58 protein-coding genes and 1 tRNA gene (1 of these 59 running past the window's edge) are annotated in these 55,526 nt (G+C 60.0%); 24 read left to right on the top strand and 35 right to left on the bottom strand.

The features are described 5' to 3' along the window. From ppk2 to QP968_RS05195, 6 genes are all read right to left on the bottom strand, one after another. Window positions 1-704 carry the 5' portion of a polyphosphate kinase 2 gene (gene ppk2, locus QP968_RS05220; RefSeq protein ID WP_284855353.1) on the bottom strand. The gene continues 148 nt to the left of window position 1, outside the view, so the window shows 704 of its 852 coding nt (coding positions 1-704); its start codon is at window positions 702-704; its stop codon lies beyond the left edge, outside the window. 45 nt (window positions 705-749) lie between these two features. Continuing rightward, complete coding sequence (locus tag QP968_RS05215; protein WP_284855352.1) at window positions 750-2,573, bottom strand: ABC-F family ATP-binding cassette domain-containing protein; 1,824 nt, start codon at window positions 2,571-2,573, stop codon at window positions 750-752. Window positions 2,574-2,595: 22 nt separating this feature from the next. Next, window positions 2,596-3,528 (bottom strand): 4-(cytidine 5'-diphospho)-2-C-methyl-D-erythritol kinase, encoded by a 933-nt coding sequence (locus QP968_RS05210; protein WP_284855351.1) that lies wholly within the window; start codon window positions 3,526-3,528, stop codon window positions 2,596-2,598. Beyond that, a complete protein-coding gene (gene rsmA / locus QP968_RS05205; protein WP_284855350.1) occupies window positions 3,525-4,385 on the bottom strand; it encodes a 16S rRNA (adenine(1518)-N(6)/adenine(1519)-N(6))-dimethyltransferase RsmA in 861 nt (286 codons plus the stop codon). The genes QP968_RS05210 and rsmA overlap by 4 nt, the downstream gene beginning before the upstream one ends. Before the next feature lie 11 nt (window positions 4,386-4,396). After that, window positions 4,397-5,533, bottom strand: coding sequence for a resuscitation-promoting factor (locus QP968_RS05200; RefSeq protein ID WP_284855349.1), 1,137 nt, complete (start codon window positions 5,531-5,533; stop codon window positions 4,397-4,399). A gap of 193 nt (window positions 5,534-5,726) precedes the next feature. Beyond that, window positions 5,727-6,563, bottom strand: a complete 837-nt coding sequence (locus tag QP968_RS05195) for a TatD family hydrolase (protein WP_284855348.1) — start codon at window positions 6,561-6,563, stop codon at window positions 5,727-5,729. Window positions 6,564-6,587: 24 nt separating this feature from the next. On the opposite strand from QP968_RS05195, the gene QP968_RS05190 reads away from it, so the two are divergent. Together QP968_RS05190 and QP968_RS05185 are read left to right on the top strand one after the other, a co-directional pair. Continuing rightward, on the top strand, window positions 6,588-6,980 hold the full coding sequence (locus tag QP968_RS05190; protein ID WP_284855347.1) for a DUF3806 domain-containing protein: 393 nt from the start codon (window positions 6,588-6,590) through the stop codon (window positions 6,978-6,980). Window positions 6,981-7,112: 132 nt separating this feature from the next. After that, window positions 7,113-8,552, top strand: coding sequence for an HNH endonuclease signature motif containing protein (locus QP968_RS05185; protein ID WP_284855346.1), 1,440 nt, complete (start codon window positions 7,113-7,115; stop codon window positions 8,550-8,552). Here QP968_RS05185 and metG read toward each other — a convergent pair. Together metG and rsmI are read right to left on the bottom strand one after the other, a co-directional pair. Further along, entirely contained in the window at window positions 8,546-10,375 is a 1,830-nt protein-coding gene (gene metG, locus QP968_RS05180; protein WP_284855345.1) for a methionine--tRNA ligase, read from the bottom strand. The genes QP968_RS05185 and metG overlap by 7 nt on opposite strands. Window positions 10,376-10,411: 36 nt before the next feature. Continuing rightward, window positions 10,412-11,260, bottom strand: a complete 849-nt coding sequence (gene rsmI, locus QP968_RS05175) for a 16S rRNA (cytidine(1402)-2'-O)-methyltransferase (RefSeq protein ID WP_284855344.1) — start codon at window positions 11,258-11,260, stop codon at window positions 10,412-10,414. Here rsmI and pmt point away from each other — a divergent pair. Then, on the top strand, window positions 11,151-12,854 hold the full coding sequence (gene pmt, locus QP968_RS05170) for a protein O-mannosyltransferase (protein ID WP_502870913.1): 1,704 nt from the start codon (window positions 11,151-11,153) through the stop codon (window positions 12,852-12,854). The two genes, rsmI and pmt, sit on opposite strands and share 110 nt — an antisense overlap. 10 nt (window positions 12,855-12,864) lie before the next feature. Here pmt and QP968_RS05165 read toward each other — a convergent pair whose 3' ends face one another. Together QP968_RS05165 and QP968_RS05160 are read right to left on the bottom strand one after the other, a co-directional pair. Further along, window positions 12,865-13,518 carry a zf-HC2 domain-containing protein gene (locus QP968_RS05165; RefSeq protein ID WP_284855342.1) on the bottom strand — a complete coding sequence of 218 codons (654 nt, stop codon included), beginning with the start codon at window positions 13,516-13,518 and terminating at the stop codon, window positions 12,865-12,867. Then, window positions 13,511-13,918 carry a DoxX family protein gene (locus tag QP968_RS05160; protein WP_284855341.1) on the bottom strand — a complete coding sequence of 136 codons (408 nt, stop codon included), beginning with the start codon at window positions 13,916-13,918 and terminating at the stop codon, window positions 13,511-13,513. Before QP968_RS05160 ends, QP968_RS05165 begins: the two co-directional genes overlap by 8 nt. 55 nt (window positions 13,919-13,973) lie before the next feature. Here QP968_RS05160 and QP968_RS05155 point away from each other — a divergent pair, with 55 nt between their 5' ends. Continuing rightward, a complete protein-coding gene (locus QP968_RS05155) occupies window positions 13,974-14,510 on the top strand; it encodes a DNA-3-methyladenine glycosylase I (protein ID WP_284855340.1) in 537 nt (178 codons plus the stop codon). Here QP968_RS05155 and QP968_RS05150 read toward each other — a convergent pair whose 3' ends face one another. The 5 genes from QP968_RS05150 to QP968_RS05130 form a co-directional block, all read right to left on the bottom strand. Continuing rightward, complete coding sequence (locus QP968_RS05150; RefSeq protein WP_284855339.1) at window positions 14,511-15,041, bottom strand: hotdog fold domain-containing protein; 531 nt, start codon at window positions 15,039-15,041, stop codon at window positions 14,511-14,513. It lies immediately after the preceding gene. Window positions 15,042-15,060: 19 nt separating this feature from the next. Then, a complete protein-coding gene (sepX, locus tag QP968_RS05145; protein WP_284855338.1) occupies window positions 15,061-16,143 on the bottom strand; it encodes a divisome protein SepX/GlpR in 1,083 nt (360 codons plus the stop codon). 101 nt (window positions 16,144-16,244) lie between these two features. Then, on the bottom strand, window positions 16,245-16,907 hold the full coding sequence (locus QP968_RS05140; RefSeq protein WP_284855337.1) for a GNAT family N-acetyltransferase: 663 nt from the start codon (window positions 16,905-16,907) through the stop codon (window positions 16,245-16,247). A 2-nt stretch (window positions 16,908-16,909) separates the two neighbouring features. Then, the gene (gene glp / locus QP968_RS05135) at window positions 16,910-18,190 is read right to left on the bottom strand and encodes a molybdotransferase-like divisome protein Glp (RefSeq protein WP_284855336.1); all 1,281 of its coding nucleotides are present in this window, start codon (window positions 18,188-18,190) and stop codon (window positions 16,910-16,912) included. A gap of 49 nt (window positions 18,191-18,239) precedes the next feature. Then, window positions 18,240-19,196 (bottom strand): UTP--glucose-1-phosphate uridylyltransferase, encoded by a 957-nt coding sequence (locus QP968_RS05130; protein ID WP_284855335.1) that lies wholly within the window; start codon window positions 19,194-19,196, stop codon window positions 18,240-18,242. 69 nt (window positions 19,197-19,265) lie between these two features. On the opposite strand from QP968_RS05130, the gene QP968_RS05125 reads away from it, so the two are divergent. The 4 genes from QP968_RS05125 (at window position 19,266) to QP968_RS05110 (ending at window position 22,231) form a co-directional block, all read left to right on the top strand. After that, entirely contained in the window at window positions 19,266-19,832 is a 567-nt protein-coding gene (locus QP968_RS05125; protein WP_284855334.1) for a 5-formyltetrahydrofolate cyclo-ligase, read from the top strand. Window positions 19,833-19,901: 69 nt separating this feature from the next. Continuing rightward, window positions 19,902-20,561 carry an SAF domain-containing protein gene (locus QP968_RS05120; RefSeq protein ID WP_284855333.1) on the top strand — a complete coding sequence of 220 codons (660 nt, stop codon included), beginning with the start codon at window positions 19,902-19,904 and terminating at the stop codon, window positions 20,559-20,561. A gap of 119 nt (window positions 20,562-20,680) precedes the next feature. Then, a complete protein-coding gene (mscL, locus tag QP968_RS05115; protein WP_284855332.1) occupies window positions 20,681-21,091 on the top strand; it encodes a large-conductance mechanosensitive channel protein MscL in 411 nt (136 codons plus the stop codon). Between the two features lie 159 nt (window positions 21,092-21,250). Continuing rightward, window positions 21,251-22,231, top strand: coding sequence for a diaminopimelate dehydrogenase (locus QP968_RS05110; protein ID WP_284855331.1), 981 nt, complete (start codon window positions 21,251-21,253; stop codon window positions 22,229-22,231). Here the strand turns inward: QP968_RS05110 and QP968_RS05105 are convergent. The 8 genes from QP968_RS05105 to QP968_RS05070 form a co-directional block, all read right to left on the bottom strand. Beyond that, window positions 22,228-22,437, bottom strand: coding sequence for a hypothetical protein (locus QP968_RS05105; RefSeq protein ID WP_284855330.1), 210 nt, complete (start codon window positions 22,435-22,437; stop codon window positions 22,228-22,230). The genes QP968_RS05110 and QP968_RS05105 overlap by 4 nt on opposite strands. A 15-nt stretch (window positions 22,438-22,452) precedes the next feature. Beyond that, entirely contained in the window at window positions 22,453-23,019 is a 567-nt protein-coding gene (locus tag QP968_RS05100; protein WP_284855329.1) for a MogA/MoaB family molybdenum cofactor biosynthesis protein, read from the bottom strand. Between the two features lie 69 nt (window positions 23,020-23,088). Then, window positions 23,089-24,276, bottom strand: a complete 1,188-nt coding sequence (locus tag QP968_RS05095) for a S1C family serine protease (protein ID WP_284855328.1) — start codon at window positions 24,274-24,276, stop codon at window positions 23,089-23,091. A gap of 76 nt (window positions 24,277-24,352) precedes the next feature. Further along, a complete protein-coding gene (locus QP968_RS05090; protein ID WP_284855327.1) occupies window positions 24,353-25,753 on the bottom strand; it encodes a HAMP domain-containing sensor histidine kinase in 1,401 nt (466 codons plus the stop codon). 44 nt (window positions 25,754-25,797) lie between these two features. After that, on the bottom strand, window positions 25,798-26,496 hold the full coding sequence (locus QP968_RS05085; RefSeq protein ID WP_284855326.1) for a response regulator transcription factor: 699 nt from the start codon (window positions 26,494-26,496) through the stop codon (window positions 25,798-25,800). A 115-nt stretch (window positions 26,497-26,611) separates the two neighbouring features. Then, window positions 26,612-26,785 (bottom strand): 50S ribosomal protein L32, encoded by a 174-nt coding sequence (gene rpmF, locus QP968_RS05080; RefSeq protein WP_034664006.1) that lies wholly within the window; start codon window positions 26,783-26,785, stop codon window positions 26,612-26,614. Between the two features lie 36 nt (window positions 26,786-26,821). Next, window positions 26,822-27,094, bottom strand: a complete 273-nt coding sequence (locus QP968_RS05075; protein ID WP_034664008.1) for a type B 50S ribosomal protein L31 — start codon at window positions 27,092-27,094, stop codon at window positions 26,822-26,824. Between the two features lie 120 nt (window positions 27,095-27,214). Continuing rightward, entirely contained in the window at window positions 27,215-28,468 is a 1,254-nt protein-coding gene (locus tag QP968_RS05070; RefSeq protein ID WP_284855325.1) for a DUF418 domain-containing protein, read from the bottom strand. Window positions 28,469-28,688: 220 nt separating this feature from the next. Between QP968_RS05070 and rpmB the strand changes: the two genes are divergently transcribed. From rpmB to QP968_RS05045, 5 genes are all read left to right on the top strand, one after another. After that, complete coding sequence (rpmB, locus tag QP968_RS05065) at window positions 28,689-28,925, top strand: 50S ribosomal protein L28 (protein ID WP_284855324.1); 237 nt, start codon at window positions 28,689-28,691, stop codon at window positions 28,923-28,925. 3 nt (window positions 28,926-28,928) lie between these two features. Further along, the gene (gene rpmG, locus QP968_RS05060; RefSeq protein ID WP_006841072.1) at window positions 28,929-29,093 is read left to right on the top strand and encodes a 50S ribosomal protein L33; all 165 of its coding nucleotides are present in this window, start codon (window positions 28,929-28,931) and stop codon (window positions 29,091-29,093) included. A gap of 2 nt (window positions 29,094-29,095) precedes the next feature. Next, window positions 29,096-29,401, top strand: a complete 306-nt coding sequence (gene rpsN, locus QP968_RS05055) for a 30S ribosomal protein S14 (protein ID WP_102724433.1) — start codon at window positions 29,096-29,098, stop codon at window positions 29,399-29,401. 18 nt (window positions 29,402-29,419) lie between these two features. Continuing rightward, entirely contained in the window at window positions 29,420-29,668 is a 249-nt protein-coding gene (rpsR, locus tag QP968_RS05050; protein ID WP_005291360.1) for a 30S ribosomal protein S18, read from the top strand. Window positions 29,669-29,824: 156 nt separating this feature from the next. Then, window positions 29,825-30,493: a TetR/AcrR family transcriptional regulator gene (locus QP968_RS05045; RefSeq protein ID WP_284855323.1), complete on the top strand. Its 669-nt coding sequence runs from the start codon at window positions 29,825-29,827 to the stop codon at window positions 30,491-30,493. Here the strand turns inward: QP968_RS05045 and QP968_RS05040 are convergent. From QP968_RS05040 to QP968_RS05020, 5 genes are all read right to left on the bottom strand, one after another. Beyond that, window positions 30,490-31,281: a serine hydrolase gene (locus QP968_RS05040; RefSeq protein ID WP_284855322.1), complete on the bottom strand. Its 792-nt coding sequence runs from the start codon at window positions 31,279-31,281 to the stop codon at window positions 30,490-30,492. The genes QP968_RS05045 and QP968_RS05040 overlap by 4 nt on opposite strands. Before the next feature lie 83 nt (window positions 31,282-31,364). Then, window positions 31,365-31,865 (bottom strand): hypothetical protein, encoded by a 501-nt coding sequence (locus QP968_RS05035; protein WP_284855321.1) that lies wholly within the window; start codon window positions 31,863-31,865, stop codon window positions 31,365-31,367. Between the two features lie 35 nt (window positions 31,866-31,900). Then, on the bottom strand, window positions 31,901-33,430 hold the full coding sequence (purH, locus tag QP968_RS05030; protein ID WP_284855320.1) for a bifunctional phosphoribosylaminoimidazolecarboxamide formyltransferase/IMP cyclohydrolase: 1,530 nt from the start codon (window positions 33,428-33,430) through the stop codon (window positions 31,901-31,903). Then, entirely contained in the window at window positions 33,427-34,035 is a 609-nt protein-coding gene (gene purN / locus QP968_RS05025) for a phosphoribosylglycinamide formyltransferase (RefSeq protein WP_284855319.1), read from the bottom strand. Before purN ends, purH begins: the two co-directional genes overlap by 4 nt. A gap of 11 nt (window positions 34,036-34,046) precedes the next feature. Next, window positions 34,047-35,531 carry a cell division protein PerM gene (locus QP968_RS05020; RefSeq protein WP_284855318.1) on the bottom strand — a complete coding sequence of 495 codons (1,485 nt, stop codon included), beginning with the start codon at window positions 35,529-35,531 and terminating at the stop codon, window positions 34,047-34,049. A 426-nt stretch (window positions 35,532-35,957) separates the two neighbouring features. Here QP968_RS05020 and QP968_RS05015 point away from each other — a divergent pair, with 426 nt between their 5' ends. Beyond that, window positions 35,958-36,692 (top strand): M23 family metallopeptidase, encoded by a 735-nt coding sequence (locus QP968_RS05015; protein WP_502870912.1) that lies wholly within the window; start codon window positions 35,958-35,960, stop codon window positions 36,690-36,692. A gap of 282 nt (window positions 36,693-36,974) precedes the next feature. Beyond that, window positions 36,975-37,655: a M23 family metallopeptidase gene (locus QP968_RS05010; protein ID WP_284855317.1), complete on the top strand. Its 681-nt coding sequence runs from the start codon at window positions 36,975-36,977 to the stop codon at window positions 37,653-37,655. A gap of 9 nt (window positions 37,656-37,664) precedes the next feature. Here QP968_RS05010 and pcrA read toward each other — a convergent pair whose 3' ends face one another. Further along, complete coding sequence (pcrA, locus tag QP968_RS05005) at window positions 37,665-39,992, bottom strand: DNA helicase PcrA (protein ID WP_284855316.1); 2,328 nt, start codon at window positions 39,990-39,992, stop codon at window positions 37,665-37,667. Window positions 39,993-40,073: 81 nt separating this feature from the next. On the opposite strand from pcrA, the gene QP968_RS05000 reads away from it, so the two are divergent. Then, on the top strand, window positions 40,074-40,382 hold the full coding sequence (locus QP968_RS05000; RefSeq protein WP_284855315.1) for a chorismate mutase: 309 nt from the start codon (window positions 40,074-40,076) through the stop codon (window positions 40,380-40,382). A 6-nt stretch (window positions 40,383-40,388) separates the two neighbouring features. Here the strand turns inward: QP968_RS05000 and QP968_RS04995 are convergent, their stop codons facing one another. Next, a complete protein-coding gene (locus QP968_RS04995) occupies window positions 40,389-40,709 on the bottom strand; it encodes an antibiotic biosynthesis monooxygenase family protein (RefSeq protein ID WP_284855314.1) in 321 nt (106 codons plus the stop codon). Between the two features lie 79 nt (window positions 40,710-40,788). On the opposite strand from QP968_RS04995, the gene pgi reads away from it, so the two are divergent. Genes pgi through QP968_RS04980 form a run of 3 tightly spaced genes read left to right on the top strand, consistent with a single transcriptional unit; the run spans window position 40,789 to window position 44,634 of the window. After that, a complete protein-coding gene (gene pgi, locus QP968_RS04990; protein ID WP_284855313.1) occupies window positions 40,789-42,453 on the top strand; it encodes a glucose-6-phosphate isomerase in 1,665 nt (554 codons plus the stop codon). 57 nt (window positions 42,454-42,510) lie between these two features. After that, the gene (locus QP968_RS04985; RefSeq protein WP_284855312.1) at window positions 42,511-43,998 is read left to right on the top strand and encodes a glutamate-cysteine ligase family protein; all 1,488 of its coding nucleotides are present in this window, start codon (window positions 42,511-42,513) and stop codon (window positions 43,996-43,998) included. Window positions 43,999-44,013: 15 nt separating this feature from the next. Beyond that, window positions 44,014-44,634: a DedA family protein gene (locus QP968_RS04980; protein ID WP_284855311.1), complete on the top strand. Its 621-nt coding sequence runs from the start codon at window positions 44,014-44,016 to the stop codon at window positions 44,632-44,634. A 102-nt stretch (window positions 44,635-44,736) separates the two neighbouring features. Here the strand turns inward: QP968_RS04980 and QP968_RS04975 are convergent, their stop codons facing one another. The 4 genes from QP968_RS04975 to QP968_RS04960 are packed head-to-tail and all read right to left on the bottom strand — an operon-like array spanning window position 44,737 to window position 50,973. After that, window positions 44,737-45,567: a DNA-formamidopyrimidine glycosylase family protein gene (locus QP968_RS04975; RefSeq protein ID WP_284855310.1), complete on the bottom strand. Its 831-nt coding sequence runs from the start codon at window positions 45,565-45,567 to the stop codon at window positions 44,737-44,739. Further along, the gene (locus QP968_RS04970; RefSeq protein ID WP_350309332.1) at window positions 45,560-45,979 is read right to left on the bottom strand and encodes a type II toxin-antitoxin system VapC family toxin; all 420 of its coding nucleotides are present in this window, start codon (window positions 45,977-45,979) and stop codon (window positions 45,560-45,562) included. Before QP968_RS04970 ends, QP968_RS04975 begins: the two co-directional genes overlap by 8 nt. Then, window positions 45,979-46,221, bottom strand: coding sequence for a type II toxin-antitoxin system Phd/YefM family antitoxin (locus QP968_RS04965; RefSeq protein WP_284855309.1), 243 nt, complete (start codon window positions 46,219-46,221; stop codon window positions 45,979-45,981). The genes QP968_RS04970 and QP968_RS04965 overlap by 1 nt, the downstream gene beginning before the upstream one ends. A gap of 57 nt (window positions 46,222-46,278) precedes the next feature. Next, on the bottom strand, window positions 46,279-50,973 hold the full coding sequence (locus QP968_RS04960) for an ATP-dependent helicase (RefSeq protein WP_284855308.1): 4,695 nt from the start codon (window positions 50,971-50,973) through the stop codon (window positions 46,279-46,281). 357 nt (window positions 50,974-51,330) lie between these two features. Between QP968_RS04960 and QP968_RS04955 the strand changes: the two genes are divergently transcribed. The 5 genes from QP968_RS04955 to QP968_RS04935 all read left to right on the top strand — a co-directional run bounded on the left by QP968_RS04955 (window position 51,331) and on the right by QP968_RS04935 (window position 55,053). Beyond that, on the top strand, window positions 51,331-52,104 hold the full coding sequence (locus QP968_RS04955; protein ID WP_284855307.1) for a 3'(2'),5'-bisphosphate nucleotidase CysQ: 774 nt from the start codon (window positions 51,331-51,333) through the stop codon (window positions 52,102-52,104). Next, on the top strand, window positions 52,101-52,907 hold the full coding sequence (locus tag QP968_RS04950) for a thymidylate synthase (RefSeq protein WP_284855306.1): 807 nt from the start codon (window positions 52,101-52,103) through the stop codon (window positions 52,905-52,907). The genes QP968_RS04955 and QP968_RS04950 overlap by 4 nt, the downstream gene beginning before the upstream one ends. 1 nt (window position 52,908) lies before the next feature. Beyond that, complete coding sequence (locus QP968_RS04945; RefSeq protein ID WP_284855305.1) at window positions 52,909-53,418, top strand: dihydrofolate reductase; 510 nt, start codon at window positions 52,909-52,911, stop codon at window positions 53,416-53,418. A 5-nt stretch (window positions 53,419-53,423) separates the two neighbouring features. Then, window positions 53,424-53,711 carry a glutaredoxin domain-containing protein gene (locus QP968_RS04940; protein ID WP_284855304.1) on the top strand — a complete coding sequence of 96 codons (288 nt, stop codon included), beginning with the start codon at window positions 53,424-53,426 and terminating at the stop codon, window positions 53,709-53,711. Window positions 53,712-54,006: 295 nt separating this feature from the next. Continuing rightward, window positions 54,007-55,053, top strand: a complete 1,047-nt coding sequence (locus QP968_RS04935; RefSeq protein ID WP_284855303.1) for a Fic family protein — start codon at window positions 54,007-54,009, stop codon at window positions 55,051-55,053. Between the two features lie 62 nt (window positions 55,054-55,115). Here the strand turns inward: QP968_RS04935 and QP968_RS04930 are convergent. Next, window positions 55,116-55,191 (bottom strand) — tRNA-Arg (locus tag QP968_RS04930). Window positions 55,192-55,526: the final 335 nt, after the last annotated feature.

Below are 55,526 nucleotides of genomic sequence, written 5' to 3'. Positions count from 1 at the left end.
GGGATGGTGGACAGCAGGTGCGAAATCACATTGATGCGTGAACGCTTCTTGTCCTCCGACTCGACCGTGTACCACGGCGCGGCCGGGATATCCGTGTGGATGAACATCTCATCCTTCGCACGGGAGTAGTCCTCCCACTTCGTGATGGACTCCAGATCCATCGGCGAGAGCTTCCACTGACGCAGCGGATCATTGTGGCGGGACTTGAAGCGTGCGTACTGCTCCTCATCAGAAACGGAGAACCAGTATTTGCGCAGGAAGATGCCATCTTCCACCAGGAGGCGCTCAAAGATCGGCGCCTGGTGCAGGAAGCGACGGTATTCCTGCGAGGTGCAGAATCCCATCACACGCTCAACACCAGCGCGGTTGTACCAAGAGCGGTCAAAGATGACGATCTCACCGGCAGCCGGCAGCTTCTCAATGTAGCGCTGGAAATACCACTGGGTCTGCTCACGCTCCGTCGGCTTCGGCAGAGCCTCAATGCGGCACACGCGCGGGTTGAGGTACTGCGTGATGCGCTTGATGGCGGAACCTTTGCCCGCAGCATCGCGCCCCTCCATCACAACGACGATGCGAGCACCAGTGGCCACGACCCACTGCTGCATCTTCACCAACTCAGCCTGGAGGCGGAGCAGCTCCTTTTCGTAGGCTTTCTTGGATAGCTTCGGGGGCTTGCTTGCGGTCTCAGGCTTGTTGGAAGTCATACCTCTAACGGTAGTCGCCTTACTCCGGGGCGCCGTCACAGGCCCTTATGCTTCCAGCTGCTCTCCCAGCTCAAGCCACTCAATCTCAAGCTCCTCGCGTTGCTCACGCAGCTGCGACAGCTCCCCTGACTTCACCCCGATCGCCTCAAAATCAGGCTCAGCCTCCCCCGACATCGCAGTAATCTCCGCTTCCAGTGCCTCCGCCTGCGCATCCAACTTTTCAATCTTGCGCTCCAGCGCGCTCATCTTCTTGGACACCTCGCGCCATTGCTGCGGGCTCAAGGCCTTCTCGCTTGTCGACGCTTGCCCCTTCTTCCCTTCTTTCTTCCCATCTGCCTCCCCCAGATCCAGCACACCCGCCTGCGCTTCCATCCCTTCACGCTGCTGAAGGTACTGCTCAATGCCGCCGGGCAGGTTAGTCAGTTTCTCATCCCCGAACAACGCATAGGTGACATCCGCGATGCGCTCGATCAAGTACCGGTCGTGGGAAATGACCACGAGTGTTCCCGGCCAGCTATCCAGCAGGTCTTCGAGTTCCTGGAGGGTGTCGATGTCGAGGTCGTTCGTCGGCTCGTCGAGAAGCAGCACATTCGGCTCACTCATGAGCACGCGCGTGAGCTGGAGGCGACGGCGCTCGCCACCTGACAGATCCCCCACTGGCGTGCGCTGGCGCTTCGGACTGAAGCCGAGGCGTTCCGCCAGCTGGGAGGCGGACAACTCCTTCTTTCCCATCGTGATGTAGGTGGCCACATCCTCCACCGCATCGATGACGCGACGCGTGGGATCCAGGTCATCCAGCTCTTGACGCAACCATCCAATCTTGGTGGTCAATCCCTGAATCCGCTTACCGGCCGCCAACGGATAATCACCTGCCAGAGTGCGCAGCAACGTCGTCTTGCCGGAGCCATTCACCCCGACCAAACCGATGCGCTCGCCCGGTGCCAAACGCCACGTCAGATGATCCACCAGTGTGCGCTCATCTGGGGCATCAATCCGCGCATCCTCCAGCTCAATGACCACGCGGCCTTGGCGCTGTTTGGAAAACGCCATGAGTTCCACCGAGTCGCGCGGCGCCGGTACATCAGCAATCAGAGCCTCTGCCGCCTCGATGCGATACCGCGGCTTTGACGTCCGTGCCGGCGCACCGCGACGCAGCCACGCCAGCTCTTTGCGCGCCAAGTTCTGGCGTCGCTGCTCAATCGCATCCGCCTGACGGGCACGTTCCGCACGGGCAAACGTCCAATCGTTGTAGCCGCCCTCGTACACATCCACCTTGCCGTCGTGGACCTCCCACGTCAGCGTAGCTACGGTGTCCAGGAACCAGCGGTCGTGTGTGACCACGACGAGCGCAATCTTGCGCTTCATCAAATGGTCCGCCAACCACTGCACGCCTTCCACGTCAAGGTGGTTCGTGGGCTCATCCAGCACGATCAGATCCAAGTCCCGCACGAGTGCGGCAGCCAAATTCACCCGACGGCGCTCCCCACCAGAGAGCTGCCCCACCGGAGTCTCCAACCCCAGCTCAGCCACACCCGTACCCGCGAGTACTTCACGGACCTTCGCATTGGACGCCCACTCGTAAACCTCCAAGCCGAGCGGTTCCACCACGACCTGACCCACCGTCATATCCTCCGGCAGATCAAAGCGTTGCGTCACCACCGCCATACGCAAATCATTGGCGTGGGACACTCGCCCCTCATCCGGGGGTTCAATGCCAGTGAGCACTTCCAGCAGCGTTGTCTTTCCGCCACCATTGAGTCCCACGACGCCAATACGGTCGCCGGTTTGGACACCGAGGGATACTTTGTCCAGCAGGGTCTTCAGCCCCCAAGTCTTGGACACATTTTCCAGGTTGATCAGGTTCGCCATGATGCAACCAGTCTAGGCAACGCTACAACAGCGTGGCCCCGCTGGCCGACCCATGTGCAACAAAACCTTCCACGTCACCGCTACGCGTGAGTTCATCCACAACTATGTGCGCTGCCTCGCGGTCAGGGCATAGTGCCGCCACCGTCGGGCCAGAGCCTGAGACCATCGCGCGAATCGCTCCGGCCATTTCGGCATTGCGGATGAGCGCACTCAAACGTGGCTGCAGATCCAGAGCCGCTACTTCCAGGTCATTGTGCATAACAGCACCTACTTGAACCGGATCACCGGACAGCAGCGCCCTGGACAGCAAAGTGGTGTCCATCTTGGGCACGAGGGAAGCATTGTTAAAGCGCATGTCATCTAAGTGTTCAAAAACCTGACCGGTGGACAACCCCACTTTGGGGTTCAAGAAGGCAAACCAGTACTCACCGCGCCCCATCATCGGCACCAGTGCATCACCCCGATCCGTGCCCAAAGCGATCCCGCCCATGAGGGCAAACGGTACGTCCGCGCCAAGTTCCGCAGCGATGTCCTGCACCCGTTCTGCTGCCACTTCGATGCCATTCTGCGCCAGGTAGCCCACTGCAGCCTTGATTGCTGCCGCGGCATCGGCTGAACCACCGGCCATACCGCCAGCAACGGGGATGGTTTTATCCACCTCAATCCGGACTGACGGCACATCGGCTCCCTCACAGATTGCGTTCACTGCGCGCCAAGCCAGGTTCTTTGGTGTATCCAGATCCTCATCCGGCACCGACACGTGGCAGGTGGTGCGCATACTCGTCACCACACCGGAGGCAACCTTCGCACCCGGCTCCGGAATCAACGTCACTGTTTCCGGGCGATCAACGGCCATGAATACCGTGGAGAGCTCGTGGTACCCATCCGCACGTGCCTCCCCCACCCCGAGATGCAGGTTGACCTTGCCATGCGCCCGCGCAGTAACAGGTCTCACGGCGCACTCACCTCAGCCAGGCGAACAAAATCCTCTACCGCCAGCTTCTCCCCACGCAACTGCGGATCAATACCTGCTGCACGCAGTGCATCCTCAGCGGCAGCAGCCGAACCGTACACACCGGCGAGGCAGGCGCGGAGGGTTTTGCGGCGTTGTGCAAAGGCTGCGTCGATAAGCGGGAAAACCTTTTCACGCGCCGAGCGGGACCATCCCTTGTCTTTCACATCAATGTGCACGAGCCCTGATTCGATGTTCGGCGCTGGCCAGAACACATTTTTGCCGATCGTTCCCGCAGTGCGCACATCCCCATAAAAAGAAGCCTTCACGCTGGGTACGCCATAAATCTTTGAGCCAGGAGCCGCTGCGAGCCTTTGTGCAACTTCCAGCTGAACCATCACGAGCACCGTGCGGATCGAGGGGAACTCCGCCAACAAATGCAGCAGCACGGGCACCGCAACGTTGTACGGCAGGTTAGCCACCAAAGCAGTGGGTTCACGGCTGAGGTCCGCCGCCGTGATTTTCATGGCATCTGCGCCGACGACTTCAAGTTTGTGGGCGTGGGACGGGGCATGCTCGCCCACCGTCACCGCCAGGCGATCAGCCAAGCGCGGATCAATTTCCACCGCGATGACATGCTCTGCGACGTCCAGTAGCCCCAGAGTCAGGGAGCCCAGACCCGGCCCCACTTCAAGGACAGTCTCTGCATCCCCCAATTCCGCCGCGGCGACAATACGCCGCACGGTGTTGGGGTCATGAACAAAGTTTTGCCCCAATTTTTTGGTTGGAGCAACGCCCAGTTCCTCCGCCAGCGCACGAATGTCTGGCGGGTTCAGCAGGTGAGAGTCCTCGACGGTCATACCCTCGGAGACTAGCGGAGACCCAGGCGCGCCGTGCAGGCGGGCCATGCACCCCAGCCCTGGGCGGCCTGAACCTTTTGGGCAATAGCGATCTGCTGTTCACGGGTAGCCAAGTTCGCCGTCGGGGCGTACTGGCCACCGCCGTAAGCAGACCAGGTGGATGCCGCGAACTGGAGGCCACCGTAGTAACCGTTGCCAGTGTTGATAGCCCAGTTGCCGCCAGATTCACACTGCGCGATGGAATCCCATACGGAGCCACCGGCCACGGCCGGGGCTGCTGCACCGGTGTTGCCTGGGATTGCGCCGCGTGCGATCACTGCCTGGCGTGCTGGACGGGTTTCTATCTGCCCAACTTCCTCATCCGACTCCACAGCGCCGTTCACGGTGACCACGCGACGGGTGACCTTGCGCTCACCCTTCTCGCCTTCTTCGCGGACCTGCTCCTCACCCGGCGCGAGGGACTCATCATCCACGTACTTCGGCTCAGCGTCGAACTCCTCGGTAGCGGTGCGCTCCGTGACATCAACGCGGTCAATCTCCACCGTCATGTTTTCCGTCACCGGAGCGTCCAGTGCGGGGCTCACGCGGTCGTTCGAGTCCACGAGGACACCGCGCGCTGCCAGCAGATCCCCCACGGTCTTGGCGGCAGCAGAGGTGTACGTGACGTTCTCACCATCGCGGATGGCCACGATCTTCGGGGAAGTCACCTCAATTGTCATGTTGTCCGTGACGGCCTGGCCATCACCGAAGCTGTGGCTGGAACCGCCGACGATGCCCGGCAACTCACCGAGGAGATCATCCACGGTGGCAGCAGTAGTGGTGAACTCCTGCGCTTCACCGCCATCGATGGACACTGCGACTGGCTTGGCAGTGCGCACGGTCACGGTGTCACCACTCACGAGCGACTCAGACAGTGCCGGGTACACCAGATCCTTGTCGCCCACCTCAACATCGGCGGCCTTGAGAGCGCCGTCAACCTTCCCGGCGAAGGTGCTCACTTCCACGGCTTCACCGTTGACATCCACGGTGACATTTTTCTGGGCTGCTACAGCAGTAGCAGTACCACCGAAAGCAAGAGCGCCAAGAGCAGAGGAAGTGATCACAGCGCGAGTGGTTGAAGTCTTATTGATGCGGCGATGACGCGACATAAAAAGAACAGTCCTTAAGGGGGTCAGGGGAAGATTTGGGTTTAGCTTGGGGAAGCAACCTAATGTAACAATACGATAAAGGTACGCCGAAGACCAGCACATTTTCAAACCGCGGAAGCGTGTCTTAAACAATTAAGGCTCCTCTCAGCCACAGGAATCACTCCCGTTACCAGCCCCCACAGGCGTACCTATTTCACACGCCAAAAATGTGATTGAAGGTCTCCCCCACTTCCGCAGCAAGGTCCTCCACGGCCATCCCGCGCGCCTCCGCCACGACGTGTGCGGTGTGCCCAATCAATGCCGGCTCATTGCGCGCACCACGGAATGGCTCTGGGGTCATGTACGGCGCATCCGTTTCAATAAGTAGCTGCCCCGCAGGAGCCAACGCCGCTGCTTCACGCAGTTCATCATTCCGCTTGAACGTCACATTCCCAGCAAAGGACAGGACGTAGCCGCGGTCGATGGCCTCACGCGCGACGCGGATAGGCGAAGAAAAACAGTGCAGCATGACATGCTTTGGCTCCGGCGCATCCGCAAGAATCCGCATGATCTCCGCATCACCCTCGCGGTTGTGAATCATGAGGGCCTTGCCGGAATCTACAGCCAGCTGAATATGCCAGCGAAACGCCTCTTCCTGCACGTCAAGTGGCGCGGTCCGGTCCGGATCATGCTTAATCCAGTACGTATCAATGCCGGTCTCGCCGATAGCCACGCAGCGCTCATCAGCTGCCATCTGTGTCAACCGCTCGCGCGCAGCGTCGCCCAGCTCACCGGCACGAGTTGGGTGGATCGCGCATGCCGCAAAGACGCGGTCATTGAAGTGCGCAGCCTGCAGCGCCAATTCCGCCTCGTCGAGCCCGTCACCAACAGTGCAGATGCGCTCAACTCCAGCGTCCACAGCGCGCGCGACGATCGCATCCACTTCGTCCTTCGTTCGGGCGCGGGCGGAGGCGAGGTGCGTGTGCGCGTCGATAAGCCCAGCAATTCGCTCGGCCGGGACGGGAATGAGGCGAGGTTTCTTCTTCGACATGAATTCCAGCCTATCCTCGAGCACATGACATTCCACGACATCGATGCTGCAACCCGCACCCAAATCGATCGCGACCTCGCTGAAGCCGCCGTCGCCGGAATCAACGGATCCATCAATGACATCGTCGCTTCCTTCGAAGAGACTTTGAGCGACTACCTCTCCCTCGACCCCGATCTACGCCGCAGCTATTCTCGCGGCGACGTTGCACGCATGTACGGCACTGCGCTGGGCGACGCATTCATTCGTGAGCACGGTTTCGAGTGGCAATTGCTTATCGACGCCTACGGCACCGACCTCGTTGTCACCTCCCCCGACCGGGAGATGTACACCGCACCCCTCGTTGTTGTGGACACCCGCTTTGAGGATGAGGAGACCGGGAAGCTGACTACGTTTATTGAGCAGTTTTTGGGTGAATAGCTTTTAGTACGATGCTAGATTCGAACATCTTTTCGAGTTTGTTCGAATAGTCCCGGTGGTGTGTCGCAGTGATGTGAAACTATGTTCGTACGAACTTAAAACACATTCACACAACACATCCACCGGGGAACCATGACCCAACTAACTGACCGCCCACCAGAACCGCCACCACCTTCGCCAGGGCCAGCAGCGTTCTTTGCCACAGAGAACACCGACAACCTCGACGCCGTTGCCGGAATGGGCATGCGCGCAGCAATCCATGCGGTGTTCCACCACTACGCCACCACCGATGAGTTTGAAGGCTCCAAAGACCACGACACCGAACTCGCCCGCATGTGTTCCGCCACGGGCCTGTCCCTCACTGAGGTCCGCAATGCCGTCTACGCCTACCGCAGCCTCAAAGATCTCCCTATGTTGCGCGCCCTCCAAGAGGCCACACACCGCCTTGACCTCCGCCGTTTGAGGGCCATCGATCGTGCCATCAGTGTGCTCGGCGATACCCCTGACCCCGAAGTTTTCGCGGTACTGGACGCCCTCCTAGTCACGCTTTTCATCCCAACGAAGCCGAACCAGGCACTACCCGGCGCGAACACCATTACCACCCGCCTGAACAAGGCCATCGGTGACATGGATTCCTCCGTCGCCTTCGACCAAAAGAAGCGTGAGAAACGCGAACAAGGGCGCACCCTGTCGCCGGGTGGATGCGAAGTCACCTTCCACGATGGCTACTACCACGGCTGCTCGGGCATGACCATGATCGCGGATCATGCCACGGCGGCCTCCGTCAAGGCTTTCATAGGTGCGACCGCCAAAGAACTTGGCATCACTGACGATGAGGCCACGTTGCTCCTCCTCACCGGCAAGATATCCCCTGCCCCGACTGCCCGAGTCTACGGCTACGCTCCCAAGAACGCGGACGGCACCATCGATGAATCTGCCTCAGTGTTCATCCCCGGCCACGGTTTCACCACAGCCACCGGAACCGAGATGTTTCATTCTTTTGGGCCAAAACTTGTGGACATGGATGCCGCCGCCACACGTAGCGTCGCCGGCTACGTCCCACCCGCTGACATCGCAGCCTTCGTCCGCGGCCGTGACGGCACCTGCATCTACCCTGGCTGCGAACGCACTGCTTGGGAATGCCAGCTCGACCACCGCATCGCCTACGGCCTCGGCGGCACAACGACGGCGAGCAACCTGTACTGCCTGTGCCAGAAACACCACAACGTCAAAACCGATCGCAGGGCCTTCTACCTGGTAGACCCCACAACCGGCGACGTGGTGTGGCTCTTCTCCGACGGCACCTACGCGCTAGAAAACCCCACCGGCTTCATCAACAGTCAAGTCACCGAAACCACACCGCGCTGGAAACACACCATCGACGATGTGGAACGCCTCAAGCGCACCCGCTCCCGGTTCTTTGCCAAGTGCCACCGCGTGCTCGATGTTTTTGAGGAAAACTTTGACTACGAAGAATGCCTCAAATCACTATCGGCCCTTGAACGCGAATACGGGATGGAATTCCCTTTCCATCCCGTACCGTTCCCGGAAGAACCGGAGGTTGATTACTGAACTGGCGCCCACTCCGGACCAGTCTCGCCCAGTTCTGGGTCGAGCTTGGCGATGAGCGGCTGCGGCTTCTCGAGCTTGGTGCCCGGCGCCACATCGACACGGCCCCAGGTTGCCTGCTGGGTGGTGTAATCACCGGTGATCACTGGGTAGCTCTGCCCCTTCTCCGGAAGGTCCACACCAACGAGGTCCAGATCCTCATCGTCCGTGACCTCTTCCACGCGCGGGGTGGCAGCCCACACGCCATCACGGCCCAGAGTCTCATGGACCTTCTGCGCGGTGTGCGGGAGGAACGGGGTGAGCATGGCGTTGCAGTCCGAGACCACCTGCAGTGCAGTCCACAGCACGGTGGCAAGACGCTCGCGCTGGCTGTCATCCTTAGCCAGCTTCCACGGCTCCTGGTCAGCGATGTAGGCATTCGCCTCGCCGACGACGTGCATGATCTTGGTGATGGCAGCCTTGAAGTGGGCAAGTTCGAGATCCTTGCCCGCCTCAGCGAAGGTGCGCTCCGCCAAATCAAGAATGGCGCGATCAGCATCAGTGAGTGGGCCCGGAACGGGGACCTCACCGAAGTTCTTGTGCGCCATGGACACGGTGCGGTTGACCAGGTTGCCCCAGCCGTTCGCCAGCTCGTTGTTGATACGGCGGACGAACTCATCCCACGTGAAGTCCGTGTCGTTGTTCTCCGGGCCTGCGACCGCGATGAAGTAGCGCAGTGGATCTGGGCCGAACTCGGCCAGGAAATCCTTGACGTAAATGACAACGCCCTTGGAGGAGGAGAACTTCGATCCGGACATGGTGAGGAACTCGGAGGAAACAACCTCCGTGGGCAAGTTCAGGCGACCGTACTTGTGCTCTTCCCCGCCCTTGGAACCCAGTCCGGCGTAGCCCAGCAGCTCACCCGGCCAGATCTGGGAGTGGAAGGTGATGTTGTCCTTACCCATGAAGTAGAAGCCCGGGGTCTCCGGATCCTGCCAGAAGTCCTTCCACGCATCCGGGTTGCCGCTGCGTGCTGCCCATTCGATGGAGGCAGACAGGTAGCCGATGACGGCGTCGAACCAGACGTAGAGTTTCTTGCCGGGGTCATTCTCCCAGCCCTCAACTGGGACGGGAATGCCCCAGTCAATATCGCGGGTCATGGAACGCGGGCGCATGTCCTCCAACAGATTGAGGGAGAACTTGAGTACGTTCGGGCGCCAGTCTTCGCGGGCTTCGAGCCAGGTCTTCAACGCGTCGTGAAGCGCAGGAAGGTCGAGCATGAAGTGCTCGGTCTCCACAAACTCGGGGGTTTCGCCGTTGATCTTGGACACCGGGTTGATCAGGTCCACTGGGTCAAGCTGGTTACCGCAGTTGTCGCACTGGTCGCCGCGGGCGTCGGTGGCACCACACAGCGGACAGGTGCCCTCGATGTAGCGATCCGGCAAGGTGCGGCCGGTGGACGGGGAGATTGCACCCTTGGTGGTCTCCTTGATCATGTAGCCGTTGGCGTACAGGCCCTTGAACAGCTCCTGCACCACCGCGTAGTGGTTACGAGTAGTGGTGCGGGTGAATAGGTCGTAGGACAGGCCCAAGCCAGCGAGGTCCTCGACGATCTGGCGGTTATAACGATCCGCCAGCTCCTTGACGGTCACGCCCTCCTTGTCCGCCTGGACGAGCAGCGGGGTGCCGTGCTCGTCGGTGCCGGAGACCATGAGCACGTTGTTGCCCACCATGCGCTGGTAGCGGGCGAGGACGTCGGATGGGACACCGAAACCGGCCACGTGACCGATGTGGCGTGGGCCGTTAGCGTACGGCCATGCCACGCAGACGAGAACGTTTTTTTGCATGGTTCTACCTTACGTCCACGCCCTCGGGATTGACGTTTACCCCCGCTTGTCCAGTGCAGCGTCATACAGGTCGCCGACCTTTACTCCGGCTGATTTGGCCACTTCCTTCACAGCGTCTTTCAATCGCATCCCGGAATCAACCTTGGCTAGGACTGCCTCTACAAGGTCTTCTTCATCGGCGGGAACCGGGGTGGAGTCCGCGCCATCGATGACAACGGTGATCTCCCCGCGCAGGCCATCGGCGGCCCACTCCGCGAGTTCAGCCAGGCTGCCACGGCGCACTTCTTCATAGGTTTTGGTTAACTCACGGCACACTGCTACTCGGCGTTCCGCGCCCAACACCTCAGCCGCGTGCGCCAAGGTCACGCCAATGCGGTGGGGGGACTCAAAGAAGCAGATCGCGCGCTTCTCCCCTTTCAGGGATTCCAGCCAGGTGGTACGAGCACCGGATTTGCGGGGCGCAAAGCCATCGAAGATGAAGCGTCCAACCCCCAAGCCAGACAGAGCCAGAGCAGTTGTCACCGCGGAAGGGCCCGGCAAACACGTCACGCGAACGCCCGCATCATGCGCGGCGGACACGATCGAGTGACCAGGGTCAGATACAAGTGGCATGCCCGCGTCGGAGATGACCAGGACAAGGCCGGAGCGGGCGACGCGGATAAGTTCCTGAGCTCGCTGTTCCTCATTGTGATCAAAATTGGAAACGACCTTGCCACGAATCTCCGCACCGAGCGCTGCGGCGAGTGCGCGGGCCCGGCGCGTGTCCTCGGCAGCGATGACGTCGGCACGCTCAAGTGCCTCCACGAGACGCGGTGACGCATCACGGATATTGCCCAGCGGAGTGGCGGCCACAACAATGCCCGTGGCAACAAGCGAATCATCCATGGCAACAAGCTTAAGGGTGGACAGTAAGATCACCAGCGTGAGTTCTGCTGTGAAGACCCCCGCGCCCACCGCCCCCGTCACTGCGCCGTGGACGCGCCGGGACACGATCACCACCGTCGTGATTGGTGCGATCGCGCTGTTCACACGATTTGTGGGCCTGACCATGGCCGATTCCAAGGGCACCCCTGTCTTCGACGAGAAGCACTACGCGCCACAAGCCTGGGACATCAAGCTATCCTGGTTCAACCCGGTTCTGGGCGGTATTGAATCCAACCCTGGCTACGGCTTGGTTGTGCACCCGCCGTTGGGCAAGCAGTTGGCGGCTATCGGTGAGGCAATTTTCGGCTACACCCCGCTGGGATGGCGAGTTATCGCTGCACTCTTCGGCGCGGCAGTCGTGGTGTTCACCATGTTGCTCGCCCGTCGCCTGTCACAATCCTGGCTGGTTGGTTTGTTCGCGGGCATCCTCGCGCTTGTGGACGGCGTCTTGCTGGTCATCGGCCGCTTCGGCATGCTCGACGTGTTCATCCTCTTGCCTATCGTCATGGCGGCGTGGACCCTGGCGGGTGACATGCGGCAAGTCCACCAGCGTCTGCATGACGCATACGTAAGCGGACGTCTTGCCGAATCTGGGCCCTTCGGCCCCCGCCTGGGCTTCCGCTGGTGGCGTTTTGCCACGGGCGTGCTGCTGGGCTTGGCGCTGTCCGTGAAGTGGTCCGGCCTGTACTACATCGCGTTCTTTGGTTTGCTGTCCTCTTTCTACGACCTGTGGCTGCGCCGCCGCTACGGGGTGGCCAAACCAGTGGCGGGCACGCTGCTGCGGGATGTCCCTTCGGCACTCGCCTCCATCGTGCTCATCCCGGCTGTGCTGTATGTCTGGTCCTGGCGCGCATGGTTCGCGTCAGAGACCTCCGTATATAGGCACTCGCTTTCCGACGGCACCATCGAAGGCTCCGACTGGTCCTGGCTCACCCAACTGCCGGAGCCGGTCGCCGGTTGGTTCTACTACCACTTCTCGGTCCTGCGCTTCCACTCCGAACTGACCAGCTCCGGCGGCCACTCCCACCCGTGGGATTCCAAGCCGTGGTCCTGGCTCGTGGCCTCTCGACCGATCCTTTATTACTCCTCCACCGGCATCGAGTGCGCCGGCGGCCAGGAATGTCGCCGGATGATCTACCTCTTTGGCACACCGGCTATCTGGTGGCTCACCGTGCCCATCCTGTTGTGGGCAATCTGGGTGTGGATCTCCCGCGGTGACCGTCGCGTCATCCTGCCCCTCATTGGTTTCGCCGCCGGCTTCTTGCCGTGGCTGGCTGCGTTTGACCGTCAGATGTACTTCTTCTACGCCGCTCCACTGGTGCCTTTCACCATCGTGCTCATCGCGCTGGCACTGGGGAATCTCTCCCAACGTGGCAAGCCACTGCCACAGTTACGGAAGCTCGCCGGCTACGCCATGACGTCGGGGCAACTCGCAGTGGTGAGTTACCTCGCCGTGGCCGTGGGCATGTTCCTGTACTTCTCCCCGATCCTCTACGGTTTTGTCATCCCAGACAGCTACTACTCGCAGATCATGTGGCTGCCCAGCTGGAAGTAGCTGGAAGTAATTACTGCGGCTGCGCACTAAGCGTGCGTAACGGGTTGGAGGGCCCGCGATCCGCAACCCACATGAACACGAGGGCAGCGCAGGTGAACAAGAGCATGCCCAGATGCAACCACTGTGCGGGAGCTGCGCCCGAAACAGCATCCAACACTGCAAAGCCCACAGTGAAACCAAACATGGCTCCCACGATGAGCAGAACACCCGGGATCTGATTGGGCTTCCACGCCACCAATAGGAGTGCTGCCGCGATGCCAATGCGAACGGCAGCTGCACCGATGAGCAGGCTAGCCACATCCGGATCTATTTCCGCTGCGCCAGACCCAACGACGAGTTGGCCCGCCCATACGATGTACAAAACGGCCAAGATAGCGAGAATCACGCGGCCAATGCTCAACCCCAGAAGGCGACGCGAGGCCAATTTGTGGAATTCTGTTTCCACTCCGGCATAGATCACGTCGGAGAGGTCCTCCGGCGGCGCCATTGACCCATCAGCTTCGACGAAGCTCAGGGAACGAGACAACGCCAAGGAGCGCTCCCAGAAGGAAGAACACTCAGGGCAATGGTCCAGGTGTGCATCGATGACGGTGTTGTCTAGGCCGGTGTCTTCGCCGTCGATACGCGCTGAGAGCGCGGCTTGTACTTCTGCGTGACTAATCATCAATCAGCACCTTGTCCAAGCTCGCGCGGCCCGCCCCGAACACGACGATGAGAAGTAGGAGCAGCGCGAGCACCAGTGGGTATTCCACGCCACCTTTCTCAGCGAAGAACCCCGCGTCCATGTGCACGAAGTACCCGCCAGCCGCCACGAGCAACGCCAAGACCATGGCCACGATGGTGGTGAGCAGCCCAATAATCAGCAGTGCCCCACCGACGAGTTCCAGGGATCCAGCAGTGTATGCCGCCAGTTTCGGTTGAGGCACTCCCGCTTGCGTGAATTTCTCCGCAGTACGTGTCATCCCGTCGCCCACCCAATGTTGATACCCCCGCGCAATGAAAATTACACCCAGGGCAAAACGTGCGATGAGCAGCGCAGCATCGCGCACAGCGGGGGTATTCATAAAAACTAGCCTACAACGTGGAACCGAATGGGCCCCCACAGCAGTCTAAGTAAGTATGACACTTTCTTACTTTGACCAAGACACCGTACAAGACACCAAACAACAGTCCCTCACCCGACAGATCACCCCACTGGTTCAGGAATACTTCGATACAGAATGGGGCAACCCAATTACGACGGAAAAGGAGATGTTTGAGCTCCTCGGCCTCGAAGTTTTCGTCGTGGGTTTGAGCTGGGATTTGATTTTGCGTAAACGTGAAGCGCTGCGTCGCGCAATTTTCAGCCACAGCATCGAGACCATCGCCGGGTGGGGTGAGGCGGAGGTTGAAGCATTGCTTATCGACGCCTCGGTGATCCGCAACCGCCGCAAAATCAACGCCGTGATCACCAATGCCCGTGCTGCGCTGACGCTGCGGGAAGAAGGGACAGACCTGGCGGAATTTTTATGGTCCTTTGATCCCATGCCCCGATCAGTGGAGGACACCAAACAGTTGGTGGCAGCACTGAAGGAGCGGGGCTTCACCATGCTGGGGCCAGTGACAGTGTTTGCGTTGTTGCAATGCACCGGCATCGTGCCAGCGGCTACTTCTTAGTTACTTTTTAGCGGTCACCCACACGTCGATTTCGGCGGTGATGGGTTCGACCCCTGCATCGTCAACAAGCTGGCAGTCGATGGTGACCAGCTGGCCGCCGGTCTCACGAGTAATGGTGGAAAAGTCCGGGAAGTCTGCGGTTGCAGTGACGGTCAGACCGCCGGTGGACTTCTTCGGGTAATCCGCACGCATGCCACGCGGGATCCAACGGTGCGTGTCCGGAACGGTGACCTCACACAGCAGGCCCATGGCTGCTTCCGCGCCGTTCAAACCGGCAATGACGTGGAAGGTGCCAATGTGGTTCTGCACACCCCACCACTTGCCCAGACGCACAACGCAACGGCCGGGAACAGCTTCCTTCACGCGTGGCATGACAGTGCGAAAGTACGGGGCCTTCACCATATACAAAGCGGAAAACAGTCCCCGCTTGATGGGGGTATCGCTGAACTTCTTCCACAGAAGGGCGGTTGGGCCCGGGTCGTTGTTGGTCGCGGTTGGCTCAACGCTTGGGGTCGTATCGGTTTGAGTCATACCCCGTGATGTTACTGGCTTAAGCGCTCTCGCGGACGCGATCGGGGCCGTGGACATCAAAGTCATCGCCAGAGAACTCCGGCAGGTTGGCAAAGTCCACGCTCTCATCATCCAGTTCCACGATCACAGCACCGGGGCGACGCATGTGGGCGGGCAGCGGTGCATCCTCATCCGAGGACACGACGCCCAGGCGGGCACGACGCAGCTGGCGCAGACGACGCTCACGCAGAGCACGCTCCTGGTTGACCAAGCTGCGCACGGCAGCCATGTACCAGACCAGCAGGGCACCGACAGCGAGCGGAGCCAACCATGCCCAACCACCGCTGATCAGTGCGTAGATGAAGGCAACACCAGTGATGGTGACCAGGCCGAGCATGGTCCTCTCACGGCGGCGCAGGCGCTCCGCACGGGCACGTTTCTCCGCCTCCGGAGTCCAACCACCACGCCCACGGCTAGCGCGGGCAAGGGTTGCCTCGTCGAGGTCTTCGACCAAATCTTCGGCGGAGTCTTCAGTGGTGTCTTCTGCGGTGTCCTCTGCAGTTTCTTCATTGGTGTCTTCAGAAACATCCTCAGCTTCTGGGATGTTCACCACGGTGGTGTAGCCGAAGTCCTCAGGGGCGAGGTAGGAATCGTCGTAGTCATACTCGGCGTCGAGCTCGGCGGATTCTTCTTCATCGGAGTCAAGGAGAGCTTCCGCGGTGTCTTGCGCGTCGAGTTCAGCCTCTGCCTCGAGCTCAGCTTCTTCTGCCTGGATCTCTTCTGCGACCTCTTCTGCATCGACAACGTTGGAGCGGGTGAAGAGTTTCTTCCAGGCGGGGGTGGCCGGGGAGTCGTCGATAAGCACTGCTTCTGTGCTTTCCTCTTCGGGGACGACAACCTCGTAGTCATCTTCCTCGTCATGGCGGTGAATGTCGGCGGCCGTCACACGCGGACGACGACGAGTTTGCAGCGCGGCGGTGCCACCTTCATGCAGGACACGGGTCTCATCAAAGCCCTCACCACTACGGCGGATGGGCTTGGAATCCCCCAAGACCATCGGGGCGAGAACAATCGCCCACACAACCACAATGAGAACAATGATCAGGCTGAGGCTGCCTGACATGGGCCCACGACCTTTCCTTTACGGCGAAAATTACTAGATCGACACTAACGAGCCACCGGCTAAAGTTGACCGCCCCACGCCGAGGCACACGCCAGTTTTTCTTAGATCCACAACCTGCCCTCCGCCGCGAGGCGTTCCACTGCGGAACCAGGCAGATCATCAATGTTCTGAGCCACGAAATGGTGGTCGCGCCAACGACCATCAATGTGAAGGTTTTCCTTGAGGTATCCCTCCTCACGGAAGCCGACGTTGGCCAGGACTTTCCCGGAGGCGGGATTATCCGGCAGGTATGTGGCCGTGACGCGGTGCATGCCCACGCGCGCAAAGGCATGGTCTACGCCTAATGCGCAGGCGACAGTGGCAATACCGCGGCCGGTGAAGCGGGAATACACCCAGTACCCAATCCAGCACTCCCCCACGGCACCATGCTGAATGTTGCCCAAAGTGACCTGACCGATGAAATGGCCGTCATACTCAATAGCCAAGGGCACGACCATTCCGTCATTGGCACAGCGGCGCAAATTCGACCACGTGGACCGCCAGGCTTCCGGGGAATGCGCATCGCGCCAAGTGCCCGGCACGGTGGGTTCCACAGGACGCAACAACGCCTCATCGGCGATGCGCATGCGGGACCAATTCGCACCATCGGAACGTTTCAAAGGGCGCAAACGTACGGGTTTGTCGCCACGAACAAACACTGTTGGGGTTGCCATCGGCCACCCCGGGTGGGCATAACTGCGCGCCCAACCGATGAGGTTCAGCATATTTATGCCCGCTGCTGTAAGAACATCACGTCGACGACATCGCCGGGACGCACTTCCACCACATCCGTGGGAATCCGGATCATCGCATTCGCCTCAGCCAGACCAGCCAGCAAGTGCGCCGGACCGCCAGAAACGCCACCGATGCTGTCAACGAGGTAATCCCTGGTTTGCACATCGCGCATGAGGCGGGCGCGAACAAAACCAAGACGGCCAGGAATCGACTCAATGCGGTTCATGGAACGCGCCTTCACAACACGACGGTTGAGCACGCGCTTGCCTAGCGACGATCGGATGGCCGGCCGAATGAGCGCCTCAAACACCACGAGGGCACTCACAGCATTCGACGGCAACAGGAAGGTAGGAATGCGGTCCTCCCCCACCAGACCGAAGCCCTGGGCAGAACCGGGGTGCATAGCCACGCGAGTGGTATCTATATCGCCGAGCTCACTCAACGCATCCTGGATCGCCCGGGCACTCGAACCACCAACGGCGCCGGTGATGACGAGGAACTCGCTCTTCTGCGCATGGACAGCAATCTGCTCCTTGAGGCGGCGGGGCTCAGCGTTGATGATGCCCACGCGGGTGACATCCGCGCCCGCATCCTTCGCAGCGGCCGCCACGGCGTAGGAGCCGACATCAAAGACTTGGCCCAGTCCCGGATCCCTATCAATATCCACCAATTCCAGGCCATACGACATGACGGTCACGCGGGGACGCGGGTACACCAACACTTTGTCGCGACCGGCGGCGGCGAGCAGGCCAATCTGCGCCGGGCCGAGGACAGCGCCGGCGCGCACCGCAATATCACCTGGTTGAATGTCATCGCCTTCACGGCGGATGAAGTCCCCGGAGCGCACGGGGCGGTGCGGGGTCACGCGGCGCCGGCCACGATCAGACCACTCAAGGGGCAAAACAGCATCCGCCAAAGTGGGCAGCGGCGCGCCTGTAGCCACGCGCACGGCCTGGCGGGGCTGGAGGCGCAAGGGTTTTTGGCTCCCCGCAGCCACTTCGCCCACAACGGGCAAAGATGTGTCGGGCTCAACGTGGGGCTTTTCTTCCTCCTCATGTGGCGTGCGGTTGCCCAGCGACTGCGCGCCACCCACGTCGACCGCGCGCACCGCATAACCATCGACGGCGGCCTGCGCGAAGCCAGGCAGCGACCGTGTCGCCTGAACTTCCTCAGCACACATGAGGCCCAACGCGTCAGTAATACCAATGCGGATCGGCGCAGGCGTCATCGTGGCATCGACAATGATGTCCAATTGCTCTTCAACGCTGCGCATCCCGTCACCCTTCTGCCGGCCGCTGAAACCTTTTCAACTACTCGTGAACTTAGTCGGTGCCCGCCAGGTGCGGGTTCTCCGACTCGAAATCCTGCAAGATCTGCTTGATGGACTTGTACAGGGCCGGACCGTATTTCTCGTGGCGCAAACCAAAATCAACATTTGCGGGAATGTAGCCAGCCGGATTACCCAGGTCGTGGCGCTTACCGTCATGCACCACCACGTGTACCGGATGCCCTTCGCTGATCATGAGTTCGATCGCGTCGGTAAGCTGCAGCTCCCCTCCTTTACCGGGCGTGATGCGACGCAAAGCATCAAAAATGCCTCGATCCAGCAAGTAGCGTCCGGTGGCAACGAACGTGGACGGCGCCTCTTCTGGCTCCGGTTTTTCCACCATGCCCACCACGCGCTTCACTTTCTCTGGATCCACGCCGTCTGTGGCATCCACCTCGCGGACGTCAAAGACGCCGTAGTTGAACACCTCCTCCGGACTGACCACGAAAGCGCACAGCACCGAGCCACCGAGCTTGGCGCGCACGTCCACCATCTTCTCCATGACACCGGTGGGCAAAACCAGATCATCCGGCAGCATGACAGCCACCGCATCCTCATCATCATCAAGGATCGCCTCAGCGCAGCCGACTGCATGCCCAAGGCCGAGCGGTTCTTCTTGCACAACGGCCTGCGCCTCAATGATCTCCGCCGCGCGAGCAACCTTTCGCGCTTGCTCATCCTTTCCGCGAGCAAGCAAGGTCTCTTTCAGGTGATCAAAATTGCCAAAATGCTCCATGACCTCGCCTTTACCCGGCGCGGTGACAACAGCGAGGCGTTGCGCGCCAAGCTGAGCGGCTTCTTCCGCGATGAGCTCAATACCGGGGGTGTCCACCACCGGTAGCAACTCCTTCGGCACCGTCTTTGTGGCGGGCAAGAACCGAGTACCCATGCCAGCTGCGGGAACAACGACGGTTTTCACGCCCACCTGGGGGGCCGAGGAGGAATTGCGCATAAATGGTTAGTCTACCGGTGTACGGCCACTAAACCTGGTAGCCGCTGCGCGTGTAAAGAAAGGGATGTCATGGAATCAAAGTCTGCGGTGCGCGCCGCTACGCGTGCCGCGCGTGAAGCGCTTGAGCAAAAGATGCTTATCGACGCCTCCCTGGTCACCCACCTTCTCTCCCATCTGCGCACGCTCTCCCCTCGCCGGGTGGCTGCCTACTCACCAATGCCCACTGAGCCGGGTGGTGCCGTTCTCCTTCCCGCGTTGGCAGAGGAAGGTTTTGAGGTTTTGCTACCGGTCACTCTCGCTGGAGGTGAGCTCCACTGGGCGGTGTACACGCCGGGTGAGTTGACCCCCGGGGAGTTTTATGACATTGCTGAGCCCGCTGGCCCACGCCTGCCCTCCAGTGTGTTGAGCACGTGCGATGTGATCATCCTTCCTGCTTTGGGCGTGGACCGAACGGGGGTGCGTTTGGGGCAAGGTGCCGGCTACTACGATCGCGCGCTCCTCTACGCTCCCAACCAGCCACGCATCGCGTTGGTTTACGACGATGAGGTGCACGAATCTTTGCCCTCCGACCCCCACGATCAGCCGGTGCACACGGCGGTCACACCTTCAGGAGTGCTGGCTTTCCGGCCGTACTAAAAAGCGCCGTAATAAAAAACTTTGGGGCGTTAGGGAACCAAACTGGGTGCTGAAGCAGTCAAAGAGAGTATGGCAGTTTCTAACTTTTCTTCATCCTTCTCCGTTCTTTCCACTCCCGGCTACCGGAGGTCCCTGCTTCTGCGACGCGTCATGGCCATCCTGCTTGTTGTCTGTGCTGCTCTTCTTGCCTTAAGTGGGCGAGCAACCAGAGACCCCCAGGTGGTTGTATTCGCCCGAGACGTCGGACCCGGTGATGTGCTTGACGCCGATGATGTGGAGCTGCGTTCCCTGCCCAGGCAGTTTGTCCCCGATAATGCGCTGGCGGACCGAACGAAAGCTGAAGGGCAGGTGATTGCTGCGGCGGCTTCTGCTGGTGAGGTACTCACCACGACGCGCATCACGGGCCCTGACCTTGTGAGCTCCGTGGCCCAAGCACGTGGGGAAAATCCCAGCGCTTTCACCCTCGTGCCCGTGAAACTTGCTGAACCCGACATCGTGCCCATGCTGCACCACGGTGATGAAGTGTCCGTGGTCACAACAGCAGATGCTGCGGCTGATGTGACGGCGCGGACTATTGCCACGGGCGGCACTGTCATCACCGCGGGCAGCGGTGAGGCACAGACCGGTGTACTGCTGCTTTTGCGAAATGAAGACGCGGAGAACGTTGCCGCATCTTCCCTGACTTTGCCACTAACAGTGGTGCTTACCGGCGGGCGTCACCGCGGTTAGTCACCGCCAATCGCAGCCCTCACCTAGCTTTGTCGCCCACAATGTAGTAATTTCTTTCGCCGTTGGGGGGAACAATATTCCCACCTATTTTTTACCTACCAATTTCTCAAGGAGAGAGAATGCTTAAGGGCTTTAAAGATTTCATCATGCGTGGCAACGTCATCGACCTGGCAGTCGGTGTTGTGATCGGTGCTGCTTTCACCGCGATCGTGACCTCGTTCTCCGACAACATCATCAACCCGCTGATCGCTTCCATCGGCGGTGCAGACTTCTCTGGTCTGGGCATCCACATCATCAGCGGCAATGACGCCACCTTCGTTGACTTCGGTGCCCTCATCACCGCTGTGATCAACTTCCTGCTCATCGCTGCCGTTGTCTACTTCATCATCGTTGCTCCGATGAACAAGCTGGATGAGGCTCAGAAGCATCGCAAGGGCATCAGCGAGGATGCTCCGGCTCCGACCGAGCAGGAGCTGCTCGGCGAGATCCGCGACCTGCTGGCTGAGCAGAATGGTCCCCGCCAGCTCTAGTCCCTGACAAACGGGAATAGTTTTACGGGCCGCTCCATAAGTAGAGCGGCCCGTTTTTCGTCCCCATTTCTGGTGCTTCCCCGGCAGCACATGAAATTCTGGAAGAATCATTACGCACGAATAATTCACACATAGTTATGTAGGAAGGACTTCCCCCACATGATTCGTACCGCCATCATCGGCTACGGCAACCTGGGTCGCAGTGTTGAACAAGTTATTGCTGCGCAGCCCGATATGGAACTCGTCGGTGTGTTCTCACGCCGTGACTCGCTGGATACGGAGGCCCGTGTGTTGCCGGCGGGGGACGTCGAAAAGCACAAAGATGAAGTCGACGTGCTCTTCGTATGCCTGGGCAGTGCCACCGATGTGCCGGAACAAGGTCCTGAGTTGGCCAAACATTTCACCACCGTGGATACCTACGACAACCACCACGAGATCCCCGCATACCGCACGGCGATGGATAAGTCTGCGCGTGAGGGCGACAACATCGCGATGATTTCTACCGGCTGGGATCCGGGCCTGTTTTCCTTGAACCGTGTGCTTGGTGGCGCGGTCCTGCCGGGTGCTGATCAGATGACGTTCTGGGGCCCCGGCTTATCGCAGGGACATTCTGATGCTGTGCGTCGCGTACCAGGCGTGCTCAAGGGCGTGCAGTACACCAAACCAAACCCTGAAGCGATTGAAGCCGTCAAGCGCGGTGAGGGCGCGGATCTGAAGGGCAACGAGTGCCACCTGCGCCACTGCTTCGTGGTGGCAGAGGAAACGGGCGATGCTGCAGCTGATGAGAAGCTGAAGGACCAGATCCGCGAGACCATCGTGACCATGCCGGGCTACTTCGCGCCCTACGAGACGATCGTGGAGTTCATCACGGAAGCCGAGTTTGAGCGTGACCACCAAGGCATGCCGCACGGTGGCCAGGTGATTACGCGTGGCCAGTCTGGCACTTCCGGCCACGTGATTGAGTTCGGCTTGGAGCTGGAGCGCAACCCTGATTTCACCGCTGCGGTGCAGGTTGCGTACGGGCGCGCCGCATGGCGCATGAAGCAGGCTGGCCAGACTGGTGCCCGCACAGTCTTCGAGGTGGCGCCGTATTTGCTGTCAGCAGAACCGTTGGATGATCTGGTAGCGCAGAAACTCTAATCCCCGTAATGCGGGGGACGCTCCTCGCGATAGCGGGCAACGTCATCCAGTTCAGCTAGTTCTGGCGGGACGTCCTCGTCCAACTGGACCACACGGGCGCCATCCCAATCAGCGGACTGCTCAACCTGGTGAGGGTTGGGGCGGTCCGCTGTTCTGTCGTAATCAACAGCGCTAGACAGTCGCTGTGCGCGGCGCCGCTTCTTCATAGGCCTCGGTCTCCTCTACTGCACGCTGTATTTGCGTAGCTCTTCGATGAGATGGGCAACCAGAGGCGCAATGGTCAACAATCCATCACGGATCGCGGCGCGGGATGGCGCCAGGTTCACAATCACCGTGGAACCGGATACACCGCAAATACCGCGGGATGTGCACGCATCCACAGCACCACACGCCTGGCCGGAGGAACGCACAGCCTGCGCAACACCCGGAACCATCTGGTCAATGACAGCGCGGGTAGCCTCCGGCACCTTGTCACGCGGGCCCACGCCAGTGCCGCCGACGGTGACAACAAGGTCCACGCCACCCACCACAGCAGTCTCAATGACCTTGCGGATCTCAGACTTCTTCGACTTCACGCTAACCACGCCGTCGACTTTGAAACCAATTTCCTGCAGGAGCTCGTAGACCAGGCGATCCGACCCCTCATCAATAGCCCCACCCTGCTTGTGGTCGCTCACGAGCACCGCAATCGCACATGGCTGCGCTGGCACCTGCTCCTCTGCCTCCGCAGCAAGGAGGACTTCCTCATCGGGCTCACGGATGTCCAGCGAGTCGAGTGTGTTTGACATGGCGGGCTCCTCGTCGTGGGTGTATTTCAGTGGACACTGATACACGTTTATTAGTTCTGATAGAGAAATCTACTCTGAACTTAGGGTCACATCTACCGTTCTGGTCTCTTCAGATCCAGCAGAACGAACAACCAACGTGACGGTCTCCCCAAAATCGTGCGAGCGCGTTGCAGCAACGAGCGCATCAGAGGACTCAATCGGACGATCATTGATGCGGATGACCACGTCCCCTTCCTTGAGTCCTGCCTGTTCAGCGGGACTGCCCGGCTGAACCGCGCTAATCAAAGCACCATCGGAGACATGGCGGATATCCACCTGGACGCCCATCAACGGCTGGCGAGCCTGCCCTTCGTTGATCAGCTGGTCCGCGACTCGGCGCGCAAAGTTCGAGGGAATAGCAAAACCCAGACCAATAGAGCCACCCTCACCTGAGCTCTGAGAGAGCGAGGCGATCACAGAGTTCATACCAATGAGGTGGCCATTCATATCCACCAAGGGGCCGCCAGAGTTACCGGGGTTGATGGCTGCGTCTGTTTGAATGCCGTCCATGAGCGAGCTCTCTCCCCCGCCTTGGGCCGCGCGGACGGGTCGGTTAAGTGCGGAGACAATGCCCGTGGTCACTGTTGCGGACAAGCCCAGGGGTGAGCCAACTGCCACGACGGACTGGCCCACCGCGAGAGAATCCGAATCACCGAATTGGATGACGGGCAGACCATTAACGCCCTCAATCTGAATCACGGCCACATCCGTGTTCACGTCCGAAGCAACGAAGGACGCTGGGTGCTTCGTCCCATCATTCAACGTGACCACGAGCTCTGCTTGGCCGTCACCGGCTTCCGCTACCACGTGATGGTTGGTCAGCACCTTGCCATCGGAGGAGATGATGGAACCAGAGCCTTCAGACATCACGCGCGAGCCACTAATCAGCTCAATGGACACCACCGCGGGCAACACCGCAGCCGCGACCTGTTCAACAGAGCCGTCCGGAGCTGGTTCCTTACGGGTAATCACGGGAGCTTCCAACGCATTTTCTTCATTGCTGACACCAATGGTGGTGTTCTGCTCATTGCCGGTACCTGCCACCATTCCCGCGGTGTATCCGGCTGCTGCGCCACCCACCAGCGATGTAGCCAAGGCGAGTGCCACAGCTGCTCCGGCGCCGAGGCCCTTCTTCTGCTGTGGCGGGGTTGGGGGAACGTACGGCTGTGGTGGAGCACCATATGGCTGGTTGTAGCCGTAATAGTCAGGTGAAGTCATGGTGGGTTATTGTCCTCCGCCTTGCTGTGTCATCTCTTGTTCACATTCACGGCTAAGCGTAGTGCTTGCTGGACACTTACTGTGAGGGTTTATCCGTTGGTCGGCTGCCCGGGAAAATGATGCGGATGCGGGTTCCGCCATCATCGGATTCATCGACAGAAATGGATGCACCATGGCGTTCCAACACCTGTCGCGTGATGGCAAGGCCCAAGCCAGAACCGGGCATGGCGCGCGATTCCGCTGCGCGGTAGAAACGCTCAAATACCTTCTCACGCTCTTCGGGTGGGATGCCCGGCCCCGAGTCATCAATAATCAGCACAGCACGGCGCTTTGCCGCGCGTAAGCTCACGCGCACAACCCCACCTGGTGGCGACCACTTTGCGGCATTATCCAGCAAGTTCACTGGTGCGCGCGAAAGGGCCGGCACATCGGCATTGATCACCCAGGGGTCAAGACGTACACGGAACTCAATGTCCGGGCGACGGCGTTTCACGCGCTCAATCGAATCCGCAATGATCTCATCCAAGCGCGCTGGCTGGAGCTCCTGCTGTGGTGCACCTTCGCGGGCAAGATCCACCAGATCCCCAATGAGGGTGGACATTTCCTGCATCTGCGCCATCACATCGTTTTCCAGATCCGCCAAATCTTCCGGCGACATCGTGCCCACCTGGCCACTGCGGTGCAGCATCATGAGCAACTCAATGTTGGTGCGCATCGACGTCAGCGGTGTGCGCAGCTCATGGCCAGCATCAGCGACGAGCTGAGATTGACGCACGCGCGAATCATTCAGCGTTTCCATCATCTCGTTGAGTGATTCAGTCAGGCGCCCATACTCGTCCTTACCAATCACCTCAATGGGTTCGATCTCTTCTGTCGACACAACACTGTCGATGGAGCGACGCAGGCGCTCCAACGGGCGAACTGTCACACGCGCGATGAGCAGTCCCGTCAAGGTGGCCACGAATGTGCCCAAGCCCACGATGCCCATCAAGGTGGCCATGAGCCTGTCTTCCATCAAAGACAGAGTGCGCGAACTACGGCCCAGGGCCACCGTCGCTTCCTCCGAGCGCAGGACAGACACCCACTCCCCCGTGTACTCCAGGTGCGACCAATCGGGTTTCTGGCCCCGTCCTGCCATCCTGTCAATCGGCAGCGCATCACCAATGAAAGGTTCACGCAGCCCCGGCGAGACCGCCACGAGGTAGCCTGGATTATCCATGCGGAAATGCGTGACCAGTTCCTCAATGCGCTGGTCGCGGGCATCAATTTCCGGTGCCTCTGCTTCGTCGATGATGTCACGCGCCTGCCGCATGAGTGCGACCGTGCGCGCGTCCAACTCAAGAAGCTCGTTCTGCTTGATCGTGCCGGACACCGCGAAGAAAGACAGCAGGGCGGTCAGCCCCACCGCGAATGCCACACCGGCCGCTGCGAATGCCGCCACGCGCGCGCGTAACGACGACTTCGGTGGCTCATCCACCCACCCACCATCAGGCGCGCTGTACCCACTCAGCGCCCTTAAGATCACGGAGCAGTCTCCCGCAACACGTAACCCACACCACGCACGGTGTGAATGAGGCGAATTTCACCGCCTGCCTCAGTCTTGCGGCGCAGGTAGCCGATGTACACCTCGAGCGCGTTACCGGAGGATGGGAAATCATGGCCCCAGACTTCCTCCAGAATCCGCTGACGTGTCAGAACTTGGCGCGGGTTCTGCATGAGCAGCTGCAGCAGTGCGAACTCGGTGCGTGTCAGGGAAATGTGGCGGTCGCCCCGACGAACATCACGGGTAGCCACATCGAGGTACAGGTCCTCGAACTGCAGATCCGTGGTGGCGCTGCCCGTCTGCGCAATCGCATCAGCCCGTGCGCGACGCAGCAATGAGCGAACGCGGGCAAGCAGTTCCTCTAGCGCAAACGGCTTAGGCAGGTAATCATCCGCTCCCGCATCCAGGCCAGCCACACGGTCCGAAACACCATCGCGCGCCGTGAGCATCAGAATCGGGCGGTCATACCCAGAGGAACGAAGTTCCCGGCACACCCCCAGGCCATCCAGCTTGGGCATCATGACATCAAGAATTGTCAGGTCAGGCCGCTCCTGGTTAATCACAGCAAGAGCTTCTTCCCCATCGCGTGCCTGAACTACGTCATACCCATTGAATTGCAAAGAGCGACGCAGGGACTCACGCACCGCCTGCTCATCATCGACGACCAGAATTTTCATGCACCCATTATGACCATAAGAGTAAAGTCGCCGTACCTTGGTGCCCCCTAAAATGTGAAAAACATAAAAATAGCCACCGGAAAACTCCGGTGGCTTTACACGCGTGGCGTGATTTTTAGAACTGCTCGACGTCGATCAGACCAGCCTGAGCTGCCTTGACCAGGCGACGCGGGATGCGCACGGTCTGGCCGTCGATCTTCACTTCCTGCAGTGCGGCATTGTCTGCCTTCCACTGGGAACGACGGTGGTGCGTGTTCGAGCGGGATTTACGGAACTTTGGGGTTGCCATGGTGTTTCTCCTCCTTCGACCGGATCAGTAGGCGGTTTAGCTGTCGGACTTCTTCTTGCGGCGGGCCATCCCACCGAAGCGGCGGTTGAACTTCTCAACACGGCCGGCGGTGTCCATAACACGCTGAGCGCCGGTCCAGAAGGGGTGAGACTCGCTGGTCACGTCAACGACGATGAGCGGGTACTCATTGCCGTCTTCCCACTGGGCAGTACGGCCGGAGGTTGCGGTAGAACGAGTCAGGAACTGGTGGCCAGTACCTGCGTCCTGGAAGATCACCGGGTGGTAATCAGGGTGGATATCTTTCTTCATCTCTTCGTTTCCCTCAGGATTGATACTTCAGGTCGGTTCCAGCAGCCTTATTCATCCGCTGGATCGTGCCTGAGTTGGGTGCGAATTGGACTCGGAACATGTTACAGGTGAACTGCGGAATCACGAAATTGCTCCGGCTTGCTTAGCCATGATGCGTTCATCCCTACGCTTTGCCAACGGCTCGTAGACCATCCGCATCACCATTTCCAATGGCCCTCGCTCAAATTTACGGAGCCACACCACGCTCAACAGAACTAGGAATGCAGCGATGAGCACGAAGATCAGAAGGACCCAATAGGTGTAATGGGGCCCGCTGATAAGGCGGGCAACACCAAAGCCAAAGTCGTAGAAAATGACCGACGCGATGGCGTTCTGCAGCACATAACAGGTCAGCGCCATGCGACCGACAGCAGCAATTGGCTTACCGACGGCACCGAGCACGTTCTCTTTCTTCACATAGAACCAGGCAATGAGCGCGAGCAGACCGAAAGACACCACCGTCGAGGTGACGTAGCGCGTCAATGTGAAAGCGTTGATGGTGAAGATGCGCAGACCCCAGTCCAGAGGCAGACCGAGGCCGAAGCAATAGAGCATGACCTTGCGGCGCAACGCGGCACCATCCGGCTGGAACAGGCCCGCACGATACAAACGCGCGCCGAGCAGGAACACCCCGATACCCATGAAGAACATGATGGCCACTTCTATGCGACCACCCACGATGCCCTCTAGGCGGTACTGGACCATGCCCCAGTAACTCTCCGTCGAAAAAGCAGCACCGATATCTTCGGTGCCAAAGGCCTCTGTTCCCTGCCCCTCCACCGGCACCATGTTGTTGAGCAGAACCATGATGACCGCGAATGCCGTCATCACAAACACGTGAATGGACAGGCCTACCATCATCCACCATTTCTGAGCCTTCTCACTGCGCGCCAGAATCGGCGCGACAGCTAGGGCTGTGAGACCGTAACCCATGAGGACATCGAACTCGAAAATGAAGATGTAGTTGAGCAGACCTTCAACGACGAGGATGCCGGCGCGCCACATGTATCCGCCCGGCCACGGCAATCCCTGACGCTTCCGGCTTTGGCGCTGAATTTCCACACCAATGCCAAACATGATGGTGAGCAGCCCAAGGAATTTGCCGTCCGTAATGAGGTACAGCAGGGACTCAATCAGCCACGGAATGAAGGGGATCCCGGCCCCTTTAGAGCCGCCGATAAAGCCCCATGCTTCCGCAGCAATGGAACGCTCCGGGAAGATCGCTGAAAAGAGATCGTCGGAAGTGGAGGCGAAGATAGCAATATTGGTCAGCAGGGTGCCCAGGATGGCTAGTCCCCGCGCAACATCAAGGGCAACGATGCGCTGATAAACCATGCGGAAGAAGATAACAAAAGCGATTATGAAATCACTGCCTCGACGTGTAGTGTTGACTCTCGCTGTTGTCGAAGTACACGTAAACGCTTTAGTCAACCGGTGACGTGTGGCGCCATCAAGCTACCAGGCCATCCTCACTTTTAGGCCTTTAACCAGCAACGAATGTGGCGTCCATCTATAGTCCCCCTGACTTTAAAGCGGCTAGGAGAAAGAAGTAACCATGTCGGCACATTGCCAGGTCACGGGAAAGAAGCCGTCTTTCGGCAAAACCGTGTCCCACTCGCACCGCCGCCACTCGCGCCGTTGGAACCCCAACGTGCAGAAGCGGAAGTTTTACCTGCCCTCTGAGGGCCGCAGCATCACGTTGAACGTATCCACGAAGGGGCTCAAGATCATTGACCGCGACGGCATCGAGTCCGTCGTTGCAGCGATCCGCGCCCGAGGGGAGAAGATCTAGCACATGGCACGCAATGACATTCGCCCCATCATCAAGCTGAAGTCCACTGCGGGCACCGGCTTTACGTACGTCACCCGTAAGAACAAGCGCAACAACCCGGATCGCATCACTTTGAAGAAGTATGACCCGGTTGTGCGTAAGCACGTTGAATTCCGCGAGGAGCGATAAATATGGCGAAGAAGTCCAAGATCGCTAAGAACGAAAAGCGCAAGGAGATCGTCGCGCGTTACGCTGAGCGCCGCCAGGAGCTCAAGGCGATCATCCGTAACCCGGAGACGTCCGACGAGGACCGTCTCGAGGCTCAGTTTGAGCTCAACCGCCAGCCGCGCGATGCCTCCCCGGCTCGCGTCCGTAACCGCGACTCGCACGATGGCCGCCCCCGCGGCTACCTCCGCAAGTTCGGTCTCTCCCGTGTTCGTATGCGTGAGATGGCCCACCGCGGCGAGCTGCCGGGCGTCCGTAAGTCCTCGTGGTAATCAAGGGAGTCTGTAAACATGAAGCGCAATAACAACCGTAAGGCGCGGATGGAGCAGTCCCGCCGCCCGAAGAAGAACCCGCTCAAGGCCAAGGGCATCGAAGCTGTGGACTACAAGGACATTGAGACCTTGCGTCTGTTCATCTCCGATCGCCACAAGATCCGCTCGCGTCGCGTCACTGGCCTGACGCCGCAGCAGCAGCGCCAAGTCGCTACCGCTGTGAAGAACGCGCGTGAGATGGCTCTCCTGCCGTTCACCAGCCGCTAAACCCGCTGGTTTTCGCCTAGAGCTTCGACAGTCTTCAGCGCCCCCTCCCCCAAGGAGGTGGGCGCTGAAGTGCTTTTTGCTTGGTCTACGTCCACCCTCGGGCAACCATTAGGTAAGTTGTTTTGTTAGTCCACAACCATTCTTTAGGAGGAGCGCATGGCACGAAGCGTTGGCCGCCCGCGGAAATCATCACCGCGCCGCTCTGGTGTTACCGCACGCGAAGAAATCCTCGACGCTTCAGCAGAACTGTTTACCAAACAGGGTTTTGCCACCACCTCCACCCATGAGATCGCTGATGCTGTGGGTATGCGGCAGGCGTCGTTGTACTACCACTTCCCCTCCAAAGCGGATATCTTTTTGGAGTTGCTGAAGAGCACGATTGAGCCGTCGATAAGCTTGGCGGAAGATCTGGCCGCCTCTGATGCCACACCTAGCTTGAAATTGTGGGCGCTGGTGGCAGCGCAAACGCGCATTCTGCTGTCCTCGAAGTGGAACATCGGCCGGCTGTATCAGCTGCCCATTGCCATGTCAGAAGAATTCACCGAATACCACGAGCTGCGTGGCACCCTGGAATCTATTTTCCGTTCCCTGGCCGCTGAGATTGTTGGGGATGATGATCCGCGGATTGACCTGCCGTTCCACATGTCTCTCGCAGCTGTGGAATTGCGCGACAACACTGGTAAGGCCCCGTACCCCCTGGTGACGGATGCGTTGCCCTCCCCTTCTGTGGTTCTGGCTGATGCAGTGCTGGATGTATTGCACACGCCACTGCCGGAGGACCGTGGCTACCGCACCATTGATCTGCTGGAGCACACCACCCGTTAGCAATGCGCGGCCGGCGCGGTGTCTAGCGCTGGACGAATGAGTGCGGCGAGTTCACTGGCCATAGCTTGGCCGCTAGCGTAGGAGCCATCAGCTGCGCGCACAGCTAAGGCGATAGCAACATCCCGGCCCGCTTCATCCTGCACGAGGCCGAACTGACGCACCTCATAGCCGCCATTCTCCGCTGATGGGCCCCAACCACCTTTGAACCGCGCAGCAGGAAGCGTGCCCAGCCCATAGGACTGTCCTGGGGCAATAGACCCCATGAGTTCCAGCACCTGCTCTGCCCCGTCCACACAGCGCATATGCGAAGCAAATCGAGCCTGTTCGGTCACTGTCCACTGGGTTTGGCCGAAGGGTGAGAACTCCGCCCGGACGTACTGGCGTTGCACTGTAATGGGCACCGTACCTTGAGCCAGAACTGCTTCCACGGCCTCAGGGCTCGTGCTGTTCCATAACATCATCGCTGCCGCGTTATCTGATGACTGAATAGCTAACGCCGCCTGGCTCGCGAGCCCCGGGTTCTCCTTGAGGGCCGCGATGGCGATAGGAACTTTGATCGTGGACCATGCCGCAAAGCCACCGGCATCGCCTGCAGTGTATTCCCCGGCAGCGCCAACGATTGCTACCTCAGCCACTCCCCCGTAGGCCTGCACTACCTCGGCTACTGCCGCATCAAGGGCAGCTTGTAATTCCGCCGAAGGATGCGGTGTGGCTTCTTCGGTGGGTGGCTGCGTGGGTTCAGGGGACGGTGTCCCAATATCCGGTTGCGGCAGATGTTCTTCCGTCATGCTACTTACCGTGGGCCCAATAGTGCACGACGGCAGGCAGGCTACAAGCCCGACTGCCGCCATACACGCGATGAGACGACGCACTAGTGGATCTTCACCACTGCGTTGTTACCACCCCGGCACACAACATTCGAGCCGTCCTCACTGCACCGCATGGTGTAAGTCTTGTCCGTCACCGAGCTGTACACGTCATGCAGTGTGATGTTTGGGTCACCGTCATACTCAGCCTGGAAGGCGTCATAGACCGCCTGCGCAAAACTCTGGCTGGTGACGGAAGAACCCGGCTCAAACAAGGAGTAGTCCTTCTTATCCTTCTTCTTCTTCTCACTCACATCGGTCGTCTTCGTCACCGTGGACTTTGAGCTCTTCGAGCTGGTGTCCTTGCTTCCGCTATCATCAGCGCCTTCCTCAGACTTCTGAACGGTCAACGCAGGCCCCTCAGAGGAATCATCAGAATCGCCCGACATCAGGTAATACGCTCCGAAGCCGAGCAAACCAAGGAGCAACAGCCCCACGATGCAGATCAGAACGATCAACCCGGTGTTGGATTTCTGCTGGGGTTGTTGCCAATACGGATCAGTCACGATACGTCGTGTCCTTCGTCTCTGCGGGGCAGACTCTAGTGGGAGAAGTGGCGGGTGCCGGTCAGGTACATGGTCACGCCGGCCTCATTGGCAGCTGCGATGACTTCCTCATCACGGATGGAACCGCCGGGCTGAACCACGGCCTTCACACCAGCATCCGCGAGGATCTGGAAACCATCGGCGAAGGGGAAGAACGCATCGGAGGCAGCCACTGCGCCGTTGGTGCGGTTACGGCCCTCATCGAGCGTGTTCGCGCGATCAACAGCGAGCTTGGCCGAATCCACGCGGTTAACCTGGCCCATGCCCACACCGACAGCTGCTCCTTCGCTAGCGATGAGGATGGCGTTGGACTTCACACAACGGATCGCGTTCCAGGCAAACTCCAGATCCTTAAGTGTTGCCTCATCCGCAGCTTCACCAGCGACGAGCTCCCAGTTCTCCGGCTTATCGCCCTCAGCCTGGTAAATGTCACGGTCCTGAATGAGCGTACCACCGGAAATCTGCTTGATCTCCTTGCCTGCACGCTCCGGCTTCTCAGCGGTGAGGATGCGCAGGTTCGGCTTGGTCTGCAGCAGCTCCAGAGCGTCATCCGCAAAGCTCGGCGCGATGATGACCTCGGTGAAGACTGGGTGGACCTGCTCCGCCATCTCCAGGGTGACCTCACGGTTGGAGGCAATCACACCGCCGTAAGCACTGACTGGGTCGCAGGCATGAGCCTTCGCGTGGGCTTCCGCGATGGAGTTCTCAGACACCGCGATGCCGCACGGGTTCGCGTGCTTAATCACAGCAACGCACGGGCGCTCATGATCCCAAGCCGCACGCCATGCCGCGTCCGCATCCTGGTAGTTGTTGTACGACATTTCCTTGCCACCGTGCTGCGTAGCACCGGCCAGGCCCGTGCCGTCAGAGATCAGGCTGGCTGCCTGATGTGGGTTCTCGCCGTAGCGCAGGGTGGTGGACTTGTCGGTCTTGCCCAGCTGTTCGGTGAACCAGGTGGACACGGCTGCGTCGTAAAGCGCGGTGTGCGTAAACGCATCAGCGGCGAGCTGGCGGCGCTGATCCTCATCGAAGCCACCTGCCTCGATTGCCTCAATGACCTCGCCGTAACGCGAAGGATCAACCACCACAGCTACCGACGGGTGGTTCTTCGACGCCGCACGCACCATGGACGGGCCGCCGATGTCAATCATCTCCACGACCTCATCAAAGCTCGCGCCGGAAGCAACGGTGTCCTCGAACGGGTACAGGTTCACCACAACGAGATCGAACGGCTCCACCCCCAGCTCCGCGATCTGCTTCGCGTGCTCCTCCTTGCGCAAGTCGGCGAGAATGCCAGCATGCACGCGCGGGTGCAGCGTCTTCACACGGCCCTCCAGCACCTCCGGGAAGCCGGTGAGCTCAGCCACCTCCACGACGTTCGCGCCCGCATCCTTGATGCGCTGCGCCGTCGAACCGGTGGACACAATCTCAACACCTGCCTTAGCCAATGCTGCTGCGAGCTCTTCCAAGCCCGTCTTATCAAAGACACTGATCAGGGCGCGCTTAATCGGTTTACGGGTGCTCATGCGGTGAACTCAACCTTTCCAGTCATGGTGCTGTTGGCAGTGCGTGCGCGCTTGAGTGTATCCACGATCAAAGCCCGCTCCACTTCCTTAATCCGTTCGTGCAACTCTTCCTCAGTTTCCCCTTCACGCACATCCACTGCACGCTGGGCAATGATCTGGCCCGTGTCCACACCCGAATCGATGTAGTGAACCGTGGTCCCCGTGACCTTCACGCCGTACGCCAAAGCATCACGCACAGCATGCGCACCAGGGAAAGCAGGCAACAGGGCCGGGTGAGTGTTAATCAGAGTGCCCTCAAAGCGCTCTAAGAACTCCTCCCCCACGATCTTCATAAACCCGGCGGACACAACCACATCCGGATTCACGCTGGCAACAGTGTCCCTCAAGCGGATATTCCACCCACTCCGATCGCCGTCCAGCTGCACCACTTCGGTGCGAATACCCGCCTTCCGAGCACGATCGAGCGCCGGACATTCCACATCCGCAACAACAAGATCAACGCTATAGGGTCCGCGGTTATCAATGATCGCCTGCAACAACGTCCCGGAACCGGAAACCAAAACAGCTACAGAAATACACCCAGAGGCCTGTGAAGAGTCTGTCACGCCTACCGAGTCTAGCCCCTCTCCTCCTGTGCACCCTCTTCAGCGCTCTCGGATTCATCAGCAGGCTCGTCCGGTTCCGCCGCAGGCTCTTCCTCTGGCTCTGCATCCGGCTCTTCCTCAGACTCCTCTTCCGGTTCTTCTTCCAGCTGCGCCTCAGCCTCTACCTCAGGTTCCTTGGGCTCTTCTTCAGTCTCCGCCTCCTCGGTTTCCTCTTCTGCGGGGGCAGGGGTGTCGTCGAGTTCGCGGTCAAACATCTCCTCTTCCTCGACCTTTTCCTCAACCTCTGGGCGCGTGAAGGAAGCAACGAGCCATGCAACACCTGCGATTCCACCAACCCATGCGGCGGCCGCGAGAGCGAAGATCCACGGTGTGGGGCCGATCCAGCCATACGCACCGACGTTTCCGCCGGCGAGCAGGCCGCTAAGAAGCGCAAGAATAGCGGCCCATGCGGCGGCAACGGCGACGTCGAACCCGCCGAGGCGACGGCGGATGAAGAAGTGAATGATCACGGCCGCCGGAACGATGAGGAATACCGGTGCCCACGCGGCGACGTGGCCGGGAATAGCGGCAAAAAGTGGCATCGGCGGCAGTGGTGGCACGACTGCACCGAACAGGGAGACAGAACCTTCTGCGATAGACATAGGTGTGCCAAATAGAACAGCGAGGGTGCTCACTGCTGCATTAGGCAGATACAGAACGCTCGCGAGAATGAGTCCGGCTCCCCCACTGGCACCCAAAGTGGGGTACGCATCGAGCAGCTCCCCAATCCGGGGTGCACCAAACGCGAGCAAAACCAAGAAAACCACGGTCGCCGCAGCAAGCAGACGAAGCGCAAGATTCATCGTGGCCACGGTGCTACCTACGAATTCAGTGGGCACCCCAACACGACGGCACAGTGCCGTCCACAATTTCGCGCTCATGCCGAATGCCATGCCCACGAGATGAATGAACACTGGGATGAACAGGCCCTTATATACAGCCGGCGGCGCCACTGGGAAAACAGCCGATGCATCCGCAACCATGAACCACGCGATGGCGGACAGCGTGAACGGAATCAGGATGACCAGGCCAACGATGGCATAAAGGTCAAGAATGCTCACGCGATCCTTGGTGGCCGCGCGTACACGCCACGCGATCAGCGCAGCCACACCAACCGCGGGCAGCAACGGAATCGCACCAAGCGTGACTCCGTCATAGGTCACGGGCACGCCGTGCAGCACAAACCACGTCTCCGCAATAGCTGCGGGAAGCGCTGCCGGACGGCTTCCACTGAGCAGAATCGTGCTCAAACACAACACTGCGATGCCGAGCACCAACACCATATTCGGCACACCAACAAACGGAAGGTAGTGGCGGAGCCGCTCCTTCATCGTCGTAGGTACGTCAGGGGCAGTGTCAGTGCGCGCAGCATCAACAGCACGCGTTACTCGCGGACGACGGCGAGCAGACGGCGATGTGCGCGAGGACCTCGAAGGCGGACTGGACTTGTTACTCATCACCGCCAACTCTTCCACTCCAACCAGTCTCGGGGTGGATGGGACACGGCCCTAGGGTCGTGAAAGCCCAAACACCCCCGTTTCGGCACTCCTTTACTGCCGCCTTGAACTGCGTCACGTTGGCTGTGCCGGAAATCACCGCATAAAAAATAGTGCCCGCTCAACGACAAGAAAGTTTTCGCCTTTGAAGCTTTTCGACGCATAAACCCAAGAACCCCGAAACCCCTGTGACTTATGTGAACTGGCGTGAATTCATGCCGGTCACAGCTTTGGGACGGGGTCATGTAACGAAAATAATAAATTATCAATAAGAGCTTGCTTAACGTTCCGGCGGTGACTATCGTTACGGCGAGTAGATAACAACTAGGTTACGATTACGGAACGAACCGTTTATGTTGTGGGGAAACACTCCGCTGTCAAACCCCCGTGACCGAAAGACGATCTGACGAGGTTTTTGAGTTGAACTCTTCGCGCGCAAACCGCACTGGCGGCAAGCACCGTAAGCAGAGCCCCAACAAGGGACGCATTGCAATGGTGGCCCTGACCACAGGCGCAGTCACCACCGGTGGCGCAGCCGTCGCAAGCGCTGCCAACACTAACAGCCCGGCGGCCGTGGGGAACCCCAACGCAAACATCCCCAACATCGACCCAGCGTCTGTCCCGCAGATCCTGGCCATCAGCGAGTACAAGCCAGTGGACAACCTGGCCGAGCAGCTTGGCCGGGCCGTTGAATACAACAAGGAGCGCATCGCCGCCGACCTGGCTGCCCGCGCGCCCCTCGCAGTCAAGCCTGCTGAAGGCGCTTACACCTCCGGCTTCGGCCCACGCTGGGGCTCCTTCCACAAGGGCATCGATATTGCCAACGCCGTTGGCACCCCGATCCTCGCTGCCGCCGATGGCGTTGTCATCGATGCTGGCCCGGCTGGCGGCTACGGCAACTGGGTCCGCATCCGCCACGAAGACGGCACCATCACCCTCTACGGCCACATGGAGACCATCGAGTGCTCCGTCGGCCAGACCGTCCGCGCCGGCCAGCGCATCGCCGGCATGGGCTCCCGTGGCTGGTCCACCGGCTCCCACCTCCACTTCGAGGTCCACCCAGCTGGTGGCGATGCAATCGACCCGGCACCATGGCTCGCCGCGCGAGGCATCAGCCTCTAAAACCTCTAAAGCCGCACAGACTCTCATCCTCCTCCCGCTTCCGGGACGGAGGATTTTCTTTTTCACCCCCTGTTTTTACCCCCGTGAGACTTTATCACATCAGTAACATTTACAACATTGGCCACTCTGTTACCCAGCGGTTTTGCCGGAAACATTCGCACGCGCGATCTAATTTCGCACGTCAACTGTCATAAATAGCCATTGATCAAGGGAGAGCACACGGATAGCATGTTCCGAGTTGAAAACTTTCACATGTTTCCCTCAATCTCTTAAAAGGACGACATGAAAAAACGACTGATCGCCGGCGCTATGGCTCTGGCCATTCCGCTCGCGGCTCTGCCCGCCAATGCCTTCACTGTCTCCGTCAACGGCCAAGCCATTGATGGCCTGGCCCCTGCCCTGCCGGACCTTGGCAAGGCTCTGGATGACATCTTCACCAAGGGCGCCACGTTCTCCGCTGCCGGCTACAGCATCGTGTACGACCCGCGCATTCTGCCGCAGTACAACGAAGCGGAAGCCACCCCTGGTGTGTCCACCAATACGGTGACCCCGCAGACTGGTGTCGCCCCGTCTGGCCAAACCGTCGTGATGCCCACTGAGGGGCGCTTCACGTCCGGCTTCGGCCCCCGTTGGGGTTCCGTCCACCGCGGTATCGACATCGCCAACAGCATTGGCACCCCCATCAAGGCAGTCATGGACGGCACCGTGATCAACGCTGGTCCTGCCCAGGGCTTTGGCAAGTGGGTGCGCCTGCGCCACGATGATGGCTCCATCAGCGTGTACGGCCACGTGCATTCCTTCAACGTGAGCGTGGGTGAGCGCGTGACTGCCGGTCAGCAGATTGCCCAGATGGGTAATGAGGGCCGTTCTACCGGACCGCACCTGCATTTTGAGATCCTGCCGGATGGCCAAACGCAGGTGGACCCCGTGCCGTGGTTCGCGGAGCGCGGTATCACCATCTAGAGCAGTGTCTTAGAGCTTCTCCATCGGCACACCGCCGATGAGCATGAGACGCACGGTTCCGCTGGAACCAAAGTCGATGGTGACGGTCTCCCTGGCTCCTGATCCATCAACGCTCATGACCGTGCCCAACCCGTACTTAGCGTGGTTGACGCGGTCCCCCTTAGCCAGATCCAAATTCTTGTTGACCTTCATGCGGCTACCGCCGCTGCGGGTCCGCATGGGTTTGCGTGGTGTTGTCGGTGTGCCCCAGGCATCCGAGAATCCACTGTCGAAGGAGCGCTCCGGCTCCACCCGACGCCAGTCGATGAGGTCCTCCGGGACCTCTGCGAGGAAGCGACTGGCGGGGTTGGTTACCGGACTGCCCCAGGACGAACGCAGCATCGCCCGCGTGAGGTAAAGATTCCGCCTCGCGCGGGTGATTCCTACATATGCCAAACGGCGTTCTTCGGCCAGCTCTGCCGGATCCCCCAAAGAACGCAGGTGCGGGAACTGCCCGTCTTCCCAACCAGTGACAAAGACAATGGGGAATTCCAAGCCCTTCGCAGTGTGCAGGGTCATCATGGTGACCACGCCTTGGCCTTCATCCGGAATCTGGTCCGCATCAGCCACCAGGGACACACGTTCCAAGAAAGCCTGCAGTGAACCCGGCGCGGGCTCCCCTTCCGCCACATCAGCTGGTTCATCGCCCGGCATCGCCGCATATGCCATTTGGTTGGCAGCATCCGAGGAAAATTCGCGCGCCACCGAGACCAATTCGTTGAGGTTGTCTAGGCGCGCGCCATCCTGTGGATCATTGGACGCTTCCAGTTCTGCCTTGTATCCGGTGACATCCAGAATCCGTGCCACCAGTCCGCCGAGGTCCGGCATGCCAGTGACCTCATTGAGCAGTTCTGGGATCTCAGCGATGAGCCCGTCGATCATCTCCACGAATCCACCGATGGCATTCGCGGTGCGGGATGCCACGCCAGGTACCTCTCCGGATGCGACGTCATGCAGTGCACGGCCGAAGCTGATTCCCTGGTTTTCTGCATGCAGCGCCACCATCGCCTGGGCTTTGTCCCCGATACCGCGCTTAGGCACGTTGATAATGCGCCGCATACTCACGTCATCATCGATATTCTCCAGCACGCGCAGGTACGCGATGACGTCACGGATCTCACGGCGCTCGTAGAAGCGCGTGCCGCCCACGACCTTGTAGGGAATCCCAGCGCGAATGAAAATGTCCTCCAAAGCGCGCGAGGAATTATTCGTCCGGTACATCACCGCGATGTCGGAGTACTGCGCACCGCGATCGGTCAGCGAATCAATCTCACTAGCGACGAACCGCGCCTCATCATGCTCATTATCCGCAACGTAGCCAATGATCTTCTCCCCCTCCCCCAGGTCCGTCCATAGTTTCTTAGGGCGCCGGCCAACGTTCTGAGAGATCACAGCATTAGCAGCGGCGAGGATGTTCTGGGTCGAGCGATAATTCTGCTCCAGCAGAATCGTGGTGGCATTGGGGTAATCCCGCTCAAATTCCTCGATGTTCCGAATCGTCGCACCGCGGAAGGCATAAATGGATTGATCCGAATCGCCCACGACCGCGAGTTCCGGCGCCTGGGACCCATCCCCCACCAGCGTGTGGATGAGCTCGTACTGCGCGTGGTTGGTGTCCTGGTACTCATCAACCAGCACGTGGCGGAAGCGCCTGCGGTAATACTCAAGCACCGGTGGGTGCTGCTTGAACAGCGCGACGACCTCCCCAATCAAATCATCAAAATCCACCGCATTCGCCCCGCGGAGACGCCGCTGGTACTCCAAGTACACAGCAGCCACGGTCACCTCAAACGGATTCTTCGTCGTCGTGGCTTTCGCTCGTGCTTCCTCGGGGCCGATGAGCTCATTCTTGAGATTCGAAATCGCATTAGCCAGTGCACGGGGAGAGAACTTCTTCAGATCCAGGTTCATCTCTTTAGCGATCATGCCCAGCAACCGGCGCGAATCATCACTGTCATAAATAGTGAAGTTACTGTTCAAACCAGGAACAAGCTGCGCTTGCTGGCGGAGAATGCGCACGCACACGGAGTGGAACGTGGCCACCCACATCCGCTCCGCCTGCGGGCCAATCAAACTCACAACACGGTCCCGCATCTCAGCGGCAGCTTTATTGGTGAATGTGATGGCCAGGATCTCCCACGGTGCCACACCGCGTTCCTGCAAAAGATAAGCAATTCGCCGCGTGAGAACGGCAGTCTTGCCCGAGCCTGCACCGGCCACGATGAGCAGCGGCGAGCCAGAATGTTCCACCGCAGCTTTCTGCTGCGGGTTCAGCCCCAAAGTTAAGTCAGTTCCCATGATGGCTACCACCGTACTAGGCAGGTGCGACACTGCCCTCCCTGCGCTAGTTCTTGCAGGCACATGGCACAATAGAAGGCTATGAGCGCTAAGGGCGAGGAGCAGTTTGAGATCAGGTACCCGTCGGGCACGGATGACCCGTTGTCGGACGCGGAGATTCAACAGTACCGGCAGGAAATTGACCGGCTGGACCGTGTAATCCTTGATGCAGTGAAGCGTCGCTCCGAGATCTCCCAAGCCATCGGCAAAACCCGCATGGGCTCAGGCGGCACCCGCTTGGTGCACACCCGTGAAGTGGCCATCATCAACCAGTTCCGGGATGAACTGGGAGAAGAAGGACCAAACCTCGCCGCAATCCTGCTCAGACTGGGGCGAGGCAAGTTAGGATAGAGACCCTTAGTCCCGTTCGAGTGAGTCCAGGACAACTTCAAATTCAAGCAGCTCTGCACCGGTAGCTACCGGCTTGCGGGGCTGCTCTCCTTCTTTGTTGGCGTGTGCGGCCTGGCCTTCACCGGCCCACCACGCGTCGTAGGATTCCTGGTCAGCCCAGCGGGTGACCACGAAGTAGCGGTCTTCCCCCTTCACTGGGCGCAGCAGCTGGAAACCTTCGAAGCCAGGCTGGCTGTCAATAGCGTGCTTGCGTGCCTGGAAGCGTTCCTCGAGTTTCTCGCCAGCACCTTCGGGGACAGTGATTGCGTTGATTTTGACAATGCTCATGGCCCCATTATGTCCCAAAATTTCACTAATCTGGAGGGGCACATTCTTTTCGCCGATGATCAGCTCCCAAGGACACGCTATGACTGATTCCTCCGCCACCACACCTTCCCGCGATATCACCCGAACACAGGCATGGAAGAACCTGCAGAAGCTCCACGCCGAGAAGCAGGCAATGACTCTTCGTGAGCTGTTTGACCGGGATGCGCAGCGCGCACAGAAGTACACCTTTGACGCCGCAGGCCTCCACGTGGATCTATCCAAGAACCTGGTGGATGAGGACATCCTTGATGCACTCGTGGCCCTGGCAGAAGAGGCGAACTTGAAGCACGCAACGGAGCAGATGTTCCGGGGTGCTCATATCAACAGCACTGAGGACCGCGCAGTGCTTCACACGGCATTGCGTTTGCCTGCAGAGGAGGACCTTGTCGTGGATGGGCAGGATGTCGCCGCCGATGTCCACGAGGTTCTCGGCCGCATGCGGGATTTCGCCTCCAAGCTGCGTTCCGGCGCATGGCTCGGGCATACGGGCCACACCATCAAGAAGGTGGTCAACATTGGTATCGGTGGTTCAGACTTGGGCCCCGCGATGGCGGCCAAGGCGCTGCGCACCTATGCCACCGCAGGCATTACGGCGGAGTTCGTTTCCAATGTTGATCCGGCGGACATGGTGAGTGTTCTTGATCACGCCGATCCGGGCGAGACGCTGTTCATCGTCGCTTCCAAGACCTTCACCACCCAGGAAACCCTTTCCAATGCCCATGCCGCCAAGCGCTGGTTGTTGGAGCAGTTTGATGGGGATGAATCGGCCATCGCTAAGCACTTCGTCGCTGTGTCCACGAATGCGGAGAAGGTCGCGGAATTCGGCATTGACACGGAGAACATGTTCCCATTCTGGGATTGGGTCGGTGGCCGTTATTCCGTCGATTCCGCGATCGGCCTGAGCCTCATGGCCGTCATCGGGCCCCTCGATTTCATGCGTTTCCTCGAAGGCTTCCACGCGATGGATGAGCACTTCCGCACCACCGATATCCGCGAGAACATCCCAGCTCTCATGGGCCTGTTGAACATCTGGTACCGCAATTTCCACGGCGCCGCCACACACGCAGTGCTCCCCTACTCGCAGGACCTCTCGCGCTTCCCCGCGTACCTGCAGCAGCTCACCATGGAATCCAACGGCAAATCAGTGCTTATCGACGGCTCACCGGTCCCCACCGCCACCGGCGAGGTCTTCTGGGGCGAACCAGGAACCAATGGCCAGCACGCTTTCTTCCAGCTCATGCACCAAGGCACCTCCATGATCCCCGCGGACTTCATCGGGTTTGCCCGACCGAAGGAAGACCTGCCCACCGCTACGGGTGAAGGCTCCATGCACGACCTGCTCATGGGCAACTTCTTTGCGCAGACCAAGGTGCTGGCGTTTGGGAAGACGGTGGAAGAGGTAGAAGCGGGGGGCGTCGATAAGCAATTGGCCCCACATAAGGTGATGCCTGGCAATCGACCGACAACGACGATCCTCGCGGACGAGCTCACGCCGCATGTGTTGGGCGCGCTCATCGCGCTGTATGAGCACATCACGTTCACGCAGGGCGTGATCTGGGGCATCAACTCCTTCGACCAATGGGGCGTGGAACTGGGCAAAGCCCAGGCCAATGAGCTGGCAGCGGCCGTGTCCGGTGAGGAAACACCCAACAGCGGGGACTCCTCCACCGATGACCTGATCACCTGGTACCGCAACCACGCGTGAATCAAAACCGCTGGGGAAAACCAATTTTTTAACCAGCGACGGATAGGCTAAACCAGCATGGGCGATGCCGTTTCACGTGATACCTACACCCCCAAGCAGCGGACGCGTTACCGCCAGCTGCTGCTCGATGACCTGGAAAGCTTTGACCGCCACCTCCAGGAAGCCGAATTCGTCGACCACGGAACGATTGGGCTAGAGCTTGAGCTCAATCTCGTGGGCGACGATATGGCTCCCATTGGTTGCAATGAGGCCGTGCTTGAGGATCTGTCCGACGAGTACCAATCCGAAGTCGGCCGCTACAACGTGGAGCTCAACCACCCGCCACTCGCGCTCACGGGGGACGGGCTACGGAAACTGCATGAGGGGCTGGATGCGCGGCTCGCGGCCGTGAATTCAGCGGCGCAGAAGGCCGGCGCGCAGGTCGCGATGATTGGCACGCTGCCCACCGTCACCACCGACTACCTACAAAGCGACGAGTGGATGACCCCCGAAAACCGCTACGCCGCACTGTCCAACATGGTACTGGAAGCGCGCGGTGAGCTCGTGCATATCGACGTCTCCCGGCAAGAACGCTACCGCGCCACCTTCGACGACATCGCCACGGAATCCACTTGCACCTCCATGCAGCTGCACCTTCAGGTTGCGCCGGACCGTTTCCGCGACGCGTGGAATGCCTCCCAAGCAATCGCCGGCGTGCAAGTAGCGCTGGGCGCGAACTCTCCCCTGTTCATGGGGCACCGCACGTGGCACGAATCGCGTATCCCGGTGTTCAAACAGTCCATTGATACCCGCACCGCCGTCCTGGTCAACCAAGGCGTGCGCCCACGCGTGTGGTTCGGTGAACGGTGGATCACCAGCGTCTTCGACCTTTTCGAGGAAAACGTGCGGTACTTTTCACCACTCATCCCCGAATCGCGCACCGCCGCCGGCAAACCCATCATGGACGGCAACAGTCCCGCCCTGCACTACCTCAACCTGCACAACGGAACCGTGTGGCGCTGGAACCGGCCGATTTATGATCCCTCGCTGGAACTGTCCCACATGCGCGTGGAAAACCGCCTGCTGCCCGCCGGACCCACCACCGCCGACATCATCGCCGACGCCGCCTTCTACTACGGCCTGGTCAAATTCCTTGGCGAGCAAACCCGCCCCGTCTGGTCCCGCCTCACCTTCGAGGACGCCCGCGCGAACTTCTATGACGGCGCCCGCGACGGCATCGGCGCCACCATGGTGTGGCCAACCCTGGGACGCATCGATGTCTCCAATCTCGTGCTCAACCACCTCCTCGACCAAGCCCACGAAGGCTTGCGAATGCTCAAGGTCGATGAGGACCTCAACGAGAAATACCTGGGCATCATCGAAGGTCGCGCCTGGAACCGCCAGAACGGCGCCACTTGGCAGCTGGATGTTCTAGACAAACTCGGCGCTGGGACCAAACCTGACACGCCTGAGCGTCAGTCAGCTCTGGCACAGATGCTTGCCCTCTACCTCGAAAATCAGAAGTCAGGCACGCCGGTTCATTCATGGTCCACTGACGTCCAGTAAGGCAGACTATCCCTCATGTCTGCCATCATCGATTGGATTGTCGGCCTCATGGATACGCTCGGCGCCCCCGGCGTCGGCATTGCCATCCTGCTTGAGAACCTCTTCCCACCCATCCCCTCCGAAGTTGTCCTGCCCCTCGGCGGATTCACCGTCGCCCAGGGCTCGCTGAGCTTCGGCGCGGTGTTCATCTGGGCCACCATCGGGTCAGTGGTGGGCGCCTACATTTTGTACGGCGTGGGCGCATGGTTGGGCGCGGAACGCCTGCGCGCCATCGCCGACTGGATGTGGCTGGTCAAGGCCTCTGACGTGGACAAGTCCCTCGAATGGTTCGACCGCCACGGCCGCCCATCCATTCTGTTTGGCCGCCTGATCCCTGGCATCCGCTCACTCATTTCCATCCCCGCCGGCCTGGACCGCATGAATCTGCTCACCTTCGGCCTGTGGACCACCCTAGGTTCCGCCGTGTGGAACTTCATCCTCATTTACCTGGGCTTCACGCTCGGCGACAACTGGGAAGCCGTGACCACCTACATCGACCAGTACTCCAAGGTCGTCTATGTTCTACTGATCCTGGTGATGCTCGGCTTCCTCGTGTACTTCATTAGGCGCGACGTGAAGGAAAAGCAGGCGGGGTAGTTAACCTTTGCTTTCGGGTGAAGGATTTGCACACCCACCTGGGTTAGATTTTGCACGACCTGGGGTTTTGCGTGCGGCCGGGGCCGTTTAGCCCCAAATCCTTCACCCACCCCAGGTATCAGGGGCCGGCTGGCACATCGGGCACCACCAGATCACGCGCTCCAAGTCCCCTTGCCCGCCAAGGAACCCCTGTTCAATCAACGTGGTGCACCGGCGACAGGGCTTGTTGTTCCGGCCGAACACGTAGCTGGTCTCACCAGCGCGCTTCACCCCGGTGGTTACACGTTTGACCTCGTCTTTGTTGGCCCACATGAGGCGCCGGGCAATACGCAGAAGTTCGATCACGCCGTCTTCACCGACCTCCGCCACGGTGCGCGCCGGGTGCACCCCGCCGAGGAAACAGATCTCGGCGCGGTACTCATTGCCAATCCCCGCCACCCGCTGTTGGTCCAGCAGACTGCGTCCGATTTCACGTGACGGATCAACAAGAATCCGGCGGGCGGCCTCGTCCATATCAAAGTTCGCGGCCAAGAGGTCCGGCCCAAGGTAGCCCATCTCAAGATCAAAGGAGCGGGCGGGGAACACATCAACCAAGCCCAGAGAATGGCCAACGAGCTCGATGTCCCCGCCTCTATCAAAGAGCTGCAGCACCACACGTGCGGTGTGCCCGGGCTTGGACCAGCGCGCCCCGGCACGATGAACCGACCAGGAGCCCTCCATTTTCAGGTGGGTATGCAGGATCTGCGGCTCGTGGCCATCCGCACCGAACTGTATGAACAGGTGCTTGCCGTAGGGCCAGACGCGCTCCACGGTCATGCCGGAGAAGTCGACGGTGGCAAAGCGCGGAACGCGTAGTGAGCACCGCGTGACCTCACGGCCCGTCATGAACTGGAGCCGCTTTGACAGCTGATACACCGAATCGCCTTCAGGCATGCGACTCCTTGAACGGGTTGAGGACAGGAACCCCCAGCCTCCGAAAGTCCTTTTCATTCCGAGTGACAACGGTTAAACCATGAGTTGAAGCCGTCGCAGCAATAAGAGCGTCTCTTTCTGGCGCGGGATCTGGGACATGGTTGAAAACGCATCGCCGAGCAACCTCAAGGTCGATGGGGAGTATTCGCCCCTGAAAGGCTTCGAGCACTGCTCCATCTAGCCAGCGCTGAAGCCGGTGGGCTCGCTCCGCATCGCGACGTTCGAGCCGACGAACGCCAATCTCGATTTCCATTACCGTAATGACAGACAAATACAATGCAGATTCATCGTGTTTCCTGACCCAGTGCAGAACACCTTCATTGGGCTGGGATTTTTGAAATTCACTGATGATATTTGTGTCAAGAAGGTACATCAGAATTCAACCGGCCGTAGACCAAGACCGACATTCTCAAAATCCGTGTCAACCGGGCCATCAATGAGCAGTTTTTCCACGATGCTTTCGGGCGAACGAGTCAGTTTCTTATATTCAGCGTAGGACATAAGCACGTGGGATGGTGCACCACGGTCAGTGATGATGACGGGATTCTCAAGCGCTTCCCGCTTCGCTCTGCTGAGCTCCTGGTTGAACTCTCGTGCGGACATCGTCTGTGCCATCACGCACCCCCTTCTAGTAGTAACGTAACTACACCGTACGTCCAGTTAATGGGACAGTCAACGGTCAAGCTCCTCGAGCGCTTCCGTAATGCTCCTCCCCCGTCGCTTGGGTGCCGCGGTAGCTCGCCCGCCGATTTTCGCGCCGCGCGGGGAGGCAGCAGCACCATAATTCTTCAGCTTGAACGCAGCTTCGCCATTAAGCTTTTCGACGTTCACCGCCCCCATCCTGCCCTCCCCCACCACATCCGTCAGAGCCCTCACAACCATGGTGAGCAGTTCGTCTTCGGTGCCAGTACCGTCGGGGAAGCCGTCGAAGAAGGTGGTCATGGTTTTGCCGCCGCGGGTGATGTGGGCGGCGAGGAGGCCGTCTATAAGCACGACGAGCGCTCCGGCTGAGCGCGTGGGACCGGTTTCGGGCCATGGAAGTGCAGCGCCGTAGGGGTTGGCGGGGTCAGTGGCCGCCAGCACGTAGACCTTGGGTTCTTTCGTGCCGGAGGGCCAGCCGACGAGGTCGTCGGAGTCCTGGTGGCCTCGCAACCGGTCGATGGTGGCGGGGGTGGAGAACTGCGCTGCACCGAGCCCCTCGACGAGGTAGCCGCGCATGGCCTTTCCGGCTTCTTCGAATCCGGAAAGAGATTTATAGGCAAGGGCAAATCCGCCAACAACGTCTTCGGCGACGATGCTGCCGCGGGTGACCACACCGTAGCGGTCCAGCCAGGCCTCGCCATGCGCGAGAGAGCGCTGCGTGGGGTCGGTATCTGGGGCTGGGGTGGCGGCCCACCGGCCGATCATGTCCGGTGGGGTGACCGTGGCAAAGCTCGTGCGTCCAGAGCGGATACGGCTGCGGGACGGCCGGCGCTTCGCGCGGTGGGCGGTTTTGCCGTGTTTACCGCCAGCTAGGCGGGCACGGATCGGCGCAAAGGAATCCGGTGCGATGAGTCCGGCTTCAACGAGGTCCCAGAGGGATTCACGGAGCTCCTCGGCAGTGGTCATGGCCTCACTGGCGGGACCAAGCAAGTCCGTGAAGAGGTAGCCGCCACCGACGTTGAGCTTCTCCATCACCTGCTGTTGGGTGAGACTGAGAAGAGGTTCTTCCGGCACGGGGATGAGCTGCGCTGCGTAGTCGGCGGGCAGCAGCATGATCCACGGGTCGCGCGCACCGGCTTTGCCCGCGCCGACGATCTGGACTTCACCCGACAAGGTGAGCTCGTCGAGCATTTCCGGGGAATAGTCACCAACCCGCCTGGGCAAGATCATGGACTCCCACGCGCTGGCGGGCAGACGCACACCGGCGAGCTGCTCGATGACGCTGTACACGCCGTCCGGCCCGCGGAGAGGAGGCCGAACACCAACTGGTGCGACGTTGAGCCACGCCGGTATGAAGCGCCCCAACGCGGACTGGGACACGGGGCGGGTCTGCGCGCGGGCAGCCGCGAGGGAGCGGGAGCGCACGATGCGCAGGACTTCCGCACCCATGTATTCCTGCTCATCAACGCCCTGGCGGTAACGCCCCTCAATGACCTTGCCCTCTCCTACGAGGTGCTTCAGCGCCTCGTAGGAGGAACCCACCGACAGACCAAAATCAGAAGCAAGATCACGCAGCGTAAACGGCCCGCGGGTTCGCACCCAGCGGCTGACCAGCTGGCTCAGCGCATCAGGAATGGTGGCCACTTGGGCGGGAATGCCGGGTGGGACGGGGACGCCGAGGCCGTCGCGAAGCAAAGGCGCATCGAGTGCTTGGGCCAGGTGCTCGCGGCCGCCGATGCGCACGGCCATCATGCGTTTGCCCAGGCTATCTTGGAGTGCCACGCGCGGGACGGAGGTATATTGCGCGAGCTCATCCACCGGGACCGGCCCCACGATGCGCAGCGTGTCCGCGAACTGTTCGGAGGTCTCGGCCTTGCCCAGACGGCGGAGGGAGTGGTCGACTTCTTGGATCACGGTGGCGTCGAGAAGCTCGCGCAACTCGACAGTGCCCAGCAATTTTGCAAGTAACGACGGATCGAGCGCCAGCGCCGCAGCACGCTTCTCGGCGAGCGGAGTGTCGCCCTCGTACATGAACGCGCCGGTGTAATTGAACAGCAGGCTTGAAGCGAACGGGCTCGGCTGATCCGTGGTCACCTCCGCCACACGCAGGCGACGAGTGGACAGGTTACGCATGACGTCTTGCAGCGCGGGCAGGTCGTAGACGTCCTGGAGACACTCGCGGACAGTCTCCAAGATGATGGGAAAAGAGGGGTAGTTCCGGGCGACGTCCAGAAGCTGCTCCGCGCGTTGACGCTGCTGCCATAGCGGCGCGCGCTTGCCCGGGTTGCGGCGCGGAAGGAGAAGTGCGCGGGCGGCACACTCACGGAAACGCGACGCGAAGAGCGCGGAATTGCCTACCTGTTCGGTGACGATGTCCGCGATCTCATCCGCATCAAATGCAAATATCGACGCATCCGGTTCCCTCTCCCCCTGCGGCAACCGCAACACAATCCCGTCATCCCCCGCGACTGCCTGGGCATCCATGCCGGTCTCTTGGGCGACCCGCCATCCGGTGGCTAGCGCCCACGCCGCGTTGACTCCCTTACCGAACGGCGTGTGCAGCACCACGCGCCAATCCCCGAGCTCGTCCGTGAAGCGCTCAAGCACCAGCGTCTTCTCATCCGGCACGATGCCGGTGGCCTCTTCCTGTTCGTCGAGGTACTTGAGCAGGTTGTCGTGGGCGTACTCGTCGAGGCTCGCGTCGATGATGGTGGGATCGCTTTTCGCTTCCCTGCGGAATGCGCCAAGCGCCAGACCGAGTTCGTATGGCCTGCCCAGCGCGTCGCCCGTCCAGAACGGCAGGCGACCCGTGTGGCCCGGCGCGGGGCTAACCTGCACTTGGTCGCGGGTGATGTTCTCAATCCGCCAACTCGATGCGCCGAGGGTGAACACGTCACCGACGCGGGACTCGTAGACCATCTCCTCGTCGAGTTCACCGACTCTTCTTGGGGCTGCTCCCTTTTCCTCGTTTCCAACGAGGAAAACGCCGAACATGCCCCTGTCCGGGATGGTGCCGGCGTTGGTCACGGCGACGCGCTGCGCGCCGGGGCGGGCTTTGAGGGTGGTGCCGTCGAGGATTGCGCGGGGACGCAGTTCCGCGAAGTCAGTGGAGGGGTAAATGCCGATGACCAGGTCGATGACCGCGTCGAAGACTTCGCGGGCGAGATTACGGTAGGGCCAGGCGCGGGTAACGGTTTCGTACCAATCATCCAGCTCCAGGTCTTCCACCGCGACGGCCGCGACAGTTTGCTGGGCAAGCACATCCAGTGGACTCTTCGGGGTGTGCAGCTCCTCGATGAGCCCCTGCCGCATACGGGGAACAGTCACTGCTGTTTGCACTAGGTCAGAGCGGTGCTTGGGATAAAACGAGCCTTCGGAAACTGCACCCACTGAGTGCCCGGCGCGTCCCACGCGCTGTAGGCCGGATGCCACCGATGGTGGGGATTCCACCTGCACGACTAGGTCCACCGCACCCATATCGATGCCCAGCTCCAGCGAGCTGGTGGACACCACCGCTTTAAGCGTGCCCTCCTTCAGCGCGGTCTCCGTGGTCTTGCGCTCCTCTTTGGACACGGAGCCGTGGTGCGCCCGCGCAATAACGGGCGTGGCTTTGCCAGCAACGTCTGCTGCTTTCATGAGCTGCGCCGGCGGTCGCCTTGTTTGCGGGCTGAGAGCCTCCGGGTCGTGCTCCGCCGCCCAGATCTCATTGAGCCGGCTGGTTAAGCGCTCTGCGGTACGGCGGGAGTTCACAAACACAATCGTCGACTGATGCGCCATGACCTCCCGGTACAGCTGTGCCTCAATGTGTGGCCAGATCGAGGACTGCCCTGGGGTGGGTGGTGGGGCGTCGAGGTCCAAGTCAACGCTGATAACCGCTCCCCCGATCGGCGAGCCCTCTTCCGGCACGGGCAGGTCGCTCATGTCAGGGACGGGCACGTGCACGTCAAGCTGCCACTTCTTCTCCGCGGGCGGGTTCACGATCGTGGTGCGCTCGCCCAAGAAATTCGCCACCGCGTCGAGCGGCCTCACCGTCGCGGACAGGCCGATGCGCTGGAAGTTTCCTGCTTGTCGACGAAGCCTCTCCAGCGACAACGCCAAATGCACACCACGCTTCGTTCCCGCGAGTGCGTGGATCTCATCGACGATGACGGTATCCACCGTCTTCAGGATTCCCGCTGCCTTGGAAGTGAGCATCAGGTAGAGACTCTCCGGCGTGGTGATGAGAATGTCCGGCGGCTTACGCGTCTGCCGGTTGCGTTCCGCCTGCGGGGTATCGCCGGAGCGCACCGCCACCGAAACATCCGGCATGTCCAACCCCATGCGTTGTGCCACACGGGCAATTCCGGTGAGTGGCGCGCGCAGGTTGTTCTCCACGTCGACGCCCAGGGCTTTCAGCGGGGAGATGTACAGAACTTTGACGCCAGCGCGCGTCCCTTGAGAGCTTCGCTGGAGAGCCACATTGTCGTCGAAATGCAGTGCTTGCTGCCCGGCGCGATTCACCATCGAATTGAGCGACCACAAAAACGCCGCGAGTGTCTTACCGGAACCAGTCGGGGCAACGACGAGGGTGTTCTCCCCCTCCGAGATCGATTGCCACGCCTGCTCCTGCACTGGGGTCGGCGCGGCGAACACTTCCTCGAACCACGTTGCCACCTGCGGGTGGAAGCGGTCGAGCACGCGACCAGAATCCCCGCTCACGGAGTGGTTGGAAGGGTTGTCAGACACGTGTTCACCTTAACCGGGAAGAACATAACACCTAACTTCCCACTACATAACACTTGTGGGATGTTATGTGGGAAGTTAAGTGTTATGTTCCCGCCTCGCTCCACCCCCCCCCACAACGCAAACCCCAATAAACGTTTTCAAATAAGCCAGGTGGCGCCACCGCAAGAAATTGCTGACGGCCCCTTCCACTCGATTCATTGCACTTCATTCATTGCAGTTGATTCATTGCACTTTGCAGGGCAGCGGCTCAGCCGAGGCTAACCAGCAAGCACTCAGACGAAGCAAGCCACCCAGAGAACGCGTCACCGCGCCCCCACACAACTACGGCATACCTCGAGAAGCGGTAAGGTCTAGGCCATGACGGCAACGTATTCGGACTCACGGTTGACCAACCTCATTGCGCAAGGAACAGGCGAGATCCTGAAGGGAATTCGTGGCGTCGGCCTGCTGCGGGGCCGGGAGCTCGGTGAGGCGGGCGATGACTTGGCTCAGAACTGGATCGCTCGCGTGCTGGAGCAGCACCGCCCGGAGGATGGCTTCCTATCGGAGGAAGCGGTGGATGACCTGTCGCGCTTGGACTGCACCCGAGTGTGGATCGTGGATCCGCTGGATGGCACGAAGGAATTCGCCACTGGCCGGCAAGACTGGGCAGTGCACATTGCGCTGGTAGAAGACGGCGTCCCGATCCATGCGGCGGTGGGCCTGCCGGATCTGGGCGTGGTGTTTAAGTCCTCCGACGTGCGCCACGTGTCGGGCCCGCTGTCCCGGAAGATCGCACTGTCCCACAACCGGCCGCCCGCGGTGGCCAAGTACGTGGCCGAGAAGATGGGATTCGAGGCCGCCGGCATCGGTTCGGCGGGCGCGAAGGCGATGCACGTTCTGCTCGGTGACTACGACGCATACATCCACGCGGGTGGGCAGTATGAGTGGGATCAGGCGGCGCCGGTGGGCGTCGCTAAGGCAGCTGGCCTTCACGCGACAAGGCTGGATGGCTCGGAAGTACGCTTCAACAATAAAGACACGTATATTCCTGATTTGTTGATCTGCCGCCCGGAAATCGCCGACGAAATTTTGGAACATGCTGCCACCTACAAGGAAGAGCACGGCAGCTACGAGGGAATTGTAAAGTGACAGAGACGATTAACACCCCCTACGAGGACCTGCTGCGGGAGATTCTAGAAACCGGCACCCCGAAGAGCGACCGGACCGGCACGGGCACGATCAGCCTGTTTGGCAAGCAGCTGCGCTACAACCTGGCCGAGTCCTACCCCCTGCTGACCACCAAGAAGGTGTACTTCAAGGGCGTTGTCGGCGAGCTGCTGTGGTTCCTCAAGGGTGACTCGAATGTGCGCTGGCTGCAGGAAAACAACATCCGCATCTGGAACGAGTGGGCGGACGAGAACGGCGAACTCGGCCCGGTCTACGGCGTGCAGTGGCGCTCTTGGCCCACACCCGATGGCCAGCACATCGATCAGATTCAGAATGCCCTTGACCTTCTCACCCAGGACCCGGAGTCCCGTCGCAACCTCGTCTCCGCGTGGAACGTGGCGGAGCTGGACAAGATGGCACTCATGCCCTGCCACCTGCTGTTCCAGCTCTACGTCGCCGACGGCAAGCTGTCCATGCAGGTCTACCAGCGCTCCGCGGATATGTTCCTCGGCGTGCCGTTCAACATTGCGTCCTACGCGCTGCTGACCCACATGTTCGCCCAGCAGGCGGGCCTGGAGGTCGGCGAGCTCATCTGGACCGGCGGCGACTGCCACATCTACAACGACCATATTGAGCAGGTCAAAGAGCAGCTGACCCGCGAGCCCCGCCCGTACCCGCAGCTGGAGTTGACCAAGGCGGAGTCCATCTTCGACTACGACTTCGAAGACATCTCGGTCACGGGCTACGACCCGCACCCGACGATCACCGCGAAGGTCTCGGTCTAGCATGCTCGGCGCAATCTGGGCGCAAAGCCTCGACGGTGTCATCGGCGATGGCAAAGACATGCCGTGGCGTCTGCCGGAGGACCTCAAACACTTAAAGGAAACAACGCTGGGCAGCCCCGTCATTATGGGCCGTCGAACGTGGGAGTCGCTGCCGTTCAGGCCACTGCCAGGCCGCCCGAATCACGTCGTCTCCTCGCGCGAGCCTGGCGAATGGTCCGACGGCGCATTCGTCTCCCGCGACCTTCCCGACCTGCAGGTCGACGCATGGATCATGGGCGGGGCACAACTCTACGAAGCCGCGCTCGACGAGGTTGACATCATTGAGCGCACGCTTATCGACGTCTCCCTCCCCCACCTCCCCACCCCCGTCCACGCCCCACGCATCCCGGCGGAATTTGAGCTGGTCCACGAAACCGAATGGTTCACCTCTGAGCGCGGCCACGTGACTTTCAATGGCACTGACTTTTCCCCACTGCGCTACCGCTTCCAACGTTTTGAACGAAAGGCTTAACCCCCGTGGCTAACACCCCTGAAACCCCTGAGACGACAGCACCCGTCACCGTCTTCGCCACGTCTTGGTGCCCGTACTGCACCGGCCTCATCGCGGATCTGCGCCGCGCGAAACTGCCCGAAGGCGCAGTGGAGATCGTTGACGTCGAAGCACCTGGCGTGGACGCTGACGAGTGGATCAAGTCGGTCAACGACGGCAACCGCATCGTGCCCACCGTCCTCTACTCCGACGGCCCCCACGCTACCAACCCGCCGGCCGCTGACGTGCTAGCCAAGCTCGCGGATCTGAGCTAGTAGACCTGAGTTTGAACCACTGCAATTTACAGCGCGCGAACGGCGCTCTATCTTTCAAAAATCGCGCTTTTTGAAAGATAGAGGCTTAAGATGGGTCTCTAAATTGCAATCGAACCACCTGGGAATATCGCGCCATGACCCACTACAAGCAGCTAAAACAGGTCTTTCATAGCCACCAAAACGGTGAAAAATAGCTCAAGAGCAGCACGAGCTGCGACTTTCCTCGCCGTCGACACTCACGTGGGACTTCAATGTGGGCGATTACCCCCTGTTTGTTGTTCATACAAACGATGTTGTGGAAGCGCTTGAACGAGTATGGGACAACGAGTCACGCATCGCTCCCAAATGGACATCGCTCCCAGACGTAGCCAAAAGCCACTATCTCAACGGCCTCCTCATTGAAGAAATCAAGGCCACAAACAGCATCGAAGGTATCCACTCGACACAACAGGAAATCGCAGAAGCGCTCAAAGAACCGCGGACCACCGCCCACAAACGTTTCCGCGAAATGGCAGCCCTCTACTCCTCACTGCTCTTTCCTCGCGACAAGGAGCCGGTCTTCCCTCAAACGCCTCAAGCGCTTCGATCGCTTTACGACGAACTTCTGACCAACGAGATTGCCAATCCCGACAAACCCGATGGTCAACTATTCCGTGCGCATTCGGTATCGATTCACGACGGCCAGAAACAGATTCACACCGCTCCGGCGAACGAGGACGAGATTGTGGCAAGAATCAAAACTTTTCTTGCTGCGCAGACGTCGGATAGCCACCGTCTAGTAAACGCCCTGATGGGGCACTTCATGTTCGAATACACTCACCCGTTCTACGACGGCAACGGGCGCATCGGCCGCTTCCTGTTGGCCTTTGCCTTGATCGATGCCCTGTCCGCCCCGACAGCGATATCGATGTCTCACCAATTCTCACAGCAACGCAACAAATACTACAAAGCATTCGAGCAGGTAGAAGTCCCTCTCAACCGAGGTGAGGGTACTTTCTTCCTGATGAGCATGCTCAATATCCTGACTGATGCCCAACGACAACTAGATGAGTCTTTGTCGGAGAAGCTGAGATCACTCTCGTCCCTGCGTGAGAAGGTAATGAAGGAAGAACTCCCCGATTACCAAGCCCAAATTCTCTTCATTCTCGGCCAAGCAAAACTCTTCGGCCCCGATGCACCGGTGGCAATGAACGAACTACAGCATTATCTCAATCGCTCCTGGAACACGGTCCGTGAGCAGGTCGTAGAACTAGAAGATCTCCACTATGTCACTGCGGTGAAGAAACGTCCCCTTGAGATGAAACTAACGCCGAAGGGACTCGAGCTCCTCGGGTTGGTCTAGCCCGTGCACCAAAACAAACGAAGCCCCGAGACATAACCGGAACTATGTCTCGAGACTTCACATGGCGCCCCAGAGAGGAATCGAACCTCCGACACCGGCTTTAGGAGAGCCGTGCTCTATCCACTGAGCTACTAGGGCAACGGATAACTACGTTACCGCACCACTTCTGCTGCGTGAAAGAAGCCATCGGCAAAAGCGATACGGTCGCCCAGGGCAGGATTAGAGTCGCGCCAGCACCTGGTCGAGTGTGGCGTTGGCGGCGTCGATAGATTCCTGTGAGTCGTCTTTGATCACGACATTGACGTACGCGCCGTTCTTCTCAGCGGCTACGTTATAAATGGTGGCTTCAATTCCATCATCAAAAACAGAGTGCGAGATGATTGCACGTCCCTTGTTTGAGGTTACCCTCGTTTAGTGGACACCCAACTTGTACGGATGTTGTGTCCGTAGGAGAGGATGTTCATTGTGAGTCA

It is taken from the genome of Corynebacterium sp. MSK041 (genome assembly GCF_030232265.1).
Classification (GTDB): Bacteria; Actinomycetota; Actinomycetes; order Mycobacteriales; family Mycobacteriaceae; genus Corynebacterium.
This window is presented reverse-complemented; position numbering and strand designations above follow the sequence as displayed.

What these genes read in the sequence shown, in the direction of transcription:
- pmt (WP_502870913.1), top strand. Translation starts at nt 11,151, where the DNA reads ATGACGTCGGCACGCTCAAGTGCCTCCACGAGACGCGGTGACGCATCA.
- rpmF (WP_034664006.1), bottom strand. Translation starts at nt 26,785, where the DNA reads ATGGCAACCCCAAAGTTCCGTAAATCCCGCTCGAACACGCACCACCGT.
- QP968_RS04985 (WP_284855312.1), top strand. Translation starts at nt 42,511, where the DNA reads ATGGGCGATGCCGTTTCACGTGATACCTACACCCCCAAGCAGCGGACG.
- rpsN (WP_102724433.1), top strand. Translation starts at nt 29,096, where the DNA reads ATGGCGAAGAAGTCCAAGATCGCTAAGAACGAAAAGCGCAAGGAGATC.
- QP968_RS05140 (WP_284855337.1), bottom strand. Translation starts at nt 16,907, where the DNA reads ATGCTGAACCTCATCGGTTGGGCGCGCAGTTATGCCCACCCGGGGTGG.
- QP968_RS05165 (WP_284855342.1), bottom strand. Translation starts at nt 13,518, where the DNA reads ATGATTAGTCACGCAGAAGTACAAGCCGCGCTCTCAGCGCGTATCGAC.
- QP968_RS05110 (WP_284855331.1), top strand. Translation starts at nt 21,251, where the DNA reads ATGATTCGTACCGCCATCATCGGCTACGGCAACCTGGGTCGCAGTGTT.
- QP968_RS05120 (WP_284855333.1), top strand. Translation starts at nt 19,902, where the DNA reads ATGGCAGTTTCTAACTTTTCTTCATCCTTCTCCGTTCTTTCCACTCCC.
- rpmG (WP_006841072.1), top strand. Translation starts at nt 28,929, where the DNA reads ATGGCACGCAATGACATTCGCCCCATCATCAAGCTGAAGTCCACTGCG.
- QP968_RS05130 (WP_284855335.1), bottom strand. Translation starts at nt 19,196, where the DNA reads ATGCGCAATTCCTCCTCGGCCCCCCAGGTGGGCGTGAAAACCGTCGTT.
- QP968_RS05040 (WP_284855322.1), bottom strand. Translation starts at nt 31,281, where the DNA reads ATGACGGAAGAACATCTGCCGCAACCGGATATTGGGACACCGTCCCCT.
- QP968_RS04955 (WP_284855307.1), top strand. Translation starts at nt 51,331, where the DNA reads ATGACGGCAACGTATTCGGACTCACGGTTGACCAACCTCATTGCGCAA.
- rsmI (WP_284855344.1), bottom strand. Translation starts at nt 11,260, where the DNA reads ATGGATGATTCGCTTGTTGCCACGGGCATTGTTGTGGCCGCCACTCCG.
- QP968_RS05070 (WP_284855325.1), bottom strand. Translation starts at nt 28,468, where the DNA reads ATGGTTTATCAGCGCATCGTTGCCCTTGATGTTGCGCGGGGACTAGCC.
- purH (WP_284855320.1), bottom strand. Translation starts at nt 33,430, where the DNA reads ATGAGCACCCGTAAACCGATTAAGCGCGCCCTGATCAGTGTCTTTGAT.
- sepX (WP_284855338.1), bottom strand. Translation starts at nt 16,143, where the DNA reads ATGTCAGGCAGCCTCAGCCTGATCATTGTTCTCATTGTGGTTGTGTGG.
- QP968_RS05215 (WP_284855352.1), bottom strand. Translation starts at nt 2,573, where the DNA reads ATGGCGAACCTGATCAACCTGGAAAATGTGTCCAAGACTTGGGGGCTG.
- rpmB (WP_284855324.1), top strand. Translation starts at nt 28,689, where the DNA reads ATGTCGGCACATTGCCAGGTCACGGGAAAGAAGCCGTCTTTCGGCAAA.
- QP968_RS05185 (WP_284855346.1), top strand. Translation starts at nt 7,113, where the DNA reads ATGACCCAACTAACTGACCGCCCACCAGAACCGCCACCACCTTCGCCA.
- QP968_RS05195 (WP_284855348.1), bottom strand. Translation starts at nt 6,563, where the DNA reads ATGTCGAAGAAGAAACCTCGCCTCATTCCCGTCCCGGCCGAGCGAATT.
- glp (WP_284855336.1), bottom strand. Translation starts at nt 18,190, where the DNA reads ATGCGCAGCGTTGAAGAGCAATTGGACATCATTGTCGATGCCACGATG.
- rpsR (WP_005291360.1), top strand. Translation starts at nt 29,420, where the DNA reads ATGAAGCGCAATAACAACCGTAAGGCGCGGATGGAGCAGTCCCGCCGC.
- QP968_RS05075 (WP_034664008.1), bottom strand. Translation starts at nt 27,094, where the DNA reads ATGAAGAAAGATATCCACCCTGATTACCACCCGGTGATCTTCCAGGAC.
- QP968_RS05020 (WP_284855318.1), bottom strand. Translation starts at nt 35,531, where the DNA reads ATGAGTAACAAGTCCAGTCCGCCTTCGAGGTCCTCGCGCACATCGCCG.
- QP968_RS05085 (WP_284855326.1), bottom strand. Translation starts at nt 26,496, where the DNA reads ATGAAAATTCTGGTCGTCGATGATGAGCAGGCGGTGCGTGAGTCCCTG.
- QP968_RS05095 (WP_284855328.1), bottom strand. Translation starts at nt 24,276, where the DNA reads ATGACTTCACCTGACTATTACGGCTACAACCAGCCATATGGTGCTCCA.
- pgi (WP_284855313.1), top strand. Translation starts at nt 40,789, where the DNA reads ATGACTGATTCCTCCGCCACCACACCTTCCCGCGATATCACCCGAACA.
- QP968_RS05200 (WP_284855349.1), bottom strand. Translation starts at nt 5,533, where the DNA reads ATGTCGCGTCATCGCCGCATCAATAAGACTTCAACCACTCGCGCTGTG.
- QP968_RS05150 (WP_284855339.1), bottom strand. Translation starts at nt 15,041, where the DNA reads ATGACTCAAACCGATACGACCCCAAGCGTTGAGCCAACCGCGACCAAC.
- QP968_RS04995 (WP_284855314.1), bottom strand. Translation starts at nt 40,709, where the DNA reads ATGAGCATTGTCAAAATCAACGCAATCACTGTCCCCGAAGGTGCTGGC.
- QP968_RS04980 (WP_284855311.1), top strand. Translation starts at nt 44,014, where the DNA reads ATGTCTGCCATCATCGATTGGATTGTCGGCCTCATGGATACGCTCGGC.
- QP968_RS05010 (WP_284855317.1), top strand. Translation starts at nt 36,975, where the DNA reads ATGAAAAAACGACTGATCGCCGGCGCTATGGCTCTGGCCATTCCGCTC.
- QP968_RS05100 (WP_284855329.1), bottom strand. Translation starts at nt 23,019, where the DNA reads ATGTCAAACACACTCGACTCGCTGGACATCCGTGAGCCCGATGAGGAA.
- QP968_RS04965 (WP_284855309.1), bottom strand. Translation starts at nt 46,221, where the DNA reads ATGGCACAGACGATGTCCGCACGAGAGTTCAACCAGGAGCTCAGCAGA.
- QP968_RS04945 (WP_284855305.1), top strand. Translation starts at nt 52,909, where the DNA reads ATGCTCGGCGCAATCTGGGCGCAAAGCCTCGACGGTGTCATCGGCGAT.
- QP968_RS05105 (WP_284855330.1), bottom strand. Translation starts at nt 22,437, where the DNA reads ATGAAGAAGCGGCGCCGCGCACAGCGACTGTCTAGCGCTGTTGATTAC.
- QP968_RS05155 (WP_284855340.1), top strand. Translation starts at nt 13,974, where the DNA reads ATGACACTTTCTTACTTTGACCAAGACACCGTACAAGACACCAAACAA.
- mscL (WP_284855332.1), top strand. Translation starts at nt 20,681, where the DNA reads ATGCTTAAGGGCTTTAAAGATTTCATCATGCGTGGCAACGTCATCGAC.
- QP968_RS05125 (WP_284855334.1), top strand. Translation starts at nt 19,266, where the DNA reads ATGGAATCAAAGTCTGCGGTGCGCGCCGCTACGCGTGCCGCGCGTGAA.
- QP968_RS05000 (WP_284855315.1), top strand. Translation starts at nt 40,074, where the DNA reads ATGAGCGCTAAGGGCGAGGAGCAGTTTGAGATCAGGTACCCGTCGGGC.
- QP968_RS05160 (WP_284855341.1), bottom strand. Translation starts at nt 13,918, where the DNA reads ATGAATACCCCCGCTGTGCGCGATGCTGCGCTGCTCATCGCACGTTTT.
- QP968_RS05045 (WP_284855323.1), top strand. Translation starts at nt 29,825, where the DNA reads ATGGCACGAAGCGTTGGCCGCCCGCGGAAATCATCACCGCGCCGCTCT.
- QP968_RS04975 (WP_284855310.1), bottom strand. Translation starts at nt 45,567, where the DNA reads ATGCCTGAAGGCGATTCGGTGTATCAGCTGTCAAAGCGGCTCCAGTTC.
- QP968_RS05190 (WP_284855347.1), top strand. Translation starts at nt 6,588, where the DNA reads ATGACATTCCACGACATCGATGCTGCAACCCGCACCCAAATCGATCGC.
- metG (WP_284855345.1), bottom strand. Translation starts at nt 10,375, where the DNA reads ATGCAAAAAAACGTTCTCGTCTGCGTGGCATGGCCGTACGCTAACGGC.
- pcrA (WP_284855316.1), bottom strand. Translation starts at nt 39,992, where the DNA reads ATGGGAACTGACTTAACTTTGGGGCTGAACCCGCAGCAGAAAGCTGCG.
- rsmA (WP_284855350.1), bottom strand. Translation starts at nt 4,385, where the DNA reads ATGACCGTCGAGGACTCTCACCTGCTGAACCCGCCAGACATTCGTGCG.
- QP968_RS04970 (WP_350309332.1), bottom strand. Translation starts at nt 45,979, where the DNA reads ATGTACCTTCTTGACACAAATATCATCAGTGAATTTCAAAAATCCCAG.